Annotated in this window: 56 protein-coding genes and 2 pseudogenes (1 of these 58 only partly in view); 40 read left to right on the top strand and 18 right to left on the bottom strand. The window is 70.7% G+C overall.

Translation table 11 applies throughout. The features are described from left to right. From DQ237_RS18495 to DQ237_RS18535, 10 genes and pseudogenes are all read left to right on the top strand, one after another. Positions 1 to 731, top strand: a pseudogene (locus DQ237_RS18495) (ATP-binding protein); the annotation flags it as partial. Next, the gene (locus DQ237_RS18500) at positions 728 to 1,894 is read left to right on the top strand and encodes a M23 family metallopeptidase (protein ID WP_113801622.1); all 1,167 of its coding nucleotides are present in this window, start codon (positions 728 to 730) and stop codon (positions 1,892 to 1,894) included. The pseudogene DQ237_RS18495 and the gene DQ237_RS18500, both read left to right, overlap by 4 nt. A 107-nt stretch (positions 1,895 to 2,001) precedes the next feature. After that, entirely contained in the window at positions 2,002 to 2,568 is a 567-nt protein-coding gene (locus DQ237_RS18505; protein WP_113801623.1) for a conjugal transfer protein, read from the top strand. Further along, complete coding sequence (locus DQ237_RS18510) at positions 2,565 to 2,873, top strand: hypothetical protein (protein WP_014375638.1); 309 nt, start codon at positions 2,565 to 2,567, stop codon at positions 2,871 to 2,873. Before DQ237_RS18505 ends, DQ237_RS18510 begins: the two co-directional genes overlap by 4 nt. Beyond that, positions 2,873 to 4,165 (top strand): hypothetical protein, encoded by a 1,293-nt coding sequence (locus tag DQ237_RS18515; RefSeq protein ID WP_113801624.1) that lies wholly within the window; start codon positions 2,873 to 2,875, stop codon positions 4,163 to 4,165. Before DQ237_RS18510 ends, DQ237_RS18515 begins: the two co-directional genes overlap by 1 nt. 12 nt (positions 4,166 to 4,177) lie before the next feature. After that, positions 4,178 to 5,698 carry a type IV secretory system conjugative DNA transfer family protein gene (locus DQ237_RS18520; protein ID WP_113801625.1) on the top strand — a complete coding sequence of 507 codons (1,521 nt, stop codon included), beginning with the start codon at positions 4,178 to 4,180 and terminating at the stop codon, positions 5,696 to 5,698. Further along, the gene (locus DQ237_RS18525; RefSeq protein ID WP_113801626.1) at positions 5,695 to 6,177 is read left to right on the top strand and encodes a hypothetical protein; all 483 of its coding nucleotides are present in this window, start codon (positions 5,695 to 5,697) and stop codon (positions 6,175 to 6,177) included. The genes DQ237_RS18520 and DQ237_RS18525 overlap by 4 nt, the downstream gene beginning before the upstream one ends. 181 nt (positions 6,178 to 6,358) lie before the next feature. After that, positions 6,359 to 7,006: an Abi family protein gene (locus DQ237_RS18530; protein ID WP_113801683.1), complete on the top strand. Its 648-nt coding sequence runs from the start codon at positions 6,359 to 6,361 to the stop codon at positions 7,004 to 7,006. 409 nt (positions 7,007 to 7,415) lie between these two features. Next, a pseudogene (locus DQ237_RS20655) lies at positions 7,416 to 7,574 on the top strand (HNH endonuclease); the annotation flags it as partial. Positions 7,575 to 7,688: 114 nt separating this feature from the next. Then, complete coding sequence (locus tag DQ237_RS18535) at positions 7,689 to 9,755, top strand: tetratricopeptide repeat protein (protein WP_240619737.1); 2,067 nt, start codon at positions 7,689 to 7,691, stop codon at positions 9,753 to 9,755. A gap of 123 nt (positions 9,756 to 9,878) precedes the next feature. On the opposite strand, the gene mobF is transcribed toward DQ237_RS18535, so the two are convergent. Next, positions 9,879 to 15,488 (bottom strand): MobF family relaxase, encoded by a 5,610-nt coding sequence (gene mobF / locus DQ237_RS18540; protein WP_240619738.1) that lies wholly within the window; start codon positions 15,486 to 15,488, stop codon positions 9,879 to 9,881. A gap of 232 nt (positions 15,489 to 15,720) precedes the next feature. Between mobF and DQ237_RS18545 the strand changes: the two genes are divergently transcribed. Both DQ237_RS18545 and DQ237_RS18550 read left to right on the top strand, forming a co-directional pair. Continuing rightward, positions 15,721 to 16,047, top strand: coding sequence for a hypothetical protein (locus tag DQ237_RS18545; protein ID WP_147251854.1), 327 nt, complete (start codon positions 15,721 to 15,723; stop codon positions 16,045 to 16,047). Positions 16,048 to 16,235: 188 nt separating this feature from the next. After that, entirely contained in the window at positions 16,236 to 16,631 is a 396-nt protein-coding gene (locus DQ237_RS18550; RefSeq protein WP_113801630.1) for a helix-turn-helix domain-containing protein, read from the top strand. A 7-nt stretch (positions 16,632 to 16,638) separates the two neighbouring features. Here DQ237_RS18550 and DQ237_RS18555 read toward each other — a convergent pair whose 3' ends face one another. Next, on the bottom strand, positions 16,639 to 17,064 hold the full coding sequence (locus DQ237_RS18555; RefSeq protein WP_113801631.1) for a heavy metal-responsive transcriptional regulator: 426 nt from the start codon (positions 17,062 to 17,064) through the stop codon (positions 16,639 to 16,641). Between the two features lie 87 nt (positions 17,065 to 17,151). On the opposite strand from DQ237_RS18555, the gene merA reads away from it, so the two are divergent. The 6 genes from merA to DQ237_RS18585 all read left to right on the top strand — a co-directional run bounded on the left by merA (position 17,152) and on the right by DQ237_RS18585 (position 22,868). Further along, positions 17,152 to 18,519, top strand: coding sequence for a mercury(II) reductase (merA, locus tag DQ237_RS18560; RefSeq protein ID WP_113801632.1), 1,368 nt, complete (start codon positions 17,152 to 17,154; stop codon positions 18,517 to 18,519). Positions 18,520 to 18,670: 151 nt separating this feature from the next. Further along, positions 18,671 to 19,909 (top strand): MFS transporter, encoded by a 1,239-nt coding sequence (locus tag DQ237_RS18565; protein WP_240619739.1) that lies wholly within the window; start codon positions 18,671 to 18,673, stop codon positions 19,907 to 19,909. A 275-nt stretch (positions 19,910 to 20,184) separates the two neighbouring features. After that, a complete protein-coding gene (locus DQ237_RS18570; RefSeq protein WP_240619740.1) occupies positions 20,185 to 20,565 on the top strand; it encodes a metalloregulator ArsR/SmtB family transcription factor in 381 nt (126 codons plus the stop codon). Further along, on the top strand, positions 20,562 to 21,335 hold the full coding sequence (locus DQ237_RS18575; RefSeq protein ID WP_113801633.1) for a cation diffusion facilitator family transporter: 774 nt from the start codon (positions 20,562 to 20,564) through the stop codon (positions 21,333 to 21,335). The genes DQ237_RS18570 and DQ237_RS18575 overlap by 4 nt, the downstream gene beginning before the upstream one ends. A 148-nt stretch (positions 21,336 to 21,483) precedes the next feature. Next, on the top strand, positions 21,484 to 22,137 hold the full coding sequence (locus tag DQ237_RS18580; protein WP_240619741.1) for a cation diffusion facilitator family transporter: 654 nt from the start codon (positions 21,484 to 21,486) through the stop codon (positions 22,135 to 22,137). Beyond that, positions 22,134 to 22,868, top strand: coding sequence for a ZIP family metal transporter (locus tag DQ237_RS18585; RefSeq protein WP_113801634.1), 735 nt, complete (start codon positions 22,134 to 22,136; stop codon positions 22,866 to 22,868). The genes DQ237_RS18580 and DQ237_RS18585 overlap by 4 nt, the downstream gene beginning before the upstream one ends. A 72-nt stretch (positions 22,869 to 22,940) precedes the next feature. Here the strand turns inward: DQ237_RS18585 and DQ237_RS20355 are convergent, their stop codons facing one another. The 7 genes from DQ237_RS20355 to DQ237_RS18620 all read right to left on the bottom strand — a co-directional run bounded on the left by DQ237_RS20355 (position 22,941) and on the right by DQ237_RS18620 (position 28,501). Then, positions 22,941 to 23,387: a plastocyanin/azurin family copper-binding protein gene (locus DQ237_RS20355; RefSeq protein ID WP_113801635.1), complete on the bottom strand. Its 447-nt coding sequence runs from the start codon at positions 23,385 to 23,387 to the stop codon at positions 22,941 to 22,943. A gap of 99 nt (positions 23,388 to 23,486) precedes the next feature. Next, positions 23,487 to 24,812 carry an iron uptake transporter deferrochelatase/peroxidase subunit gene (gene efeB / locus DQ237_RS18595; protein ID WP_113801636.1) on the bottom strand — a complete coding sequence of 442 codons (1,326 nt, stop codon included), beginning with the start codon at positions 24,810 to 24,812 and terminating at the stop codon, positions 23,487 to 23,489. A gap of 121 nt (positions 24,813 to 24,933) precedes the next feature. Next, positions 24,934 to 25,809 (bottom strand): cytochrome c biogenesis CcdA family protein, encoded by an 876-nt coding sequence (locus DQ237_RS18600; protein WP_205730287.1) that lies wholly within the window; start codon positions 25,807 to 25,809, stop codon positions 24,934 to 24,936. After that, positions 25,806 to 26,420: a TlpA disulfide reductase family protein gene (locus DQ237_RS18605; protein WP_240619743.1), complete on the bottom strand. Its 615-nt coding sequence runs from the start codon at positions 26,418 to 26,420 to the stop codon at positions 25,806 to 25,808. The genes DQ237_RS18600 and DQ237_RS18605 overlap by 4 nt, the downstream gene beginning before the upstream one ends. 136 nt (positions 26,421 to 26,556) lie before the next feature. Next, complete coding sequence (locus DQ237_RS18610) at positions 26,557 to 26,862, bottom strand: glutaredoxin family protein (protein ID WP_113801637.1); 306 nt, start codon at positions 26,860 to 26,862, stop codon at positions 26,557 to 26,559. After that, complete coding sequence (locus DQ237_RS18615) at positions 26,859 to 27,560, bottom strand: peroxiredoxin (RefSeq protein WP_240619744.1); 702 nt, start codon at positions 27,558 to 27,560, stop codon at positions 26,859 to 26,861. Before DQ237_RS18615 ends, DQ237_RS18610 begins: the two co-directional genes overlap by 4 nt. A gap of 2 nt (positions 27,561 to 27,562) precedes the next feature. After that, a complete protein-coding gene (locus tag DQ237_RS18620) occupies positions 27,563 to 28,501 on the bottom strand; it encodes a cytochrome c biogenesis CcdA family protein (protein ID WP_113801639.1) in 939 nt (312 codons plus the stop codon). 234 nt (positions 28,502 to 28,735) lie between these two features. Between DQ237_RS18620 and DQ237_RS18625 the strand changes: the two genes are divergently transcribed. From DQ237_RS18625 to DQ237_RS18665, 9 genes are all read left to right on the top strand, one after another. Then, positions 28,736 to 28,963, top strand: coding sequence for a hypothetical protein (locus tag DQ237_RS18625; RefSeq protein WP_113801640.1), 228 nt, complete (start codon positions 28,736 to 28,738; stop codon positions 28,961 to 28,963). 173 nt (positions 28,964 to 29,136) lie between these two features. Further along, on the top strand, positions 29,137 to 29,499 hold the full coding sequence (locus tag DQ237_RS18630) for a hypothetical protein (RefSeq protein WP_113801641.1): 363 nt from the start codon (positions 29,137 to 29,139) through the stop codon (positions 29,497 to 29,499). 160 nt (positions 29,500 to 29,659) lie between these two features. Further along, positions 29,660 to 30,421, top strand: a complete 762-nt coding sequence (locus DQ237_RS18635) for a prolipoprotein diacylglyceryl transferase (protein ID WP_113801642.1) — start codon at positions 29,660 to 29,662, stop codon at positions 30,419 to 30,421. A 57-nt stretch (positions 30,422 to 30,478) separates the two neighbouring features. Next, positions 30,479 to 31,156, top strand: a complete 678-nt coding sequence (locus DQ237_RS18640) for a response regulator transcription factor (protein ID WP_236826467.1) — start codon at positions 30,479 to 30,481, stop codon at positions 31,154 to 31,156. Beyond that, the gene (locus DQ237_RS18645; RefSeq protein WP_113801644.1) at positions 31,149 to 32,594 is read left to right on the top strand and encodes a cell wall metabolism sensor histidine kinase WalK; all 1,446 of its coding nucleotides are present in this window, start codon (positions 31,149 to 31,151) and stop codon (positions 32,592 to 32,594) included. Before DQ237_RS18640 ends, DQ237_RS18645 begins: the two co-directional genes overlap by 8 nt. A 2-nt stretch (positions 32,595 to 32,596) precedes the next feature. After that, positions 32,597 to 33,241 carry a class I SAM-dependent methyltransferase gene (locus DQ237_RS18650; protein WP_240619745.1) on the top strand — a complete coding sequence of 215 codons (645 nt, stop codon included), beginning with the start codon at positions 32,597 to 32,599 and terminating at the stop codon, positions 33,239 to 33,241. Positions 33,242 to 33,326: 85 nt separating this feature from the next. Next, positions 33,327 to 33,896 (top strand): copper resistance CopC family protein, encoded by a 570-nt coding sequence (locus tag DQ237_RS18655; protein WP_113801646.1) that lies wholly within the window; start codon positions 33,327 to 33,329, stop codon positions 33,894 to 33,896. Positions 33,897 to 33,907: 11 nt separating this feature from the next. After that, entirely contained in the window at positions 33,908 to 35,866 is a 1,959-nt protein-coding gene (locus tag DQ237_RS18660) for a cytochrome c oxidase assembly protein (protein ID WP_113801647.1), read from the top strand. Positions 35,867 to 35,977: 111 nt separating this feature from the next. Beyond that, a complete protein-coding gene (locus DQ237_RS18665) occupies positions 35,978 to 36,301 on the top strand; it encodes a DUF2933 domain-containing protein (RefSeq protein ID WP_113801648.1) in 324 nt (107 codons plus the stop codon). A gap of 110 nt (positions 36,302 to 36,411) precedes the next feature. Here the strand turns inward: DQ237_RS18665 and DQ237_RS18670 are convergent, their stop codons facing one another. Next, entirely contained in the window at positions 36,412 to 38,022 is a 1,611-nt protein-coding gene (locus tag DQ237_RS18670) for a multicopper oxidase family protein (protein WP_113801689.1), read from the bottom strand. A gap of 1,230 nt (positions 38,023 to 39,252) precedes the next feature. On the opposite strand from DQ237_RS18670, the gene DQ237_RS20360 reads away from it, so the two are divergent. The 5 genes from DQ237_RS20360 (at position 39,253) to DQ237_RS18695 (ending at position 44,343) form a co-directional block, all read left to right on the top strand. Then, positions 39,253 to 39,960, top strand: a complete 708-nt coding sequence (locus tag DQ237_RS20360; RefSeq protein WP_236826473.1) for a prolipoprotein diacylglyceryl transferase family protein — start codon at positions 39,253 to 39,255, stop codon at positions 39,958 to 39,960. A 346-nt stretch (positions 39,961 to 40,306) separates the two neighbouring features. Continuing rightward, entirely contained in the window at positions 40,307 to 42,358 is a 2,052-nt protein-coding gene (locus tag DQ237_RS18680; RefSeq protein ID WP_205730289.1) for a heme lyase CcmF/NrfE family subunit, read from the top strand. A 40-nt stretch (positions 42,359 to 42,398) separates the two neighbouring features. Then, a complete protein-coding gene (locus DQ237_RS18685) occupies positions 42,399 to 42,836 on the top strand; it encodes a cytochrome c-type biogenesis protein (protein ID WP_240619746.1) in 438 nt (145 codons plus the stop codon). Further along, positions 42,833 to 43,663, top strand: a complete 831-nt coding sequence (locus DQ237_RS18690) for a tetratricopeptide repeat protein (RefSeq protein ID WP_113801651.1) — start codon at positions 42,833 to 42,835, stop codon at positions 43,661 to 43,663. Before DQ237_RS18685 ends, DQ237_RS18690 begins: the two co-directional genes overlap by 4 nt. A 101-nt stretch (positions 43,664 to 43,764) precedes the next feature. Beyond that, complete coding sequence (locus tag DQ237_RS18695; protein ID WP_240619747.1) at positions 43,765 to 44,343, top strand: redoxin family protein; 579 nt, start codon at positions 43,765 to 43,767, stop codon at positions 44,341 to 44,343. A gap of 105 nt (positions 44,344 to 44,448) precedes the next feature. On the opposite strand, the gene DQ237_RS18700 is transcribed toward DQ237_RS18695, so the two are convergent. From DQ237_RS18700 to ccmA, 7 genes are read right to left on the bottom strand one after another with little or no spacing between them, the layout of a single operon-like run. Continuing rightward, positions 44,449 to 45,204, bottom strand: coding sequence for a cytochrome c biogenesis CcdA family protein (locus DQ237_RS18700; protein ID WP_113801653.1), 756 nt, complete (start codon positions 45,202 to 45,204; stop codon positions 44,449 to 44,451). A 12-nt stretch (positions 45,205 to 45,216) separates the two neighbouring features. After that, positions 45,217 to 45,858, bottom strand: a complete 642-nt coding sequence (locus DQ237_RS20455) for a TlpA disulfide reductase family protein (protein WP_255411563.1) — start codon at positions 45,856 to 45,858, stop codon at positions 45,217 to 45,219. 8 nt (positions 45,859 to 45,866) lie between these two features. Then, positions 45,867 to 46,286: a cytochrome c maturation protein CcmE gene (locus DQ237_RS18710; protein ID WP_113801655.1), complete on the bottom strand. Its 420-nt coding sequence runs from the start codon at positions 46,284 to 46,286 to the stop codon at positions 45,867 to 45,869. Next, the gene (locus DQ237_RS20460) at positions 46,283 to 46,405 is read right to left on the bottom strand and encodes a hypothetical protein (protein WP_255411561.1); all 123 of its coding nucleotides are present in this window, start codon (positions 46,403 to 46,405) and stop codon (positions 46,283 to 46,285) included. Before DQ237_RS20460 ends, DQ237_RS18710 begins: the two co-directional genes overlap by 4 nt. Beyond that, entirely contained in the window at positions 46,398 to 47,132 is a 735-nt protein-coding gene (gene ccsA, locus DQ237_RS18715; RefSeq protein WP_113801656.1) for a cytochrome c biogenesis protein CcsA, read from the bottom strand. The genes DQ237_RS20460 and ccsA overlap by 8 nt, the downstream gene beginning before the upstream one ends. Next, a complete protein-coding gene (locus DQ237_RS18720; protein WP_113801657.1) occupies positions 47,129 to 47,803 on the bottom strand; it encodes a heme exporter protein CcmB in 675 nt (224 codons plus the stop codon). The genes ccsA and DQ237_RS18720 overlap by 4 nt, the downstream gene beginning before the upstream one ends. Next, the gene (ccmA, locus tag DQ237_RS18725) at positions 47,800 to 48,537 is read right to left on the bottom strand and encodes a heme ABC exporter ATP-binding protein CcmA (protein WP_240619749.1); all 738 of its coding nucleotides are present in this window, start codon (positions 48,535 to 48,537) and stop codon (positions 47,800 to 47,802) included. Before ccmA ends, DQ237_RS18720 begins: the two co-directional genes overlap by 4 nt. 258 nt (positions 48,538 to 48,795) lie before the next feature. Here ccmA and DQ237_RS18730 point away from each other — a divergent pair, with 258 nt between their 5' ends. The 5 genes from DQ237_RS18730 to DQ237_RS18750 all read left to right on the top strand — a co-directional run bounded on the left by DQ237_RS18730 (position 48,796) and on the right by DQ237_RS18750 (position 52,813). After that, entirely contained in the window at positions 48,796 to 49,629 is an 834-nt protein-coding gene (locus DQ237_RS18730; protein WP_113801659.1) for a sulfurtransferase, read from the top strand. A 258-nt stretch (positions 49,630 to 49,887) separates the two neighbouring features. Next, positions 49,888 to 50,259 carry a BlaI/MecI/CopY family transcriptional regulator gene (locus tag DQ237_RS18735; RefSeq protein ID WP_113801660.1) on the top strand — a complete coding sequence of 124 codons (372 nt, stop codon included), beginning with the start codon at positions 49,888 to 49,890 and terminating at the stop codon, positions 50,257 to 50,259. Further along, a complete protein-coding gene (locus tag DQ237_RS18740; RefSeq protein WP_113801661.1) occupies positions 50,256 to 51,212 on the top strand; it encodes a M56 family metallopeptidase in 957 nt (318 codons plus the stop codon). Before DQ237_RS18735 ends, DQ237_RS18740 begins: the two co-directional genes overlap by 4 nt. A 171-nt stretch (positions 51,213 to 51,383) precedes the next feature. Then, on the top strand, positions 51,384 to 52,229 hold the full coding sequence (locus tag DQ237_RS18745) for a F510_1955 family glycosylhydrolase (RefSeq protein ID WP_147251855.1): 846 nt from the start codon (positions 51,384 to 51,386) through the stop codon (positions 52,227 to 52,229). Continuing rightward, positions 52,229 to 52,813: a TlpA disulfide reductase family protein gene (locus DQ237_RS18750; RefSeq protein ID WP_113801663.1), complete on the top strand. Its 585-nt coding sequence runs from the start codon at positions 52,229 to 52,231 to the stop codon at positions 52,811 to 52,813. The genes DQ237_RS18745 and DQ237_RS18750 overlap by 1 nt, the downstream gene beginning before the upstream one ends. Before the next feature lie 51 nt (positions 52,814 to 52,864). Here DQ237_RS18750 and DQ237_RS18755 read toward each other — a convergent pair whose 3' ends face one another. Beyond that, entirely contained in the window at positions 52,865 to 53,107 is a 243-nt protein-coding gene (locus DQ237_RS18755; protein WP_205730290.1) for an SHOCT domain-containing protein, read from the bottom strand. 345 nt (positions 53,108 to 53,452) lie between these two features. Here DQ237_RS18755 and DQ237_RS18760 point away from each other — a divergent pair, with 345 nt between their 5' ends. From DQ237_RS18760 to DQ237_RS18770, 3 genes are all read left to right on the top strand, one after another. Next, on the top strand, positions 53,453 to 53,737 hold the full coding sequence (locus DQ237_RS18760; RefSeq protein ID WP_113801691.1) for a metal-sensitive transcriptional regulator: 285 nt from the start codon (positions 53,453 to 53,455) through the stop codon (positions 53,735 to 53,737). Between the two features lie 75 nt (positions 53,738 to 53,812). Then, positions 53,813 to 54,022 carry a heavy-metal-associated domain-containing protein gene (locus tag DQ237_RS18765; protein ID WP_113801665.1) on the top strand — a complete coding sequence of 70 codons (210 nt, stop codon included), beginning with the start codon at positions 53,813 to 53,815 and terminating at the stop codon, positions 54,020 to 54,022. 172 nt (positions 54,023 to 54,194) lie between these two features. Continuing rightward, on the top strand, positions 54,195 to 56,061 hold the 5' portion of the coding sequence (locus DQ237_RS18770; RefSeq protein WP_113801666.1) for a cation-translocating P-type ATPase. Its footprint extends 500 nt past the window's final position; only the first 1,867 of its 2,367 coding nucleotides appear in the window; the start codon lies at positions 54,195 to 54,197; its stop codon lies off the right edge, out of view.

The following is a 56,061-nucleotide window of genomic DNA, read 5'->3' on the forward strand; positions in this document are numbered from 1 at the left end:
TGTGGCGGGCACTGGACGAGCCCACCGACGAGCTCGTCGCCTCCTGCCGCTACGCCGACCGGCGGCACTTCCTCGACGCCACCCGAACCCTGCGCGACGCCCTCGGCTCCCTGGTCAAGGGCTCCCTGGCCGGGCTGTTCGACGACCACACGTCGATCGACGTCGACTGGCGCGCCCCGATCCAATCCCTGTCGCTGTCCCGCCTCGAGCCGCTCGGCGACCAGGCCGTCGGCATCGCGCTGACCTGCCTGAACTCCTGGGGCCAGGCGATGCGAGAGATCGCCGACCCGGGCGACCTGCGCATCGTCATCCGCGACGAGACGTGGCGGCAAATGCGCCTGGGCACCGAAGCGATGAAGAGCCTGGACGCCAACCTGCGGTTGTCCCGCCGCGACGCCGACGTGCAGATCCTGCTCGCGCACAAGCCCTCGGACATGCTCACCGCCGGGGACGCCTCCTCCCAAGCGGTGGCCATCGCCCGGGACCTGCTGCACCTGTGCGACGTCAAGGTGCTGCACGGCCAGGACCAGGCCGTCGCCGACGAGCTCGCCACCATGCTCGGGCTGACCCCCATCGCCCAACGGGTGGTTACCGGATGGGCGATCGCCGGCAAGGGCCGAGCCCTGTGGCTGGTCGGCGACCGGGCGTTCAAGGTGCAGACCGTCCTAACCGAGCCCGAGCTGCGGCTGACCTACACCAACGAGGCCCTCATCGCCGGAAGCCCGGCATGAGCGGGACGGCCGAGGGATTGGCCCTGGCGTACGTGAAGCGGTGGCTGTGGAAGGCCGCCGCTCCCGTCGCCGTCCCAGTGTTCGGCGTACTCACCCTGCTGTTGATCCCGCTCGCGGTTCTCGCCGCTCCGGAGGCGTCGACGTCGCCGGCGTCGTCCTGCTCGATCGCCGGCACCGGCGCCTCCGCCGCCGACATCGAACTGGACGCCGTCCAGATGGGGCACGCGCAGACCATCGTCGCCGTCGCCGCCGCACGAGGGCTCGACCCGTATGCGGCCACCGTGGCGCTGGCCACCGCGTACCAGGAGTCCCGCATCCGGATGTTGGCCAACGACGGCAGCAGCCCCGAACTGACTGCCGAACAGGCCGCAGTGACCGCCACCAGCCTGACCTACCCGCACGACGGGCTCGGCTCGGACCACGACAGCGTCAACACCTTCCAACAGCGCTGGACCGCCGAATGGGGCACCGTCGCCCAGCTGATGGACCCCGTCTACGCCGCCGAGGCCTTCTACCGCCGGCTGGTCGAGGTACCGAACTGGCGGACCATCCCGCTCACTCAGGCGGCCCAGGCCGTGCAGATCTCGGCTGCCGGCGGCGCATACGCCCGCTGGGAGCCGCTCGCCCGCGAGCTGACCGCCATGCTGTGGCCCGCCGCCCAAGCCACCGCAGTCGACGCGAGCGGTACGGCGGCCGGCGTCTGCCCGGGCCTGCCGGTCCCGGCCGGGTCGTGGATCCGCCCCACCGCCGGCACCGTCACCTCCGGCTACGGGTCCCGCTGGGGCACCCTGCACGCCGGTGTCGACATCGCCGGCCCCCGTGACACCCCCGTCTACGCCGCCGCCGACGGCACCGTAGTTCGTGCCGAGTGCACCAGCGCCTACTGCGACCGCGACGGCACCCTGAGCCTGGCCGCCTACGGCAACCTCGTCGAACTCGACCACGGCGGCGGGGTGACCACCCGCTACGCGCATTTGTCGGGCTACACCGTCACCGTCGGCCAGCGCGTCAGCGCCGGGGGGCTGATCGGCTTCCAGGGATCCACCGGCAACAGCACCGGCGTCCACCTGCACCTCGAAGTCCGCCTCGACGGCGCGTCCGTCGATCCAGTGCCGTGGCTGGCCAGCCGCGGCGTCGACCTGCATGCCACCACCGCCGGCTGACCGGCAGAGGGGAACCAGGACGTGGACATCAACCACCGGCTCAGGGCCGGCGCGTGACGACGCCCTTCCGGCGTCGCGATCCACAGCCGATCGCTCGGGGATGGGAAATGGCCGTCGCCGCAGTCGGTGGCGCCCTGATCGCTGTCGCACTGGCAGCCCTGGCCGGTCTCGGACTGGCCTCGGCGTTGTGGGGCGGTGGCTGGGTGTGGCCGCAGGGCACCGAGACGATCACCCACGTCCTCGGCGGGCTCCTGAGCGGCGATCCCGGCCGCGGCCTGCCACCGAATCAGCTGGCTCGGGTCGCCCGGCCGGTGCCGGTGTACGCGTGTGTTGCCGCCGCCGAGCTCGTCCTGCTGACCGCCGCCGTCATCACCGCTGTCCTGGTCGCCCGCCACCGGCGCCCGGGCGACGCCCGCGGCGGCATGGCCACCCGCAGGGAAGCCGAGCAAGCCCTCGGGCTGCGGCAGCTACGCGCCGGGCGAGCGGTCATCCGCCCGGACCGCTACCCGTCCAGAGGCAGCCGGGGACGCCTTCATCGCCTCCTGTCCACAGGCGGCAACGCAATCCGCGGTCGTCTCCACAGATCTGTTCCGACGACCACTTCCCGATCGACCTCCCCAGCACCGTCGACCCAGGCACCACCCGTCCGCACTGTGAAGGAGAACCCTCGATGAGCTCAACCGACGACGGCATGAACTCCGATCTGCTGGCCGCCCGGGCCGAGGCTGCGGCACTGTTCGCCGCCGCCTCCCGCAACGACCAGGCCGGAGCGACAGCGCAGCTGCATTGCCTCGCCGCCGCCACCGCCTTGCGCACGCCCAGCGGCCCAGTGCCCGCAACCGCCGACGCCACCGACCCCGACCGGCTCGTCGAGCAGGCGTTGCGCATCCTCGGCAACCTGCCCGCCGCTGACTTCGCACACCCCGACGTCCTCGCCGCCGCCCAGCACGGCCACCGAGCGCTGCGTGCGCCACGCTGATGGCCACGTCGCTCGGGCAGCTACTCGACGCCCTCGCCGACACAGCGCGGACCACGGACGACAGCGCAGCCGCGCGCGCCGATGCAGGCACCGCCTTGGGCCACCTGGGTCGGGCGCTGACCCACCTGCGCCACGACGGCGTCTCCCCATTCGCCGGCGATCGCCGCGAACAGCAGGTCGCCGACCTGGCTGCCGCCTGCACAGAGCTCGGCGTCCGCGCTCCAGCGACCGAGTCGGCGTTGACCCGGTTGGCGGCTGCCGCAGCCGACACTGTCGGCGTCCTGTACGACCACACCACCGTGACCAGCCGGTGGGCCGTCGCCACCGCCGTAGCCGAGACAGTGACGCCGCTGGCCGAGGTGGTCGCCCACCGCCTGCCTGCCGGTCCGGCGACGCAGTGGCACACCGAGGTCGAGCGTCAGGCGGCCCTCGTCCAGCAGACAGCCGCGCTCCAACCGCCGACACGCGCCGACGTCGCCATCCTCGACCGCCCCGTTCCAGGTCCCGCGGTCAATGCGTCCGTCGACCCAGCACGCGTGGTCCCCGACGCCATCGGCGTCCTACTCCAGGCCACGGCCCGAGCCAATGATCCACCGTCGGTCACCGAGGTCCTGGCCTACACGATCGCCGCCCAGACACTCAGCTCTGCTGCGGCGCGCCTCGGCTCGACCGACGCACCACCGGCAGGTCAGACGACGGCGGCCGACGCCTGGCGCGCCGTCCGAACAGCCCTGCGTCCGTACGACGACGGCAGCCGCCGCTTCCACCAGCACACACCATCCGGCGTGACCGCAGCGGGTCGCCTCCATGCCGTCCTCCGCTCCGAGCCCGACCCGGCCACCTGGACGGCGTCCCTGCGCGCATCGGTCACGTCCGCGGCTCAGCACCTGCCAACTCTCGCCACGCAGCTGCTCTACCGCACCGTCCGGTCCTGGGCGGACAACGGATCGCTGATCGCCTACGCCCGTGATGTGCCGCCGCGCGAGGAGCGGGTGGCCGCGTACCTGCGCGGATATCAGCCCGGCGGGCTGGTTCGCGTCGACGCGACCGACCTGCAACCGGTCGCCGGAGCCTTGCACAACGCCCGCCTGCTCTCCCTCGCCGTCGCCGACCGTGCAGCCGATCCGGGCGCCCGCGCGATCGCCGGCTTCCCGCGCCGGGCCTGGGCCGCGAATCGGGCGTTGCTCGACGACCCGCAGACGCCGGTCGCGCTCAGCGTGGCCATCCAGCAGGCCCACCAGCAGCTGCAGGCGGCACGAGCCCAGCGGTCCGGACCGAGCCGGGCACGCTGAAAGGAGAGACGGGTGCTCACGTCAAGGTTCGACCCGACCGACGTCGGCTGGCGGCTGGGCCGCTCCTCCCAGCCGCACGGGGTGGAGCTGTGGTGCCGGTATGACCGCACCACCGGCGTCTACGGCGAGCAGGGGTCCGGCAAGACTCTCGACCTGCTCGCTCCCGCCCTGCTGGCCCACCGCGGCGCCAGCCTGGCGACGCTGACCAAGGTCGACGATTTGCTGCTGACCGCCGGACGACGGCAACGGCCCGCTGGCCCCGACGAGCCGCCGCGCCCGGTCGCGGTGCTCGATCCGTTCGGTGCGGCACCGGGATTGCCGGAGCTGGTGTGGGATCCGGTCGCTGGCTGCGTCGATCCTCGGATCGCCGAACGACGAGCCAAGGCGTTCGCCGCCGGCACCGTCGCCGGCGCGGTCACCGGCGGCCGGCAGGACAACGCCGCCCGGTTCTACGCCGCGGAGACCGCCAAGGTGCTGCAAGGATTCCTGCACGCGGCGGCACTCACCGGCCGCACCCTGGAGCACGTCCTGGAGTGGGTCGCCAACCCTGTCGCCGCCGAGCAGCCCGCCGAGATCCTGCAGCAGCATCCGCACGCGGCCCGGTTCTGGGACGGGCTGCTGATCGGCGCGCTGAACGGCAGCCCGGACACCGTCGGCAACACTGCGACCACCGTCCAGCAAGCGATGGCGCTGTTCTTCCAGCCGGACATCAGGGCGCGCTGCGTGCCCTCGCGGGGGCGGTCGGCGACCGACCTGGCCGACCTCATCGCCCGGCAGGGAACGGTGTACCTGCTCGGCCGTGAGGATCCGTACGCCTCGGCGGCACCGCTGATGACCGCGGTCGCGGAACACGTCCTCGACACGGCCCTGCAGGTCGCCATCACCTCGCCGCACGGGCGGCTGACCCCGTGCTTCCTGGCTTGCCTCGACGAACTGCCGTCCACCACGCCGCTGCCGACCCTGCGGGTGCGGATGGCCAACGAACGCGCGCTCGGTCTCTCCTTCATCTACGCAGCCCAGACCTGGAAACAGATGGTCGTCTCCTACGGCGAGGACGAGGCCCGCTCGCTGTTCGGGCTCACCAACAACCTCGTCATCTTCGGCGGCGGCAAGGACGTCCACTTCTATCGGGAACTGTCCGACCTGCTCGATGACGTGCGGATCAGCCGGCGGACCGTCACCGAGGGGCCCGGCGGCATGGGCACGTCCCGTTCGGGTGAGGACGTACGGGTGCTGCGCCCCGGCGACATCCGTCGCATCCCCGAGCGGCACGCTCTCGTCGTCGCAGGCGCCGCGCCGCCGATCATCGCCCGGTTGCGGCGCTGCCTGGACGGGAAGCGCGGTCAGCAGCTCGCGACCGAGCTCGACGCCGCACGCGCGCGTGTCAGCCGCGCTCGCCCCGACAGCGACGACGTCCAGGAGCGCACGGCTGCCGCGCTGGCCTACGCCCGCGACCACCGGCTAGGCCCGAGCCGGCACGTCGACCGGGCCGACGCGCCGGCAACACCGCAGTCCGAGACGCGGTCCTGGTGATCGTCCTGCCGTTCCCACCGCCACCCCTCGAGGTGCTGCGTGCGCTCGAGCTTCTGGAGAAGGCGCGTCAAGGCGACCGCGGGGGACTGGTCCAAGCCGGCGCCGTGGCGGACCTGGAGCGCCCTTGGGAGCCGGCCGGCTGCAGTGGCGACCTCAGCTCAGCGGTCTGGAGCTGGTGTGACGACGTCGTGGCATGGATTAACCACGAGTACGTGTGGCGGCCCGCGCAGATGGTCCCGGCCTGCTGGCCCCGCCACGCCCACATCGCCCGGGAGCTGCCCGTGCTGGCGGTGCTGCGGTGGGAAGCGGAGAACGCAGCAGGTCCCCAGCTGATGGAGGAATGGAACCGCTACGCCTTTCCGATGTTCTGCGACCGCATGGCGCAACGGCTCGGGGAGAGCACCTGCCGCACCGGCCGGCATCAGGACTGGCCGGCCGAAAGCCGCTACATCGCCTTCCTCGAGGCCTCGCCTCGATGATCAGCGCAGGTGCCAGCGGCTCACCGCGACGAAACGGGCGGACGAGGGCTAGGAAAAGACGTAGCCCCGGCGACATGACCAGAGGTCAGCGGTCCACCGGGGCTTTCGCGGTCACTGTACGCCAGGATGGGTCGTGATGACAACGCCGACGCCGCCGGCCTTCCCACCGGCCGGTCGGTGGGTGGAGGCCTGGCTCAGTGCCCCGCGATTCGCGGTTTACCTGGCCTCCACCGGTACGGACCGCGACCGGGCGTTGGCGCTGTACGAGTGGAACGCTCAACTCAGCGCTGCACTGTTGCACGACCTGGCGCACGTGGAGGTCGGGCTGCGCAACGTCTACGACGTCGCCCTCTCCGCGCGCTGGCCCGGGCCTCCGCACTGGACTCTGGCCGCAGACGCCGTCTTCGCTCCGGTGTACCGCACCCGGGGACGACGCCGCGTCGACGTAAACAGCAGGCCCCGGGACAGCCTGCGCCACGCGATCGCCAACGCCGGCGGTCCGACCGCACCGCCAGGCAAGATCGTCGCTGAGCTCATGTTCGGCTTCTGGCGATACCTGAGCTCAGCGGCGCACGAGAAGACGCTGTGGGTGCCCGCGTTGCACCGCGCCTTTCCACCGGGCACCGACCGCGCCGTCCATGTCGACGGCCCGGTCGGCCGCCTGCACGACCTGCGCAACCGCGTGGCCCACCACGAACCCTTGCTGACCACCAACGTCGCCGGCCGACTGGCTGACCTGATCGCTCTCGCCGGCCGGCTCGACCCTCAGCTGGGCCAGTACCTGCAGGCCACCAGCGTGGTCTCGAGCATTCTGGCCGCCCGGCCGTAAGGGCGCAGGTTCGGGCCGAGCGGCGCAGTAGACGCTGCAGCGGTTGGTCCCGCCAGCGCCTGGGGGAACGCCGTGGTAGCGCTGCGCCAGGCAGTGTTCGCCTGACCGGCCTCAATCAGGGACGCTCCCGTGACTTGGAGCGTCGCAGCCATCCCCGTACCCAGAGGCTGCCTCGTCTTCTTCGCCGACAGCTGGCTTGATGCGGTGATGATGTGCATGCGTGTGGGGTTGGAAGGCCGATCCGTCTTCCGCGTGGTGATATGACCACGGAGACGAGGCGGTTACCCTTCGCGTGGCCGCCACTCAATGCAGGGAGGTGAGGAAGACGGCGCTGCCAGCTCCAGACGAGCACTTGCTCTGGGCTCTTTCCGGTAACGAGTGTGCGCATCCTGAGTGCGGTCGGCGGCTGATGCAAGTCATAGACGGGGCCCTAGTCACTGTGGGTGAAGTCGCTCACATCCACGCTCAATCGACCAACGGCCCACGGTATCGGCAAGACCTGCTGCCGGAGGATGTGGATTCTGCGGCCAACTGTCTTCTCTTGTGTCCCGATCACCACAAGGCTATCGATCGCGGTCGACCACTCCCGGACGCCGAAGTGCTACAAGGGTGGAAGCGGCGACACGAAGGTAAGGTTGCTCGTGCCAGGGCGTCTCTCACCAGTCTCGCTTTCCCTAAGCCAGTGCCCGAGTATCAGACTCGTGATGAACTCACCACAGAAATCGAATGCGGGTTGGCGCAGGTCCATGCCGTCGTACTGGCGGGACTGTCCGGTAACGGCAAGACGCAGATTGCCGCGGACTATGCGATGCGCACTCAACGTCATCGTCATGTCTGGTGGCTGCGAGGAACAACCCTCGAAACATTGGATGCGGACACGAGCGCACTAGGGCGTGGCCTTGGCGTCGACAGGTGGCCCGACGAAGACCCTATTCGTTACGCTGGCAGGATACTGAGCGCGCTCGCTTCGTCGGAGGCGGGCCTGCTAGTCATCGACGACCTTGCCGACGAGGTCCTCCCTCTTCTTCAGTATGTGACCTCAAGTCTTGACTTGATAATTACATCCAAATCGCAAAGCTGGCCAGGCTATCCCGTAGTTCGCATCCCCATAGTAGACGCACAGGTGGGGCGCGGGATCTTTAGGTCCATTACAGCCCGAGTGGTGGATTCAGAGATCGAGGACGCGATCCTCGATGTATGCGCTGGCTCTCCGTTGGCAATCGCCCAGTCCGCCTCGTATCTCGATGAGACAGGCATGGACGCCGGTCGCTTCCTCGGCCTATTTGCCGCCAGTCGGGCCCGATTGCTAGACAGGGGAAAACTTCCGGGGCATGGGGGGCTGGCTGCATCCGTAAGGCTGTCTCGCGAGGCCTTGGACGGGACGACGCGGTCCGTCCTTGACCTTCTTGCCGTGCTAGGCCCTGGACCTTTTCCTATTGTCGCTATGCCAGAATTGCAGACACTACTACCAGCGCTCGGCGACGATTTAGCTCTAGAGGACCACTTGGCCTCGTTGAGAAAGTTCTCTCTTATTGAGCGTGGGCCGAAGGGTGTAGCCCTTCACGAGCTGGTTCGAGATATTGCGCGTGAGGTGCAAGGCCCCAACGAGCGTCGTTCCGCTGTGGTGCTGGCAGCCGCAGCGCTGCATGTTCTGGTGCCGGAGGATCCGTCACGTGATGCTGATCTGGTGGAGTTCGACTCTGTCGCCGGCCACGTGGACGCAGTCCTTGGGGAGTTGCGGGGCGAGGCTGCAATAGCGCCGCCCTTCACCGGCTGGCTAGCGAACAAATTCGGCCTCTACCTTCAAGCGCGCGGCCAGGACCGAAGGGCGGAAACGGTATTCCGCTCTGCTATCGAGGTCGTCGAGCGCGGGAGGGATGAGGATCGCTACGGGTTGGGTTCGCTGTATCACAATCTAGGGACAATCCTACAGGATGACGACAATCTAGATGGTGCCGAGGATGCCTTCAAGCACGCGCTAGACCTCAAGCAGCGCGAGGATGCAGATTCTCTACCGGCAGCCATAACGCTCTCCTCTCTTGCGATGGTGCAGTGGAAACGGGGGAACTACGCGGAGGCGCGTCAGCTGTTAGAGCGGGCGCTTCTCGTCTATGAGAGGGAGGGCGATGTCCCTCGAGCTGCAGATGCACTGCAAGACCTTGCAGGAATCATAAAGACCGCCGATCCTGCGGCCGCGCTGCGGCAGCTTCGAGAGTCCGTGACCCTTGCGCGGACCGCCGCGGTCGCGTGGCCGGAAGTGTGCATAGGGCTTGGGCGCATAGCGGAAGTTCACGAGGACGACGGAGACTTCGACGCCGCGCTGGGCTGTCTTGATGAGGCAGTTGAGATCTCCAGGGCGAACTTGGCAAATCATCGGCTTGCTTCGGCGCTTGCACAACGGAGCCATCTGAGAGCAGTGCGAGGCGAACTCCCCGAGGCTATTGCCGACGGCGAGGAAGCACTGTCGGTGATGGTGATGGTCGAGCCTGCCGGGGGTCTTGGTAGCGGAAGAAGGCGCGGAGACCTTGGAATCGTCCACTTCCAAGCAGGAAACCTCGATAGGGCCGTTGATCTGGTTGTTGAGTCCTATACCGAGATATCACGCCTCGTAAGGCGCGGGCATCATTCGGAAGTTATAGCGTTCGGCATCCTGTGTCGGGCGCTGGACTTCTGTGCGGGTCGACCAGACCTACTTGCGCGGCTAGTAGGACTGCTCGAAGCGGTCGGGGAGCAAGAAGCGCACGACTAGTGCGGGCCTCAACGCTTAGCGGATACGATCCGTCGCCACACGAGAGCAGGTTTCCCTGCCGCCGCCTTCAGGGGACGGGCTGCCTGGCGGTGGCACGAGCTTTGAGAGGCACCTGCTCACGAATCACAACCCTTGGCGTGGCCGCGGCCGAGCTGGGAGGCGAGGGATTCGGCCCGCGGACGCACCTCGCTGGGCTGCCTGCACACTGTCGCCCAGCGTTTCCGGCCCTGTCTCTCTGTGGGACATGCCGGGGACGGAGGCCTCCACCCTCGGGTCAGTGGCCAGCTCGGGCAGCCGATCGGGCGGCCTTGTGCGGGCCGGCACGTGAGCATCTTCGGTCCGCGCTCGAGCGGCGTCGAAGACTTCGGACAGTGCGATATCGGGCGCGATGCTGGTGCGGGCCACGACGTGGGTGAGGTGCGCCGGCCAGCTCTCGCCGGGGAGGGCGGCGATGACCTCGGCGGCGCGGCGAGCGGCGTGGACCTGGCCTTCGACGGTGTCGAACCGGTCGGCGTAGACGGCGACGCGGGCGTCGATGAGTGCGCTGGCCAGGCTGTCGGAGGCCGCGAGGGCCCGACGCAGAGCGGCGGCGCCGGCCGTCTGCAGCAGCTCGGCGGGGTCCTTGCCGGTCGGAATGGCGAGGTGGCGGGGATCGTCACCACGGGCGGTGAGCTGCCAGAAGATCCGCTGGGCGGCCCGCTGTCCAGCCCGGTCGGCGTCGGTGGCGACGATGATCCCGGGCTTTCCGCCGCCGATGAATGGGCGTAGCGCGTCGGCCTGTGCGTCGGTGAAGGCCGTGCCCAGTGGGGCGATGCCGACGTAGTCGCCGTCGCCGGCGAGGGTGACTGCCAGCGCGTCGAGGGGACCTTCCACGAGGACCGGGACGGCGCCGGCAGCCAGGGCCGCAGCGCCTTCGGTCAGGCCGTACAGCTCGCTGCCCTTGGTGAACAGCTCGGTCTCCGCGGTGTTGAGGTACTTGGGGACGGCGTGGTCCCCGTCCTCGTCGTGGCCGGGGTTGCGGCGGCCGATCCAGCCGTGGATCTCCTCGCCGTCGCGGATGGCGAAGACCAGCCGGTCGCGGAAGCGGTCGATGACCCGGCCGGTGGATGCGTAGCTGCCAAGGCCGGCGGCGACGATCTCGGCGTCCGTGGCGCCGAGGCGGCGCAGGTGGCTGGTCAGCGCGGTCCAGCTGTCGGGGGCGTAACCCACGGTGAACCGGTCCTCTCCCGCCAGATCAGTGCCGAGCCGGTCTGCGAGGTAGGCCGGTGCCCAGGAGCCGCTGTAACGGGCGGTGAAGAAGTCGGCTGCCTGCTGGTTGAGCTCCAGGAGACGGTCCCGGTCAACGCGAACTCCCTCTTTGGCAGCCCGGTCAGTTGCGGCTCGGTAACCCGGGTTGGAGGCCCGGCGGTCGGTCTGTGCCGAGACGTGATGCTCGTCACCGGCCAGGTCGTCCCCGTACAGGTCCTCATGGAGAAGTTCGGTGTCGTCGGGTTCCACCAGACCGGCCAGCCAGTCGTCGTCGGCAACTCCGTCGGCTGTGGGCAGGCGTTCGAGGTCGGACGACGACGTCGGTGCGTGGGCGCGTGCGACGGACGCCGGGTCGATGAGCACGCCGACTCGCCACACCAGGGCGGTGGCCAGCTCGTCCGGGCGCAGTTGGTCGTCGTCGGGATGACCGGCGCGCAGCAGGTCATGGGCTGTGGACAGCACCTGGTCGGGCTGCCAGCCGGCGTGGCGGGAAGCGGCGACGGCGGCGACCAGCGCGGGCCAGGCTGGGTCGGCGACCACCCGCTCGGCGGCTGCGGGGCCGACGACGTCGGCCAGGACGCGGCTCCAGTCCGGGCGCAGCGCCTCGGAGACGGAGGTGCCGGTGGCTGTCATCGCGGCGGGGGAGAGGTGCCCGCACAGTCGCCACCACAGCGCGGCGGCGGGCTGCTCGTCCGGCAGGGGACGTTCGGCGGCGACGGCACGGGTGAGCGCGGTGATGTCGATGCTGGCGCGGTCGGCGGCGGCGAGCCGCTCGGCCAGGACCGGCCAGTAGGGGTCGCCGGCGATGCGTGGGTCGATGCTGTCGACGAGCGGCGCCCAGCGCGCGGTGAGCGCGCGCCCGTCGCCGAGCAGCCGCGTGACGCGGTCGTCAAGCGCCCGCTGGGCCCGGGCGTCAGCGGCGCGCGGCAGCGCCGGGCCGGTGGGACGGCGGTCGGCATCGTCAACGCCGTGGGCGGTGCGCCAGACGGCGAGATCGGCGACCAGCTGGGGATCGCGGTCGATCAGCGGAAGCGCCCACGCGGGCGCGCTGGTGGGGGTCCAGGCGCGTGCACGGGCGGCGACATCGGCGGCCGGTGAACTCACCTGGTCGGCGGAGTTGGCGAGGTAGGGGCCCCACGCGAGGTCGTCGCCGAGCGTCTTCGGAAGGCCGGGCAGCCACGGCAGGGGGCCGGTTCCGGGCGAGTGGCGCCCGGTGGGGTCGATACGCCAGTCCAGGACCGCGGCCACATCGCGGGCGTCGTCCAGACGTCGATCCGAGGCCAGGGCCTGCCGGAGGACATCGGAGGGATCACGACCGGAGACGGCGCACAGCGCCAGGTGCGCGCGCAGGACGGGGTAAGCCGCCTGCGTGGTCAGGCCCGGCATCGCGGCGTCGGCGGCAGCGTCGATGGCCTCGAGAGCCTCTAAGCCCAGGCGCTCCTCCGCGGCGGTGTTGAGCGCGTCGTAGTACCGATCTGCGGCGCAAGCGAGCAGAGCGGTGGGATCGGCCAGCGCACGGGCCTGGCTGGTGGCCGAGGTCGGGGCGCCGTCGCGAGCCAGCACACGAGTCAAGACGTCGACGGCGGTGGGCGGCAGCAGCGCGTCGCGGGTGATCACGCTGTGCGGGTCGCCGTCGCCGGCGGTCGTGAGGAAGAGGTGGTTGGCGTGCCGACCGCGGGTCAGGGCGACGTAGAGCAGCTGGCGGGACTCCTCGCCGGTGGCGACGGTGTAGCAAGTGTCGGCGGTAAGGCCTTGTGCGCCGTGCACGGTGGTGGCGTAGCCCAGGCTGACGTGGTCACTGACGTAGTCGGCGGGCAGGGTGAGGCGCCGTCCGGTGCGCTGGTGGACGACGTCGAGGGCGCCGGTGTCGCGGACGGCGGTGACCGTGAACCGGTCGCCGTTTTTGACCCAGTCGGTGGCGCCGATCGGGAGGGTGCGCTGGTTGCGGCGGGTGATGACCGCATCGCCGGCGGAGACCTGCGAGGCGTCGGCGAGGGTGACCTGGGGACCGATCGCGCCGTTCTGCTGGGCGAGGCGGTCGCGGCGGGCGCGGGTGTTCAGTTCGGCGACCAGCTCGCGGGTGGGCGCCAGCATGATGGCGTCGCGCCCGGCGGCGCGGTCGGTCGACCAGGCGGTGTAGGCGTCGTCGGTGACCGTGGCCAGGTCGCCGACGTGCACCCGTCCGTGATCGATGTAGTAGGCGAGGGCGGCCGGGTCGCCGTCGCGCAGCGCCAGGGACGCGGCGCCCTCGGCGTGGTCAGGAGCGCCGGTGTCGGGGTCGGTGAAGCGCAGGACCTGCGAGAGGGTGACCGCACCATGGGTGGCGACGATGTCGCGCAGCACTCCGCCGGCGCCGATCGCCGCCAGCTGCTGGTCATCGCCGATCAGCCGGACCGACCCACCGGCCTCGGTGACGAACGCGATCACGCGGGCCAGGTCGGAAGTGCTGGCCATGCCGGCTTCGTCGATGACCACGAGGCTGTCCGGGCCGATGCGCTCGACCCAGGGCGGGACGGCGTTGCCGGTGGCCAGTGCGTGGATCAGCTTGGCGACAGTGTCGGTGTCGGTACCGACTTCCTCACCCAGCACCGCGGCCGCAGCTGCCGAGGGAGCAAGGCCGACGACGTTCCCACCGTCGGCCCGCCATGCCGCGGACAGCGCACGCAGGGCGGTGGTCTTGCCCGTGCCTGCCGGGGCCAGTGCCAGTTGCACCCGGGTGCCGGAGGTGGCCAGCTCGCGGACGAGCTGCATCTGGCCGGGGTTGAGCTCGACCCGGTTGGCGGTGGACTCCAGCAGCGCGACGTCGACGGCCGCAGCCGGCACCACGCGTCCGTCGCGGCGTCCGGCCGCGGCGAGGATGGCGCGCTCGGCGGCGAGGATCTCGGTCGAGGTGTACAGCGTCGAGCCGGCCACGGTGTAGATGGAGCTGCCGTCCGAGCGGCGCAGCGCCGGGGGCTCGGTCACCGGCTCGCGGCTGCCCAGCGGCGTCGACAGGGACAGCGCTCTCTCGACGACGGCGTCGGTGGCTCCGTCGAGGTCGGTCAGCCGGATCGCGGCGGCGCGAGCCTGCCGCTCGGCCTCGGCGCGGACGTGGTTGACCTGCCAGGTCGCACGCGAGCTCTGCACCGCCGACAGCACGTGCTGGGCGGTCTGGTCGATCCATCTGCGCGTCGGGCGCTTCGCCTCGGGTCCCCGGCGGGGGGCGAGTGCACCGCGGAGGTAGTCGCGCAGGCCGCTCTCCCCGCCCAGCACTGCCAGCGCCTCGGTGCGCCAGGCGGCGCGCTGCTCGGCGTTGGAGCGGGGCTGGTGCTTGCGGTGACGGGTCTCCAGATTGGCCCGCTGTGCCAGGGACACGGCCTCTTTCGGCGTCGGCGGCCGCCCGTGGTCCGCCTGGAACGCTGCCGACAGCTCCGCGCGGCGCGTATCGATCGACGCCCGCCGTGACGACCAGAGCCGGGGGAGTTCGCCGTCGACGCCGACGATCTCGCGCACCGGGCGCTTGCTCGGATCGGCGTCGGAGCGGTCGGCGAAGCGGACGCCGAGCCGCTCGGTGAGCAGGGCCTGCAGGCGGGTGTTGTACCGCTCGGAGGCGGTGACGTTGTTCTTGTAGAGCAGCCGACCGTCCAACGCGAGCCACCGCCCGTCGCGGGTCTGCACCTTGTTGCTGACGGCCACGTGGGTGTGCAGATCCGGGTCGCCGGCCCGCGAGTCGCGGTGGGTGAACGCCGCCGCGATCAGCCCCCGTACCTCCACCTGCGCCACTCCGTTGCGGCCCGTGCGGGTGTAGGCGGCATGGTCCTCCAACCAGCTCAGGGTGTCTGCCACCGCGTCGGCGTGCGCCTGCTCGATGACGGCTGCGACCTCTGGCGGAGCGATCGCCCACAGCGTGGAGACGCTCTTGACCGGGCTGAACGTCAGGTCGTACCCGGCGACCGCGGTGGTGGCCTGCCGCGAGATGCGGGCCAGATGACCGGACAGCTCGCGGGCGTCGGCCGGCGGACGGCCGTAGGTCTCGGCGAACATCGTCGAGGCCAGCTCGGTGCGGATGCGGGCTCGTTCCTCGGCCGGCACGGGGGTATCGGCGGGCAGGCCGAGCGCGGTGTTGTGGTCGCGGAATGCCCCTGCTGAGCGGCGGTGGAACACGTTGGCCTGCTCATGAATGCGGTAGGGCGCGCCCAGGCGGCTGGCCTGATCGACCTCTTGCGCGGTCTTGCCGGCCAACTGCGCATCGCGCTCGATCTGGTCGGCGTTCGGGTGTCGCCCCTCCCCGAACAGCGCGACCATCTGCGCCTCGGTGACCCGATCACCGACCGGAAAATCGGGCACGGCGGCAAGCCCGCGTCCCATCCAGACGCCCGGAGCCTCACCCTTCTCGCTGTAGTAGTCGCCCAGGTTGTCGAACCCGCGGGTCGTGGCGTCGTGCGCAGCCACCTGGCGGGTCAGATACGTGTATCCGTCCCCCGCGGTGAGCTTGTGCAGCGTCATCACGACCCGACAATCGTGAGCACCTCTGCCACGCTCCGTCCCCGCGGCGTATCACCAAGCGGCGGTCCGGGCCGTGATGCATGAGGTGTGTCAAGTCGGAGGGGTCGGGGTGACGCCGGCTCCAGACGTCGGCCTGCTGGGGTGACGCTCGAACCGGGAGCCGTGTCATGAGGGCGTGTGACGATCCGGCGGTCGGGCAGCTGAGCGAGCGGAGGAAGCGGTGGTCAGAACGGTGAGTCGGCAGGCGGCGGCGCTGACGAAGGCGCGGGAGCGACGACGGGCCCTGGACGCTGCCCGCGATGAACAGGACCGCCGGGTCGAGGAGGCGACGGCCGAGGCGCTGGTAGCCCTGGAGGCGCGACGGGAGGCCGAGCAGGGACTGCAGGCGGCGACGGCGACGCTCGGCGAGACGCTGCGCGCACTCCTGGCCGAGGATGTCTCGGCCGAGCGGGCGGCCGCGCTGCTGGAACTGGATACCGCCGAGGTACGGCGGCTGACGAAGATGACCGAACGGCCAGCGGCCACTCCGGCGAGACCGGTGGCGACGGGGAGTTCCTGATCGGCGCAGCCGAGCCGGCCCCGTGACCCACAAGCAGCCGAGGTGACTCCAGTAGGCCTGCCGGCCGGCGGTCGAAGATCGCAAGTTCCCACCGGGAGCCCCGGGAGCAATCAAGCGCGGCGTCAGCGAGGTTGAGGACTGCGACGAACCGGTGGTGATGAACCCACGGCCGGTGTCACGATGCGCCGGTGGGGCACTTCTGCGGCGACCGGCTGCGGCACGCTCGGCTCGCCGCCGGGTTGACCCGCGAAGATCTCGCCCAGCGGGCCGGGGTGCGCTCGGCCGACCGTATCCGGGACTGGGAGCGGGGCGCGCACGCACCGCAGGCGCGGTACGTGCCGCGGCTGGCAGCAGCCCTCGGCGTTGACCCAGTTGCTTTGTACGACGTCGACCCGGCTCGCCCTACGCTGCGGGTGCTGCGCTTGGCCCGCGGTTTGTCCCTGCAGCAACTGGCCCAGCTGACAGGCGTGCCGATCATGACGTGCCAGCGCATCGAGCAGGGCCGGGGCCACCGGCACGACCTGACGGCGCTGAACCGGGTGTCCCGCGCTCTCGGCAGCCCTGCCGGGCGCCAGGACGCGTGACCCGGCGTCAGGTGGTGGGCACGTGCCGCGCAACGACGTCGGCGGGTATCACCTGGCAGACGGCGGCGGGGCTGCACGTTGCCGGGTCCAGGATGCCCGCCCGGGAGCGGAGCCGTTCGACGTCCGCGCGTAACGCGGTCAGTTCGGCGATGCGCCGGTCAAGGTCGGCGGCGTGGCTGTCCAGCAGGGTGAGGACGTGCTGGCACGGAGCTCCGCTGCTCGCCCGGACCGTGATGATCTCGCGGATCTCGGCCAGGCTGAGCCCGGCGGCTTGGGCCGCTTTGACGAATGCCAACCGGTCGACGGCGTCCTCGTCATAGTCCCGGTAGCCGGAGGGACGCCGAGCCGGTGCGGGAAGTACGCCGGCGGATTCATAGAACCGGATCGTCTTGGTCGTCAGCCCGGTTCGGGCTGCGAGCTGGCCGATTCGCACCGGCGCAGCCTACGACTTGACCTTCCAGCGCAGTGGAAGCCCTAGCGTCGGCTACCAGGTCATCGAGCCAAGCGGAGGAGCGGCACCATGGACGCAGTCGATCTGGTCGTCATCGGAACCGGCGGGGCGGCGATGGCCGCCGGCATCGAGGCGCGCTGCCGAGGCAGGTCCGCCGTGCTGGTCGAGCATGGACCGCTGGGCGGGACCTGTCTGAACATCGGCTGCGTACCGAGCAAGAACCTGCTCGCCGCCGCCGGCCGGCGGCACCGTGCACAGGCCAACCCGTTCCCGGCCGTACCGACCGGCGCCGGCGACGTGGACATGGCCGCACTGACCGAGCAGAAGCAGGAGCTCATCGACCGGCTGCGGCAGCTCAAGTACGCCGACGTCGCCGAGGCGCACGGTTTCCCCGTCCGGTACGGGCACGCCCGGTTCGTCAACGAGCAGACCCTCGAGGTCGACGGGCAGCCACTGGTGGCGCCTGCGTACGTGGTGGCCACCGGCGCGGCCCCGCACATCCCCGACCTGCCCGGCCTGGCCGGCGTCGACTACCTGACCTCCACCACGGCGATGGAGCTGACCCGGCTGCCGGAGTCGCTCGTCGTGCTGGGCGGCGGCTACGTCGGGCTGGAGCAGGCGCAGCTCTTCGCGCACCTGGGCGTGCCGGTCACCGTCGTGGGCCGGTTCGCGCCGCACACAGAGCCCGAAATCGCCGCGGTCCTGCGCCAGGTGTTCGCCGACGACGGCATCACCGTGGTCGAGGAGCGCGGGGTGGCCGTGGCCGGCAGCGCCGACGGCGTCGTGGTCACGACAAGCGGCGGCCGGGAGGCGAAAGGGCAGCGACTCCTGGTGGCCACCGGCCGGTTCGCCGACACCGGCGACTTGGGTCTGGAGGCGGCGGGGGTGAAGACCGATGAGCGGGGCTTCATCGTGGTCGACACCCATCAGCGCACCACGAATCCGCGAATCTTCGCTGCCGGTGACGTGTCAGGTGCGCCGCAGTACGTCTACGTCGCCGCGCAAACTGGGCACGCCGCCGCCGCCGGGGCGCTGGGCGAGCCGACGACGGTGGACTACCGCGGGCTGCCCGGGGTGACGTTCACGACCCCGCAGCTGGGCAGCGCCGGCCTCACCGAGGATCAGGCCCGGGCCGCCGGACACACCTGCGACTGCCGGGTCCTCGGCGCGCAGGACATCCCGCGGGCGCTGGCCAACCGGGACACCCGCGGCGCGCTCAAGCTGGTCATCGACGCCGACACCGGCAAGGTGCTGGGCGTGCACGCCGTACTCGACGGCGCCGGCGACGTGATGCTGGCCGCCACCTATGCGATCAAGTACGGGCTGACCGTCGACGACCTGGCCGACACGTGGGCGCCGTACCTCACGATGGCCGAGGCGCTGCGCATCGCCGCCGGACTGTTCCGCACCGACAAGCCGACCAGCTGCTGCGCATGAGCAGACGCATCGTGCTCGAATTCTTCGGGCTTGGGTACTGCGGGTCGCTCGCGTTCGCTGAGAGGGACGGCCAACCCGGCCAAAGGTGAGCGAGGCATAGCCGCGGACGGTCGGGCAGTGGAACACCCCGGTGACCAAGGACGGGAGGGGCGTGGCGGACGACGAGCGGCGGCCGGGGATGCGTGCGGTGCTGGCCCAGCCGGACTTCCGGCGGCTCTGGGCGGCGCGAACCGTCAGCCAGTCGGGTGACATCTTCAGCTTCGTCGCGCTGGCCATCCTGATCTACCGGCTGACCGGCTCGGGGCTGGGCGTGGCGGGCGTCGTCGTCGCCGAGATCGTCCCGGTGCTGCTCATCGCCCCGATCGCCGGCGTGGTCGTCGACCGACTGCCCCGCATCCAAGTGATGGTCGCCGCCGACGTACTGCGCGCCGCCCTGGCCGGCGTGCTGGTGGTCTGGCACGACGACCCGCTGGTCATTTACGCCGTCGCGTTCGGCCTGTCGGCCGGCGCGGCGTTCTTCAACCCGGCCGCCAACAGCGTGCTGCCCTCGGTCGTGACCGACCGGGAGATCGTCGCGGCCAACAGCGCCGTCTGGACGGCGGCGGTGCTGTCACAGATCGTCCTCGCGCCGCTGGCCGGAGGCCTGGTCGCCCTCGTCGGCCCGGGCTGGGCGTTCGGCCTCAACGCCGCGAGCTTCGTTGTCTCGGCGCTGGCGCTACGCGGACTGCGGCTGGTCGCGCCGCCGCGTGACGTCGGCCGCCGCCGGCTGCTGGCCGAGGCCCGCGAGGGTGTGGCCCTGGTCGGCCGCGACCGGCTGCTGCGCGCCCTGGCCATCGGACAACTGCTGGCCGCGCTGTCGGCCGGGGCGACCAGCGCGCTGCTGGTGGTGCTGGCCGCCGAGCACCTGCGGGCCCCGGCGAACGCCTACGGGATCCTGGTCGGCGCGATCGGCGTGGGCGCCGCCCTGGGCCCCACTCTGCTGCTGCGGCTGATACCGGACCCGCGCCGCCCGCTGTACGTATTCGGCCCCTACGTGCTGCGCGGCCTCGTCGACCTGGTGCTCGCGTCGGTCCGCTCACTGCCGTTGGCCGCCGCCACCCTGGCCGTGTACGGCGTCGGAACCTCCACCGGCGCTGTCACCTTCAACAGCCTGCTGCAGTCGCACGTCACCGACCTCACGCGCGGGCGGGTCTTCGCCCTGATGGACCTGCTGTGGCAGAGCGGGCGCCTGGCCAGTCTCGGCGTCGGGGGGCTGCTCGCCGACACCGTGGGCATCCGCGCCGTCTACTACCTCGGCGGCATCCTGCTGCTGCTGGCCGCCGCCGTCGGCTTCGCCGCCAGCCGCACACCCGCACCCTCGCGCGAGGCAGCCCCGCCGAGTCCGGACTGAGCAACGGCCAGGCCCGGTTCGCCGATGTGCAGCAGCTCAGTGGCTGGGCCCCGAGCGCACCAGCAGCCCGGTGAGCAGTCCGCGGATGCGCGCGTCGATCGGGCCTCACCGACTCGACCCCCTTGCCAGCCGGCTCCTCCAGGACCAGCGGAGGTAGCACGTGCCCGGGAAGACCGGACAGGCGTCACCGCAGCCCAGGGGAGGCCTTGCGGGAGCGAGACTCGATCCGCCTTGGTCGCCCGGTTGCCGCCGGTGGCGGCGGCTATCATCGTCGTATGGCGATGAATCCGATGATGGACAGCGCCGCGGAACCGGGGGTCAACGAAGCCGCCGCATTGTCCGCGGCGGCGTGCATGTTCCGCAGCTTGGGCGATCCCACGCGGCTCGCGATCCTCCGGCACCTGGCACTCGGTGAGCACAAGGTCGTCGAGCTGACCGCCCACCTCGGGTTGGCGCAGTCGACGGTCTCGGCGCACCTCGCCTGCTTGCGGGACTGTGGGTTGGTGACCTCCCGGCCGCAGGGTCGGGCGTCGATGTGGTCACTGGCGACCGGGGCAGAGCTGCTGGATGTGCTCGCCGCTGCCGAGCGGCTGCTCGCCACGACCGGCGATGCCGTGGCCCTGTGTCCGACCTACGGCGAGGAAGCGAGCCGATGAGCGCTGTGCCCGCCCACGGCCACCGTGAGGTCTCCGCGGAGACGCGCCGCCGGCTCGGTCGCCGGGCGCAGCTCTTGGCCGGCGCGTCGGTCAGCTACAACGTCGTCGAAGCGGTCATCGCCATCGCCGCAGGGGTCGCCGCGGGGTCGGTGGCGCTGATCGGCTTCGGCCTCGACTCGATCGTCGAGGTCTCCAGCGGCCTGATCATCCTGTGGCAGTTCCGCCACCGGCTACCTGAAAGCCGGGAGCGGGCAGCGCTGCGGTTGATGGCGCTGTCCTTCTTCGCCCTGGCCGGCTACGTCACCTTCGAGTCCGTCCGCGCCCTCCTCTTTGGCGCCGAACCGGAGTCGTCGATGGTCGGGATCGGCCTCGCGATCGCCTCGCTGATCGTCATGCCCTTCCTGTCCTGGGCGCAGCGGCGCACCGGCCGCGCGCTCGGATCGAACGCCGTCGTCGCCGACGGAACCCAGACACTGCTGTGCACCTACCTGTCCGCGGTACTGCTCGTGGGGCTGGTCCTCAACGCCACGCTCGGCTGGGGCTGGGCGGATCCGGTCGCCGGGCTGGTCATCGCTGCGGTCGCGGTCAAGGAGGGCCTCGAAGCCTGGCGCGGCGAGGACTGCTGTGCCCCCGTCCTCTCCGGCGAGGAGGCGGACAACGCACGTTCGGGATGCGGTTGCGCCGATGGCTGCACCGACGCCTGCTGCGTGCCCGGCGCCGCCCCGGCGCCCGGGCTCCTTCAGATCACGACCCGGGAACAGGCTCGGTGACCGGCCGTCCCATAGCTCTGGCCGCCGGAACTGACTACGGATCACCCACCACGTCCGACACCGGAACGAGCACCGAACGGCGATGGCCCGGTGTGCAGCCGCATGCAGGCCTCCGGTGGCCATGGCTGCGTCACGGGGGAGCGGTCCGGTGAGCGACACGAATGCCACCCTGAGCCCGGCCGAGATCGAACGGCTCACCAGGCGGGGGTTGCGCCTGGCACAGTTCACCGTCGCCTACAACGTCGTAGAGGGCGCCATCGCCGTTACGGTCGGCATCCTCGCCGGTCTCGTTTCGATGGTCGGCTTCGGGTTCGACTCCGGTATCGAGTCGGCGGCGGCGGTACTGGTCGGCCTGCGCCTGGCTGCGCGCCTGCGCCATGGCGAGGCCGACGAGGCCAAGGAGCGCCGCACCCTCAAGGCGGTGGCCGTCACGTTCTTTGTGCTGGCCGCCTACGTGACGTTCGAGGGCATCCGCAGCCTCGTGGGCGGCGAAGTGCCCGACGCGTCGGTTGTCGCCCTGGTGCTGCTCGCCGCCTCGATCGTCGTCATGCCGCTCCTGGCTCGCGCCAAGCGCCACGTCGGCGAGCGGCTGCGGGACCCGCTCATCCTGGCTGACGCGGCGGAGACCCGGATCTGCGTGCTGCTGAGCATCTCCACCCTGCTCGGCCTCGGCCTCTACGCCGTGGTCGGGTGGCCGTGGCTCGACCCGGTGGCCGGCTTCGTGATCGCAGCTTTCGCCGTCCACGAGGGCCGTGAAGCCTGGGAGGGCGAGCTGGTCGAGGACGACGAGGACGAGACGTGAGCGGATACCTGCTCGTTCTCGGCCTCGCGGCCCTGCCCGCGGCCGGGAACTTCGCCGGGGGAGTGCTCGCCGAGACGTTTCGCGTCTCCGAACGCGCGCTCAGCCTCGCGCTGCACCTCGCGGCCGGCATCGTGCTCGCCGTCGTGGGCCTCGAGCTGATGCCTGAGGCCTTGGCGGCGGGTCTCCCGTGGGTGCCGCTGTTGGCGTTCGTGGGGGGAGGTGCTGCCTTCATCGGTCTGGACCGAGCCATCGGCTTCATCCAGGCGAGGATGGGCGGCGGTGAGAAGCAGGGGAGCGCACTGGGGATCTTCTCCGGCGTCTCGCTGGACCTGTTCAGCGACGGCGTCATGATCGGCACCGGCACGGTCCTGAACCCAGCTCTGGGCCTTCTCCTTGCCCTTGGGCAGGTCCCCGCCGATGTTCCGGAGGGCTTCGCGGCCATCGCGACGATGCGCAGGGCCGGCATCAGCCGCGGTCGGCGGGTGCTGCTCGCGGCAGGCTTCGCCGTCCCGATCTTCCTCGGCGCCACGCTCGGCTACTTCGCCCTCCGGGACGCCCCCGAGATCGTCACCTTGTCGGTGCTCGCGCTCACCGGCGGTGCGCTCACCGCTGTCGTGGTCGAGGAGATGATCGGAGAGGCGCACGAAGGTGAGACCTCACGGCTGGGGCCCATCTTCCTCACCGCCGGGTTCGCCATCTTCGGCGCCATCTCCGTCTACGTGGGGGCGTGACCGAGAAGGGCCCATGGCGCTGCGGCCAGCCGGGGAAGGTGTCCCAGCCGATTCGGCGGTGGCTCGGTCGGGTCAGTCCGCTGCCACGGTCATGACGCCGGTCTGCCCCATGCCGATGTGGAAAGAGCAGTCGAACAGGTAGTCGCCGGCTTCGTCCACCTCGAACTCCACCGTCTCGCTGCGGCCGGGGCCGATGACGGAGATCTCCTCGGTGATGTCCTGCGGGTTGCCCCCGGGAGTGAATCGGAAGCCGTGCGTCAGCTCGTCGGCGACGCTCTGCACGGTCAGGCGCACCGGCCCGGGGGCCACCGTGACCGTCGCGGGGGTGAACACGTAGTCGTCGCTCACCTGAATGGTCAGCTCCTGTACGCCGTCGGCGCCCACCGCGACAACTCCCGGGACGGCTGCAGGAACCGGAGAGGAAGCTGCCTGCTCATTCGTCCCGTCGCCTGCGCCGCAGGCGCTCAACGTCAGCACGAGGAGCCCGACGAGTGTGGAGCGTCGGGCCTTGTTGTCCACTGGTTGTCCTCGCTGAATGTCGTGGTGGGGAGCACAAGAGGGCCGATGCGGTCGCGGCGGCCGTACCGCGCTTCATTGGGCGGTGATGTGGGGTCGACGTCAGGTGAGCAGTGCTCGTCCCCACCAGTCGTCACCGGATTCGACTCCCGGAGGACAGGCGAAGACCGCCGAGGATGTGTGCTCGATGAACTGGTTCAGGGCATCGCCGGCCAAGTTCCGCTGCACCTGCACGAAACCCGTCTCCGGGTTGCGCTGGTACGCGATGAAGAACAGTCCGGCGTCGAGCCGGCCGGATCCGTCCGATCCGTCGACGAAGCTGTAGCCGCGACGGAGGATGGCCGTCCCGGCGTTCGTCGGGTTGGACAGCGCGACGTGGGAGTCGGCCGGGATGGCCGGCTTGCCGTCGACGACCTGGGTGAGGTCCACCGGGTCGAACTCGGCGCGCTGCCCCAGCGGCGCGCCGCTGCCCTTGCGCCGTCCCATGGCGGCCTCCTGGCGCCCGAGGGGGACGGCGTCCCAGTCCTCGACCAGCATCCGGATGCGTCGGGTGACCAGGTAGGAGCCGCCGGCCAGCCAGTCCGCTCCCGGTCCACCGTCACCGGGAGCTACCCACACGAACCTGTCGAGGGCTTGCCCGTTCTCGGCCTTGAGGTTGTTCGTGCCGTCCTTGAAGCCCATCAGGTTGCGGGGCGTGGCCTGCTCGGTGCTGGTCGAGGAAGTCCGGCCAAATCCGAGCTGCGACCAGCGGACGCTGACCACCCCGGCACCCAGCCGCGCGAGGTTGCGCACGGCGTGCACCGCGACCTGCGGGTCGTTGGCGCAGGCCTGGATGCACAGGTCGCCACCGCTGATCGCCGGGTCGATGCGGTCCCCGGCGAACTCCGGCGGCTCGACCAGCGCGGCGGGCTTGCGTGCCGCAAGGCCGAACCGGTCGCGGCCGTCGGTGGTGGTGAACAGCGTCGGGCCGAACCCGATGGTGAGCGTCAGCCCCGAGGCCGGCAGCCCGAGCGCTTCTCCGGTGTCGTCGGGAGCAGCGTGCTCATCGCCGTCGACGGCCCCGACCGGGCCGGCGTCCTGCCCCGCGGTCATCCGTCGGGCGGCCTCCGTCCAGGCCTTGAGCATCTCGACCAGGTCGTCCCGGCTGTCGGTGGTGACGTCGAGAGCGACGAAGTGCAGCCGGTCCTGGGCCGGGGTGACGATTCCGGCCTGGTGCCTGCCGGTGAAGGGGATGGCATCTGCAGCATCGGATCCGGGGGCAACTGGTGCGGTAGCTGTGCCGGCCGTGGCCCGTCCGAGCACCCCACCGGTGGCTCCGGCAGCGACGATGCCGAGCGTCCCGCCGCCGGCGAGGCCCAGGAGTCGACGGCGCGACATGCCTCGGAGGTGCGCAGCCTGGCGTTCGCTGGAGTCGGGATCGGTACTCATGGACGAGAGGCTCGGCCGATCTGTGCGTCGGGGACAGCTGGCAAGGACTCTACTATCCAAGCTAGGAGCGCCGGCTGGGGATTCGCGCCGATTGCTGCCCGCCAGAGGAGCAAGCTCTCGGTCACAAGGCGGACGTGCTGAGCCCGGTGGCGCCCAGCCAGGCCCGCAGCCAGATCATGAGCGCGTCCCACCAGCCGGTTAGCAGCAGAATTCCCAGCAGGATCATCAAGCCACCGCCGATCCGCATCACCGTCGGGGCGTGACGGCGGGCGAAGGCGGAGAACGTGAGGGCGCGCCGGGCACCGAGGGCGACCAGGACGAAGGGGATGCCGAGCCCGAGGCAGTAGGCGAGGGCGAGGATGGCGCCGCGGCCGGCGGATGCCTGGGTGTAGGCGAGGGTGTTCACCGCGGCGAGCGTCGGGCCGAGGCAGGGGGTCCACCCGAGGCCGAAGACGACGCCGAGGACCGGGGCGCCGGCCAGGCCGGCCGGTGGCCGGCGGTGGATGCGGCGTTCGCGCATCAGCCAGGGGATCGCGCCGAGAAAGGACAGCCCCATCGCGATCACGACGACGCCGGCGACCCGGGTGAGCAGCGGTGCCCACTCCAGCAGCAGCCGGCCCAGGCCGCCGAACAGGGCGCCGAAGGAGACGAAGACGGCGCTGAAGCCGGCGACGAACAGCAGGGAACCGGCGAGTACCCGGCCGCGGCCGGCGGCTGCCGGCCCGGCCTGTGATGAGGACGTGCTGCGGGTCTCGGGGGAGCAGTCGGCCGATGCCGTCCCCGCGGGGCTGCCGCCGGCAGGCTGCGGAACCCGGGGCTGGCCGGCGGTGGCCTGGGCGCCGGCGAGCCCGGCGACATAGCTGACGTAGCCGGGAATCAGCGGAAGGCAGCACGGGGAGGCGAAGCTGATCAACCCGACCAGTGCCGCCACCGCCATGGCGAGCAGCAGGGAGCCATCGGTGACGATCCCGGCGAACGTCGCGGCGAGGTCGCTCACGCCTCGGTCTCCTCGATCAGCAGCTCCACCGCAGCGCGTAGGTCATCACCGCGGACCTGGCCGGTGTAGACGGCAGCCACCCGGCCGTCCCGGTCCAGCAGGATGGTGGACGGGACGACGTTCGCCGGGAAGCCGCGGAAGGCCAGCGCCACCTCACCGCGAGGGTCGAAGACCGAGGGGTAGGCGACGCCCAGTCTCTCCACGAAGGCGACGGCCAGTTGTCGCTCGTCCTTGACGTCGATGCCGAGGAACTGGACGCCGCGGTCGGCGACGTCAGCGTGCACGGCCTGGAACTCCGGCGTTTCCACCCGGCACGGCACGCACCAGGATCCCCAGAAGTTGATCACGGCGACATTCCCGGCCAGCGATGAGGAGTCGAACGGAGTTCCGTCGAGCAGCTCCCCGGAGAAGGCAGGGGCCGGCGCACGCCGTTCTTCCGGGATCACGGTCGCCGCGGCTGTGGGCTCCCGGAATTCGAACTCACCGGTGCCACCCTCGTCGCCGGTCAGCCCCGTGGAACAGCCGAGCAGCGCCGTCGAGCTCAGCGCTCCGGCGGCGATCAGGAAGATGCGACGGTTGAGCACACGATCGGAGCCAGCTGTGCTGGTCACCGCGGTCGCCGGTCTTCGCGGGATCGACTAAGCACGCTAGTAAGTTACAGGCCCTCCGGTAGCGCCGCGATCGTCCACCGTGTGGGCTGCAGCGCATCCGGCCGGACCCTTTCGGCGCCGGCCGGATGCGCTGGCCTCACGAGCTCGACCGTCTCCATCCCCAGCTGGTGCCGCGGTGGTCGTGGGGAGCGTCGTTGCGACGCTGGAGCTCACGCCTGAGCTTGCGCTCGGAGAGGCGGCCGAAGGAGAAGAAGTCCCCGTCCACCAAGATGCCGGGGGCGAAGAGGACGCCGTGCCGTTCTCCCAGCGCCCGACCCTCCTCGGTCTCCAGGCTGATCTCTTGGGTCTCGAACTCCTGTTCCTGGCTCAGCTGGGCCAGCGTCTCCTTGGCCTGTTCGCAGAAGGAGCACGACGTCTGGGTGAGGAGGGTGACGACGGTCATCGGTCGGTCCGGGCGGCCTCGAGGTCGGCGAGGATGGTGTCGACGGGCAGGTACATCGTGTAGTCCGGCGCGCCGCCGTAGTCGGCCCGCCAGACGATCTCGCCCTCACCGTCGACGAGGATGAAGCTGTGCCCGGCCGTGGTGTCGCCCATCATCCCGTACTTGTTCGCCTCGTAGGCCTCGACCACCGCCAGGTCAGGGTCAGCCAGTGCGAGGGATTCCAGACCGTCGTCGTCCATCTTTTGGACCAGCAGGTCCTGGGGAGCGTTGGTGATGCTGACCAGCCGGTCCACGCCGGCCTCCTCCAGCTGAGGGGTCGCCGCCTCGAGGTCGCGGATCTGGTCCCAGCAGGCCTGGCAGCCCAGCCCCTCGTGGAAGTACAGCAGCACGTTTTCCCCGCGGAAGTCGCTGAGTGATACGTCCTGTCCGTTCGTACCCGGCAGGGTGAAGTCCGGAGCCTCCTCGCCGGGGCCGGGTGATCCGACGTCGTAGCGCTCGGGGTCGGCCGCCCCTGCGGAGCTCGTGCTGCTCTGGTAGAGGGCGTAGAGGCCGCCGATGACCAGGATCGCCACGAGCCCGGCAACCACCCAGATCCGGGCCCCGCCGCCGCGCTGGTCGCGACGGGCGGCAGCGACGGCTTGTGCGCCTCGTGTGCTGGGCCCTGCGCTGGGGCTCTTGGTCGTGCCGCGTCCACTCATGGTCATGATCTCCCGGTCGGTGAGGTCTCGGTCGGTTCGACGACGCTGTCCTCGCCGTCGGTCGGGCTGGTGGGGGAGGGGTCGACGTCCGAGCTCCGGTTGCGGAATGCGCGCACGATGACCATCGCCAGGGCGCCGAAGACGAGCGCAGCGGAGAGCCAGCCGGGGACGAACGACAGCGCGTCCTCGACCTGGGCGGCGGCGTGGCCGAGGGCCGCGGTGAGACGGATCTGCCACTCGCCGGTCGCCATCCCCTGACCGGCAAGGGCCAGGACCATGGTCAGCGCACCCATCAGGATCATCAGCACCGCGGAGAGCAGCGTGGAGAGCAGAATCGTGCGGCGCAGCCGGCCTGCCCGGAGGGTCACCGTTCGGCTGGCCAGCAGGCGCGTCTTGCCCCAGTCCCGGCGATCCCAGAGCAGGGCGATCACGGTCAACGGCGCCACCATGCCGAAGACGTAGGCGATCCCGACGGCCAGGGCCGCCGGGAAGGATGCGACTGCTCCGGACACTGCTGCGACGCCGGCCAGGACGGGGGCGCAGCAGGCGCTGGCTGCCCCGGAGAAGGCGCCGAGGCTATACACCGAGCGCAGGCCGCTACCGCCGCCCGTGCGCATGGACGGCATGGGCAGCATGAACTTCCAGCCGTTGAGCATCGCCAGGCCAGCGAGCACCATGAGGCCCCCACCGATCGAGAAGATGATCGCGTGCTGTTCGTTGAGCAGCCGGCTCAAGAACGACGCGCCCAGGGCGATCGGCAGGATCACCGTTCCGACCCCGGCGGCGAAGACGACGGTCATGAGGACCAGGCGTGAGCGCTGTCGGAAGCTCGAGGCGAAATAGGCCGGGAGCATGACCGACACGCAGCACGGAGCGAGCAGCGCGAGCACGCCTCCGATGAAGGAGGCGAGCACCGTCGTGGACAGCAAGAGGTCCTGCATCGTCACTTCCAGCTGACTCGGATGGGAGCACGGGCTCTACTGGTGGCCGGATGGGCGCTACCGGAGACGGCCGCACGATGGGACTGCGGCGCGTTCCCGCTCCCGCGGCGTCCACTATGACACATAGGAGCCAGCTCGACCACTATGACAAATAGGAGTCGAGGTTCGACACCACTATCCTCCTTAGGAGATAGTGGGTCGTCGCGCCACTGGGGCGCCCGAACGGAGGAACCGATGTCCGAGTCGCTGTACCTACTTGCGCTCCTGGCCTGCCCCGTGGGGATGGGGTTGATGATGTGGATGATGATGAAGATGCAGCGGCCGTCCGCCTCTGCGGCCGCGGAGAGCCCTGCCGAGACGACCGTCGACAAGCAGGCTGAGCTCATCAAGCTGCGCGCCGAGATCGACCAGCTGCGCGCCGAGCGCCGGGACGACTCCAAGCCGGCGGGCTGGGCTCTCTGACCGCTGCGCCGGTACGGCGTGGACTCACAGGACGCGCGCACCCTGGGGCCGCGACCGCTTGCAGTGAGCGCATCGCGACCACACATCCGGCACACGGATTCTTCACATCCGGTGGGCACCGTGGAGTCAGGTCGCTCACCGGCGGCCTGTCGCCTACCGAGGAGAAGAGTCTCTTGAGCAAGCGCACGATCATCGCCGTCGCCACCGGTGTCATTGCCGGTGCCACTGTGGTGGGGGTTCCCGCCTTCGCCTACGCCGACGCCGCTTCGGAAACCGGGACAGCGGATTCCCACATGGAGTCGGTGATGGACGATCCGGCCTTCTACGACCGCATGATGGCCGCCATGTCCAACATGATGTCCGACCCGCAGATGCAGGAGCAGATGCGGGACCACATGCGAACCATGATGGAGGGCATGTCCTCGATGGAGGACATGGAGGACATGCACGGTCACATGGACGGCATGCATGGCGGCATGGGCGGCGGCATGGGCGGAGAGTCCTCCGACGACGCCGGCGACTCGGCTACCCCCTGACACCTCCAGCGGAGGGCGCGTTCCTCCCGGAGTCTCCTGGCACTCTGAGCGCCAGGAACGCCTTCGCGGAACCCCGATGAGTCCCGAGCGATCGAGACCGACCGCATCGACCGAGCTCACCAGCGCTCGGTCGCGACATCATTGACAGAGAGGCACACCCGTGCGGCCCGTCCTGTTCGAGGTCTTCGGTTTCCCGATCAACAGCTACGGCGTCAGCAAGGCCGCCGCCGCACTGGTGGCGGGGTACCTGCTGGCCCGTGAGTTCCGACGCTTGGGATGGAATCCCGACCGCGCCTGGTCGATCGTCATCGCGGCGACCGTCATGGGATTCGTCGGCGGCAAGCTGTACTACCTCGCCGAGCACGCCGGAAGCCTGTCACTGCATTCGTTCGGACCGTCCGGGTTCACCTGGTACGGCGGCCTGATCGCCGGCGTCGCGACCGTCGTGGTAATGGCACGCCGGTACGAGCTTCCGCTGGGGCAGCTGGCGGGGATCGCGGCCGCGCCCTTGTCCCTGGCCTACGGCATCGGACGCATCGGGTGCTTCCTCTCCGGCGACGGCTCCTACGGGCAGCCGTCTGACCTGCCCTGGGCAGTGGCCTTCCCGGACGGGACGATGCCGACCATGGTTCCCGTGCATCCCGCAGCGCTGTACGAAGCAGCCGTCGCGCTGGCCGTCGGCGGGCTGCTGTGGGTTCTGCGCACCCGGTGGGCACCGCTGCACGTCTTCGGCCTGTACGCGGTGCTCAGCGGAGTCGCACGGTTCCTCGTCGAGGAGATCCGCCTCAACGAGGAGGTCCTGCTCGGGCTGACCCAGCCCCAGCTCTGGTCGCTCGTCCTCGTTGCCATCGGTGTCGGTCTCCTGGCGACCGGGAGGCGCGACCGGTCCGGTAGGCAGCCGGTCGCGTCCGCGGCCGCCTGAGCGGTGGAGCCAGACTTCGGCGGTGGGCCAGGTTCTCGCGCCAGCGGAACCGTCCTCGTGGTCGACGACGAGGCGAAGATCCGGGAACTCGTCGGTGCCTACCTGGAGCGCGAGGGCTACCACGTCCTCCTCGCTGAGAACGGTCTGGACGCGCTGCGCCTGGTCGAACGCCTCCGCCCCGATCTGCTGGTCCTCGACCTGGGGCTGCCCGACATCCCGGGTGAAGAGCTTCTCCGCCTGCTGCGCCGGTCCAGCGACGTCCCCGTGGTGATGCTGACCGCCCGGGCCAGCGAGGGAGATCGCGTGGCGGGCCTGCGTTTGGGCGCCGATGACTACGTGACCAAGCCCTTCAGCCCGCGAGAGCTCGTCGCGCGAGTCGGGGCCGTCCTCCGCCGCGCCGGCGGCGGACGGCCCGGTCGTGTTCCGACCTTCGCCAGTGGCCGGCTGGCTATCGACCAGGAGAGCCGGGAGGTGACTCTCGACGGTGAGTCGATCGAGCTGACCCGCACGGAGTTCGACCTGCTCGTGATCCTGTCGTCCCGTCCCGGGCGGGCGTGGACGCGTGCCGAACTGATCAGTCGCCTGCAGGGCCACGGCTTCGATGGGTACGACCGCACGGTGGACGTGCACGTCAAGAACCTGCGGCGGAAGCTCGGCGACCACTCCCGGCGTCCGAGCTTTGTCCTGACGGTTGCCGGGATCGGCTACAAGTTCGGGGCGACCGCCGATGAGTAGTTCCCTGGCCCGGCGACTGGGCCTGGGCTTCGCGGCGATCGCGCTCGTCGCGGCCCTCCTGGCCGCCCTGTTGGTCAATCTCGCGTTCAGCAGCCGCTTCGAGTCCTACCTCGACCAACAACGGTCGGCTCGGGTGGACCAGATCGCTGCTGCGGTCACCGGTGCGTACGTGTCCGCGGAGGGCTGGGACCCCGAGCGTCTCGACCAGCTCGGGCCGGCGGTGTCCATGGCCGGTGCCGAGGTCCGCCTGGTCGATGCGGCGGGGGAGACGGTCTGGCCGACCGCAGGCAGCACCACCAGCGAGATGGCGCAGATGCATCGGGAGATGATGGCGGCGGGACCACTGGCCGACCCGGTCACCGTTCCGATCACCGTCGACGGGCAGCCGCGGGGAACCCTGCTGGTCGCGCTCCCCGAGGGCAGTGTGCCACTCGCTGATCGGCAGCTCCGCAGCTCCGTGAATCGGCTGCTTTTCGTGGGGGGACTCGCCGTAGCGCTGATCGCCTCGGTCCTGGGCCTGCTGTTCGCTCGGCGGGTCACCCGCCCGCTCGCGGAGCTGACCGCAGCAGCTGATGATCTGCGCGCCGGTGACCGTGGCCGGCGGGCCATGGTGAGCGGGCGCGATGAAGTTGCGGAGCTGGCGACGGCGTTCAACGAGCTGGCCGCCTCCGCCGAACGGCAGGAGGCGCTCCGGCAGTCGTTCGCCGCGGACGTCGCCCATGAACTGCGCACGCCGCTGGCCATCCTGCGCAGCCAGCTTGAAGCCGTCCAGGACGGCGTCCTCGACCTGACGCCCGCTCTGGTCTCCTCCTTGCACGAGGAGACCCTGCGGCTGGGGCGCCTCGTCGCCGACCTGGAGACCCTCACCCGCGACGACCACAACTCCTTCTCCCTGGAGCGCGTCACCCTCGATCTGGCCGAACTGGTGCGATCGGTCGCTGCGGGTTTCCAGCACCGCTTCGCCGAGCGTGGTCTCCAGCTGGACCTACGACTGACCCCAGCTCCGGTCTGCGGTGACCGGGTCAGGCTGGCCCAGGTGGTGACCAACCTGCTCGGCAACGCGGTGAAATTCGTCCCGGGGGGCGGCCGGGTGACCGTGACCACTGGCACCCAGGGTGATGCGGTGCACCTGGAAGTGAGTGACGACGGACCGGGGATTCCGGACGCGGAACTCCCGCAGGTCTTCGACAGGTACTTCCGAGGACGGGGTGCACGGGCAAACGGCTCGGGGATCGGGCTGGCGGTCGTGGCCACCCTCGTCCGCGCGCATGGCGGAGGGGTGAGCGCCACGAACGCACCCGACGGAGGGGCCGTCTTCACCATCACGTTCCCACTCGCAGAGCCCTCAGGTTCCGCAACGGCATCAGCACGTCCGCCGTCCGCAGTCGCCCGAGGTCCACTGCCCGAGTCCTCGACGGCTCCACCTCTTCAGGAGTGACCATGGCACCACGCAGAAGAGCGGAGGCGGCGCCGCCCACGACGGAGCGCGTGCGCGCCGTCTACGAGCGGCAGGCCGCGCACTACGACGCTGTCATCACGGCCGCCGAGTGGCTGCTGTTCCGGGGCGGCCGGTCGTGGGCCTGCCGGCAGGTCCGGGGAAGGGTCCTCGAGGTCGGCGTGGGCACCGGCCGGAACCTCCCGCTGTTCCCTCCGGAGGTCGAGCTGACCGGCATCGACCTGAGTCCGGCCATGCTGGCCCGGGCTGAGGCGCGCGCCGCGCAGTTGGCCCGGCCGGCAGACCTGTGCCTGGGCGACGCGCAGCGACTGCCTTTCCCCGACTCCAGCTTCGACTCGGTGATCGCCACCCTGACCTTGTGCAGCATCCCCGACGACCGAGCCGCAGTCGCCGAGATGGCTCGGGTGCTGCGGCCGGGCGGCCGCCTGGTGCTGCTCGATCACGTCGCCAGTCCGCTCCCGGCGATCCGGCGGGTTCAGCGCTTGCTGGAACCGGCCTTCCTGCGCCTGGCCGCCGACCACCTGCTGCGGGAGCCCGAGGTGGCGGTGCGGGCCGCCGGGCTGGAGATCCAGCATCTGCGTCGCTCGAAGCTGGGCATCGTCATGCGGCTGACGTGCACCAAGCCGTGAGCCACTCCAATTGCCCTGTGCCTCCGGCGCGCCTGGCCCGTTGACACCGCTTCACAGCTCCCGTTCGCACCGAAGAGACAGGACCATGTCGCTCTTGCTCCGCCTGGCAACCCTGGCCGCCGTCGTCCTCACCGTCCTCGGACTGGGGATCGGCAGCGCGTCAGCTCACGCTGAACTCGCCAGCTCCGAGCCGAGCGAGGCGCAGACGCTGACCACACCGCCCCGGCAGATCACCCTGACCTTCACCGAGGCGGTCCGGGCTGGCTCGGCCGAGGTCGTGGTCCGCGGCCCCGACGGGCGTTCCGTCACTACCGGCCCCGCTACCGAGACCGACGCCGTGGTGCGGCAGCCGGTGGACCTCAGCAGCAATGGGTCCTACCTGGTTGCTTACCGAGTCGTCTCGCAGGACGGGCACCCGGTGACCGGGGAGCTCACCTTCAGCTACGCCGGGGCAGAAGCCTCCGACGCCGGGCCGACCGGAGTGGCGGGTTCGACGGACTCCCCGGAGCCGCCGGTGACGGAAGCCGCCGCCGAGGAGGTGGCCGTAGCCGACGGCGGGGCCGGTGCAGGGCTGTGGTGGATGCTCGGCGTCTCGGTGGCCGTCGTCGCCGGTCTCGGTGTGCTGGCCCTGCGCCGGCGAGGGCCTCGGGGCTGAGCGAGAACCACGTGGCTGACTCTCTCGTGACTGCGCAGGCAGCCGACCGCATGCGCAGCCGCTGGCCGGTACTCCTTCCGGCGGCCGCCGCGGCGCTGCTGTTGACCTGGCTGACCTTGTCGGCCGGGTCCAAAGAGGAGTCGTCGGTCGCCGGGCTGCCCGGGTCCGATGCAGGGGCGGCCTGGCTCGTGCCCATGCTGCAGGTGCTGCACGACCTGGCTGCGGTCATGACTGTCGGATGCCTGCTGGGTGCGGCGGTCCTCCTGCCGGGCGACCGGTTGCTCGGTGCCGCCGGTTACCGGTGGGTGCGCACCGCCGGGTGGTCGGCTCTGGTATGGAGCCTGCTGTCGCTGGCCGCGGTTCCGGCGCTGCTGGCCGAGTTCCTCGGACGGGGTTTCTCGGTGGTCACGCCGACGGCGGTCGTCCAGTTCCTGGCGGACAGCCCTCAGGCCCAGGCCCGTGTCGTCGTGGCTGTCCTCGCTGCGGTGCTCGCCATGGCCGCCAGGGTGGTGCTCACCATGGGGGGGACGCTCGGTCTGCTCCTGGTCGCGCTGCTCGCCGCGCTTCCGCCGGCCCTTGTCGGGCACGCCGGCGGCACTGGCGGTGTCTACGGCCCGACCGCGGTCGCCCTGCACGTCCTGGGCGTGGTCCTGTGGGCGGGAGGACTGGTCGCCCTCCTGGTCTGCCGCTCGATCAGCGTCGGAGCCGTCGGTGCCGCCGTCTCCCGGTTCAGCCGACTCGCCGGACCGCTGGCGTTGCTCGTCGGTGGGAGTGGGGTACTTTCCGCGCTGACCCGGCTGTCCGACCCGGCCCAGGCGCTGGGCTCCAGCTATGGGTTGCTGGTCCTGATCAAGCTGGTGGCGTTCGTGGGCTTGATCGTGGTCGGGGCGTGGCATCGGCGCTGGACCATGCCCGCCCTCGTCGCCGGACGTCCGGCAGCGTTCCTCCGGCTGCTCTCCGTGGAGGTGGTGCTCTTCGGAGCCACCATGGGGGTGGCCGTCGGTCTCAGCCGCACACCGCCCCCGACAGCCCCCGCCGCGGCCCAGGGCGGAGGGGGCCACGCCGTTCCTGACGTCGTCGTGCCGGCTTCACCATCGCCCGGCGCGTTGCTGGACGTCCATCCGGGCCTCGTGTTCCCCGTTCTGGCCGCAGCGGCGATCGGGTTTTACCTCGCCGGCGTCCGGCGGATGTCCGCTCGAGGACGTCCGTGGCCATGGCTGCGGACCCTCGCCTGGTCCGCGAGTTGGGCTCTGGTCCTCCTCGTGACCAGCAGCGGGCTTGCCAGCTATGGCGGGGTGCTGTCGAGCGTGCACGTCCTCCAGCACTTCACTCTGTCCCTCGCCGCGCCGCTGCTGATGGTGCTGGCTCGACCGGGCCGACTTGCCATGAGCGCCCTGCGGCCCTCGACGGGGCAGGACCTGCGAGGACCGCGGGAGTGGCTGGTGGCACTCCGTGGTCGTCCGGTGATGGGGACAGTCCTGCACCCACTGGTCGCTCTGCCGGTCTACCTGGTGGTGAACTACTCCGTCTACGTCTCCGGGTTGTACGGCTGGCTACTACGGTCGGAGGTCGCGGACGTCGTCTTCTTCCCCCTGTTCTTGATGAGTGGGACGCTCTTCTTCCGCGCACTGCTCGGCCCCGCCGGACCGGGCACCGCGGCGGCGCCGAGGCTCCCCGTCGTCCTCGCGGCGCTCGCAGGGTGGGCAGCGGTCCACGGTGCGGTTGCGATCGTGGTGCTCCGCAGCGGCCCACTCCTGGCCGCGGAGTGGTGGAGTCAGCTGCTACGCCTCTGGGGGCCGATGCCGATCGAGGACCAGCAGACCGCCGGACGAATTGCGGCGACCTACGGGGTGGCCATGCTCTTCGCCACCGTTATCGCCATCCTGCGGCGGCGAAGGCGTCCCCGGGAGATCACTGCGCACAGTGCCGCGACGGCCGTGGTTGAGCCGCAGGTGCAGGGGACTAGTTGATCGCCACGCCGGGGCACAGGCCGGCGGATGCGCTTGCGGGGCCGTCCGGCGATCGGCTTTACTAGCCTGGATAGTAGTAAGACCACGTCTGCGAGCGCAGGGAGAAACGACATGCTCAGGTCGATGCGGTGCTGCCTGAACCCGAAGGTCATCGGGGGTCTGATCGCCGCAGGCGTGGCGCTCTGGCTGATGGCCCCGGCCGCCAGTACCGCGGCACTTCCGCTGCTCATCGCGCTGGTCTGCCCCCTGTCCATGGGAGTGATGATGTGGCAGATGAATCGGGGCGGCGGTAGTTGTGGCGCCTCGGGAGGGGGCCGCTCTGTGGCAGCCCCCTCCGTCGACGTCGACGAGGAGCTGCGGCAGGCGCGCGAGGAGGTCTCGATCGCCCGGGCCCGCCAGCAGCTGGGTGACCGGGGCAATCAGGCGCCCGCCTGACACGGCAGGCGCGCCGCTGACGCGGGCGCCCACCGGCGGGGCGAACTCTCACCGCGCTGCGAGGCGCGTGGTGGCCCTCTCGGGTGGTGACCGCGGATGCAGTACGCCGTTCAGGCCGAGGACGTGGCGATGTAGGAGACGATCGTCGCCATGCCCGTGCCCATGTGGTAGGCGTTGTGGCAGTGGGTCAGCCACTGGCCCGGATTGTCGGCTGTGAAGTCGGCGATCACCCGTTCCCCCGGCGCCACCATCACCGTGTCCTTCACCGCACCGGCGAACATCGGGAGGCGGCTCCGTGCCGGATCTCGCAGCTCACCGGCAGCTGCCCCCGGAAAGAGGTCACCAGAGCCTCGCACGGTGAAACTGTGGCCGTGCAGATGCATCGGGTGGTACATCGGAGTCTGGTTGACCAGCTCCAGTCGGACACGCTGGCCCTCCCGGATCTCCGCGGGAGTGATGCCGGCGAAGGGGCGTGCGTGGTCGTAGCTCTGGGCATTGATGCGCCAGGCGAAGCTGAACATGTCTCCGGTCAGATGGAGCGTGTGGGTCACGTCCGGGGGCAAGTTGTCCTGGCCAACGGTGGGCGCCGCGCGGAGGTCGGTCAGCCGGAGCAGTCGCCCACTCAGCTCCCGGGGAGCCGCAGCGGCTGACGGGGCTGCACCGCTGGCTGTGCGGACCACCCCGAGCGCCTGGGCCCCATGGCCTTCTGCGATCGCCACCAGTGGAAAGGCCCCGTCTCCGAGGGTGACGAGCACGTCGTAGCGCTCGCCGGCGCCGATGTGGAGGTTGTCGACCGTGATCGGCTCGACCGGGAACCCGTCGGTATGGGTGACGGTCAGCCGGTGGCCTCCGAGAGCTACTCGGAAGGTGGTCGTCCCGGCGGCACTGATCAGCCGGATTCGTGCCCGTTGACCCGGCCTGGCGGCGAACGTCTCGGGGGCCGTGGGCAGGCGCCCGTTGAGCAGGTAGAACGGGTAGCGCACGCTGTCGGCCATGCGCGACGCCGCGGACACCGGCGTCTGCCCTGCCGGAATGTTGGCCATCTCGGCGGTCTGGTGGTAGTCCCAGGACGCTGACCGGTCCTCGATCTGTCCGGCCTGGACGGGAACCTTGTAGCTCGCTTCCATGTCTCCGTTGCGGAGCTCGGACAGGACTTCATCCGGGGTCCCCGCGGCGCCGTCGATCCAGTCGTCGAGGACGACCACGAACTCCACGTCGTAGTCGCCGGCTTCGCGCGGGTCGTCGATGATCAACGGTGCGAAGAGCCCCCGCTCGCGCTGCATGCCCACGTGCGGGTGGAACCAGTAGGTCCCCGGATCGGGAGCGACGAAGGTGTAGCGCATGGTCTCCCCGGGGGGGACCACGGGTTGCGTCAGGTGGGGTACGCCGTCCATGTCGTTCCGGAGCCGGAGACCGTGCCAGTGCACCGTGGTCGGCTCCGGAAGCCGGTTGCGGACGTCCACCTCGAGCAGGTCTCCGGCGGTGCAGCGCAGGGGCCGCCCGGGCACCTGGTCGCCGTAGGACCACGTGCGGACGACTCGTCCTCCGAGGTCGACCTCGACCGGTTGGGCGGTGACCGATGCGCGGACACGACGGCCGGTGCCTCGGGCGAGTCGGGCCTGCTCGACGCGGCGCACCGCGTCGGAGCCGGCCAGCACTCGGCCCTCCGCTGCGGTGGCCGTCGTGGGCAAGGCCGCCCAGGTGCCGCCGGTCGCCGCCATTCCGGCCAGCCCCAGCGCCCCGAGGAGCAGTCCGCGCCGGGAGATCGAGGGGCCGGTCACCTGCCACCTGTCCTTGTGTAGGTCGTGCCGATGTGGTCACACGACAGCCGCCGGCGGCTGTCCGAGCGGCGTGCCGCCATGAGGTCCGCCGGCGGCCGCCGCCCGGCGGGGCCCCCGTCGTACGGGCCCTGCCGTGTACCTGCATGACGCTGCAGATACTACGCACCTTAGTAGATCTGGCTGTCGCTCGCGGACGGGCGCCTGGCGCGCAACTTCTACGTAGCTGCCTAGTAGTACGCTCTCCGTAGCGCCATAGTAGAGCTGACCGGCGCGCGGCTGATCGAGCGTCCGCTGGGGCCGACTCGGTGGAGCTGGCTCTGTGGCCGACCCGATCTCGCGAGGCGGAGTCTCATGTCCAACAAGCGTTCATCCCGAGTCGGTCCCTCCCGATCGGGTAGGCCAGGGCCGGGCTCAAGGGTCGGGCCCACCACTGCCGCCCAGCAAGTCAGCCCGCCGCGACCTGTCCCCAGCCGTGCGCCGGCGCCGCTACAGGCATTCCAGCGTCCACAGGTGCCGCGGTCGAGGACCGCCGCACCGTCGCTCCCGGTGGTCCTGCCGGCGAGAAAGGCACCACTAGCGCCTCCGACCCGCCCGGATCCCGCTGCTCAGAGGACACCGACCTCCCCGGGAGCTCGGCCTGAGTCCGCGGCGTCCGGGACGGTGACCGGATCTCCCTCCGCTGGCCTCCCTCCGTCTGCGCCGCCGGTCCCAGGCGCTCCCCGGTCACCGGCACGGGAGGCTGTCACCCCGGTGCGCCGTCCTGTCCTGGCTCGGGACATGCCTGCGGGCGCGGTCCAGGTCACGTCCTGGTCGTGCGAGTCCATGGACGACGTCGATCCCCAAGCGCTCGGAGTGACCTACTGGTTCGACGCTGCGCTCAGTGGCGACCCCTATCCGGTCAACGTGCGATTCAGCGGTAGGCGGCTGACCGGACCCGACACCCCCGGCAGGGCCGACGAGTTCGAGGTCGTGCACACCCTGAATGACGTGCTCCCGGGAAGCGGGCGGGTCGCCGTGACCGCCCGTGTCCCCGGACTGGCGCCGGGGGAGTGGGAGGTCACCGCAACCCCCGTCGTCCGGCACGCCCCTGCAGACTCCCCTGCGCCTCCGAATCTACCTCCCGGGCCACTTCCCCGTGGGACGACCGTCGGGAGAACGACCTTCAAGCCCGTGGCCGATGTCCGCGCGCCAGGGGTCCGGATCGGAGCCTGGCCCGCACTGGTGGCCCTCGGCTGGCTGTTCGCACTGGCTCTTCAAGGTGTGCTGGCGGCGGACCGCGACCTGCCGGTCGCGCGACTGCTCCTGGTGTCGGTGCTGGCGAGCCTGATCGGGCTGGTGGGTGCCAAGGTGTACTACCTCCTCACCCACCGCGAGGAGAAGGCCGGCCTGCTGCGCGCCGGCATGTCGGTCCAGGGTTTTGTGGTCGGTGCGGTCGGCTCGGTCGTCCTGGGGAGTTGGTGGGCGGGGATCCCGGTCGGCCCGATGCTCGACGTGACGGCGCCGGGCCTGCTGGTGGGCATGACCATCGGACGCCTGGGGTGTTTGCTCGGAGGCTGTTGTGTGGGGCGCCCCACGGCCTCTCGGTGGGGGATCTGGTCCTCCGACCGTCGGGTAGGCGTGCGCCGGATCCCGGTACAGCTGCTCGAGTCCAGCCTGGCCGGCCTCATCGCCGCAGCGACGCTCGCAGCAGTGGTGCTGGCCGACCCTGGGGTGGACGGACTGCTCTTCGTGGCGGGGGTGGCGGCCTACACCTTCGGGCGCCAGGTGCTGTTCCCACTCCGGGGGCTGCCGCGGCAGACGAAGCACGGGCGCAGGCTGACTCTCGCGGTCGCCGGACTGGTGCTGCTGGCGGCACTTTCGGTACTGGTGAGCGTCTGACCCGGCGGACCGCCAGGCCCGAGGCCCGGCCGACGGCGGGACCGTCGTCCTGCTCGGCGGACCGGTGTCGCCGGCCCCTGCGTCCCTGGAGGTGCCGACGCTGGGGCTCCTCTCCTATGTGCCATAGTTGCCAGTCGCCACTGCGCGTCCCCTCTGTGGGAGCGGCTGCCGCTCCGCCGGACAGCGCCCAGGGGATCCGCGCTTCGATGCTGGACTCGTATGAGGGAGGTCGCACCCTGATGTCCTGGGGGAGCGATTCGCTGAGGTTCGCGGCGGCTGCAGGCGCTCGAGCTCAGCGAGGCACGAACGACATGGCCACGGTCAGGCCGCAGGTGGGGGTGGACCGGTGATCCTCGCGGCCGCGGGCTGGGCAGGCGTCATGCTCGGCCTCGCCAGCTCCATCGCGCTGGCCGTCTTCGGCTTCCGAGCGCTGCGCACTCCCGACCGAGCGACGCGGGGACAGCTGCAACAGCCGGTCGTCGGCATGGTGGTCGGCGCCGCGGTGGCGTTCATCGCCTTGGAGATCGCGCTGCTCACCGACGACTTCGCGGTGTCCTTCGTCGCGGGGAACAGCTCGCGGGCGACACCGGTGCTCTTCAAGCTGACCGCAGCCTGGTCGGCTCTGGAAGGCAGCATCGTGCTGTGGGTCGTGGTGCTGGCCGGCTTCACCGCCGTGGTGCTACGGCAGGTCCGCTCGGTCGATGACCGGCTGGGCGTCGGTGCGCTGGCGTTCATGGGGCTGGTGGCCACCTTCTTCTTCGGGCTGGTCTCCACCGTGGCGAACCCGTTCGAGGTCCTCGCCCAGCCGCCGGCCGACGGCCCCGGGCCAAACGCACTCCTGCAGAACCACCTCCTCGTCACCATCCACCCCCCGTTGCTCTACCTCGGATACGTCGGGTTCACTGTGCCCTTCGCGTTCGCCATGTCGGCCCTGCTGACCCGTACGCCGGGAATCGACTGGCTACGCCGCACCCGCCGGGCCAACCTCGTCGCCTGGTCCTTCCTGTCCGCCGGGCTGGTCCTGGGCGCCTGGTGGTCCTACGAGGTGCTGGGCTGGGGTGGCTTCTGGGCGTGGGACCCGGTGGAGAACGCCGCCCTGATCCCGTGGCTGACGGCCACCGCCTTCATCCACTCGGCCGTCGTCCAGGTCCGGCGCGGGACCCTCCAGTCCTGGAACTTCGTCCTGGTCCTGACGACCTTCGCCCTGACGATCCTGGGGACCTTCCTCACCCGGTCCTCGGTGGTCGCCTCGGTGCACAGCTTCACCCAGTCGCCGGTGGGTCCGGCGCTGCTCGGCTTCTTCGTCGTCGTGGTCGTCGGCGGGTTCACACTGTTCGCACTGCGCGCGCCCGGGCTGGCTTCCCCCGACCGGCTGGAGTCCCTGGCCAGCCGCGAGGGAGCGTTCCTCGTGAACAACCTGCTGCTCTCCCTCTTCGCCTTCGTCGTGCTGCTCGGCACCCTGTATCCGGTGTTCGTCGAGGCGTTCACCGGGGCGCAGACGTCGGTCGGACGTCCCTTCTTCGACCGGATGGCGGTGCCCATCTCCTTCGCCCTGCTGCTCGCGATGGGAGTGGGGCCGTTCACCCCGTACCGGGCTGCCAACGGCCGGCTGCTATGGGCGCGGCTGCGTCCGGCTCTGCTGGCCGGCAGCCTGGTCAGTGCCGGTCTCGTGGTGGCCGGAGTCCGGTCGGTCGCGGTCGTCGCCGTGGCCCTGCTGGCGACGGCGATCGTGGCGGCCAGCGCGCGGCAACTGGTCACCAGCGCGCCCGATCGTCGGCCGGCCACCCTGTTCCAGATGGTCCGTCGACAGCGCGGCTACTGGGGTGGGCAGCTGTCCCACATCGGTCTGGTGCTGGTCGCTCTCGCCATCGCCGTCTCGGCCGACCTGTCCGAGCGCACGACGGCCACCCTGCGGCAGGGGGAATCGGTGGAGTTCGGCGGTTACACGGTGACCTACACCGGCAACGAGACCATCCAGCGATCCCACCGCACCGAGGTGGCGGCGGAGTTCCAGATCCGCGAGGGCGCCGACGTGGTGCGGATCGCCGGGCCTTCGCTCAACCAGTACCCCAGCCAGCAGCAGGCGGTGGCAACGCCCTCGGTCTGGTCCACACCGCGCGAGGACATCTACGTCGCCCTCACCTCACTGGAAGACGGTCAGGTGTCGGTGAACCTCTACCGCTATCCGCTGATGTGGACGCTGTGGGCCGGCGGTCTCCTGGTCGCCGCCGGTGGTTTCTGGGCGGTGGGCGGCAGGCCTCGGCGCCGCGTCCGCAGCGCGACCCCTGCCGCCGTCGAGGCGGATGCGCCTGCAAACGCAGACGCAGGGGCTCCACAGGCTGTCGCGGTGCTGTCCGATCCGCCCGCCGAGCAGGGCGAAGGGCGCGACCGTGCCTGACCGCCGCCGGGTGGGTGTGACGTCGGCTCTGCTGCTTACCTTGTTGACCGTCACCGTGGTCGGCTTGTTCGCGGCCGGTCCCGGTCCGCGTGACCGGGTCGCCGAGCTGGAAGGCCAGCTGCGCTGCCCGGTGTGCAAGTCGGTCTCGATCGCCGAATCCCCGTCGGAGACGGCGGTGGCCATGCGGCGCAGCGTGGCCGAGCAGGTGGCGGCCGGCCGCTCCGACGCCGAGATCCTGCAGTACTTCGAGGCGCGCTACGGGGAATGGGTCCTCCTCGACCCGCCCGCGCAGGGCCGCGGCGTCTGGCTGCTGGTGCTGCCTGCCGTCGTCGCCATCGGGGGCGTGGTCCTGGTTCTGACCCGTGCTCGGCGCTCCCCGGATGTGCCGGAACTGTCCGATGACGACCGGGATAGGGTCGCTGCCGCTCTCGCCGACGCACGGATCCGCCGCCACCCGGACGAGGACGACGAACCGTGAGCCGTGAGGAACTGGAGGAGCGGCGTGACCACGCGCTGCGGGATCTCGAGGAGATCGAGCGTCAGCACGCCGAGGGAGAGCTGACCGACGCCGACGTCGCGCGGCTACGTCCCCGTTACGAGGCCGAGGCCGCCGCCGCCATTCGTGAGCTGGATGCGCCGGAGCGAGGTCTGTCTCCGGCAGCGGCCAGGGTAGGCGGCAGGGCTGTCCGGGCACGTCGAGCGGCCTACCTGGTCACCCTGGCGGCCGCCGTCATCGCCGCCACGGTGCTCCTGCCACAGTCGGTGCTGGACCGCCCTGCCGGGGGCTTCGTCACCGGCAACGAGCTGGACGGCAACCAGCCGGACGCGGCTGCCGAGCCGGTGCCCGGGGGCCGCGACCTCTCCACGGTGACCAACAGCGAGATGGAGGCCGTGGTACAGGCCAATCCCGATGTCGTGGGCATGCGATTGGCTCTGGCACGGCGGTACGTGGAGGTCGGCGACCTGCCCTCGGCGATGCTGCACTTCACCGAGGCGCTCAAGCGGGAGCCGGACAACCCGGAGGCGCTGGCGTACGTCGGCTGGGCGTATCTCCTCGCCGAGCAACCGGACAAGGCCGAGGACTACATCACCCAGGCGCGGCGCCTGGACCCCACGCTGCTCGATGCACTGTGGTTCGACGCGAATCTGCGGTTGCACTGGCTCGACGATCCGGGCGGTGCCCTCGAGGTGCTGGCCGAGATGGCGGAACGTCCGGATCTGCCGCCGGATGTGGCCGACCAGGTCGAGGAGCTGGCCGCAGCTGCCCGCGCGCAGCTCGATGCGGCCGGGGGTGACGGCGGGTGAAGGACTTGACAGCCCCGGGTTCGGTCGTGGCGCCGGAGGAGTCACCGGGAGGGATGAGACCGGTGCGACGGGGACGCGCCGTCCGTTGGGTGGCGGTGGTTGTGGCGGTTGCCGCCGTCGCCACCGGTGTGGTCTTCGGCAGCCGGCTGGACGCCGACCCGTCGCTTGTCGAGACGCCGCTGATCGGTACGGCCGTCCCCGATCTGGAGCTGCCTGCCCTGGAGGGCGGCGCGCCGCTGCGGTTCTCCGACCTCCGGGGCGAGGTCGTCGTCGTCAACTTCTGGGCGTCGTGGTGCGTCGCCTGCCGCGAGGAACACCCGGCGCTGCTGGCCGTGGCCGATACCTACCGGGATGCCGGCGTGACCTTCGTCGGCATCGTCTACCAGGACGAGCAGGATGCCGCGGTCGGGTTCCTCGACGAGATGGGTCGCGGTGGTGACAACTACCGCTACGTCACCGACCCGGACTCCACCGCCGCGCTCGACTTCGGCGTCTTCGGCGTTCCCGAGACCTTCATCATCGACCGTGACGGCGTCATCCGAGGCAAGATCACCGGCGCCTCCACCTTTCCCCTCCTGGCCGGCGCGGTGGAGGAGGTGCTGGCCGGGCGGGACCCGCAGTCCCGGACCTCCGGCTCGGTGCAGCCCGCGCCGGGGGAGCCCTACGTGGACCGGGAGTAGCGCAGCTCGGGACCGGCTGGGCAGGCGGGCCTCCCACGTGTCTGCGGGAGGCGGTCCTGTGCAGGGTCAGCTCGCGGTGGGGTGATCACCTGCAGCCGGTCGGGTTCAGATCGGCGGCCAGCCGAACCGGGCGTAGAAGGCCAGCAGTCCGCTCATCAGCCGCGTCCAGCTGCCCGTGGCGATGCCGATGCCCATGGCGACGAGGAGCACTCCGCCGAATACCTCGATCTTCCGGGAGTTGCGCCGGAGCCAGTCCAGGCGCAGCCGGCCGCGCCGGACCCCGAGGGCGACGAGCAGGAAGGGGATGCCCAGACCGATGGAATAGACGAGCAGCAGCAGAGCGCCCCTGGCGACCGTCCCCGACCCTGCGGCGGTGGTGAGGATCGCGGCCAGCACGGGGCCGACGCACGGCGTCCAACCGAAGGCGAAGGCCGCGCCGAGCGCGAGTGCGCTGCCCGGGCCGCGCCCGATCCGGCTGAGGTCCATGCGTACCTGGCGGTGCAGCAGCGGCAGCCGCAGGACACCCGCCGTGGCCAGCCCCATCGCGATGATGAACGCGCCTCCGACGACGTTGATGGTTGCCCGGTGCTGGGCCAGGAGCAGCGCCAGGCCGGAGGCGGTTGCACCCAGGGCGGTGAACACGATGGTGAAGCCGAGCACGAACAGCAGGGACCCGGCCAGCACCCGGTCACGGACGGGCGCAGGGGGAGCCCCACCGGTGGCGGCCGCCGGGACGCCGGCCGGAGGGGCCAGGCTGGACACGTAGGAGACGTAGCCGGGCAGAAGTGGCAGCGCGCACGGCGAGGTGAACGACACCACGCCCGCGATCAGCGACAGGAAAGCCAGAGGCAGGAGGTCCACGGACGGCGCTGCTCAGTCGGTGGCCGCGGAGGGGCCGTCGGCGAGCTGGACCCCTAGCCGCTCCGTGAGTAGCGTGCGCAGCCGTTCCTGGTCCGTCGCGCCGATGACCTTGTCGACGATCTCTCCGTCGGGCGCGAGGACCAGGGTGGTGGGAACCCCGGGGCTGGGCAGCAGATCGAGCGACCGGCCCGACGGGTCGTACAGGTTGGCGTGGGTGATGCCGAGATCGTCCAGCAGGAACCGCGCCGGCCGCTCCCCGTCCTTGGCGTTGACGCCGAGGAAGAGCACCTGGTCCCCGACCTCGTCGGCGAGGCGCTGCAACTCCGGCATCTCCTCGCGGCAGATCCCGCACCACGACGCCCAGAAGGTGAGGACGACCGGAACCGCGGGCAGTTCCCGCAACGCCAGTTCGGTCGGCTGGCCCAGGCAGGTCAGGGTGATGTCGGGGAGTTGGGTCCCCGCGCCGCCGCCTGCCTCCAGGGGGTGGGGGCAGGGGGTCGTCGAGGGAAGGTCGCCTTCCTGAGCCTGGGGTATGACGCCGCTCCCCGGTTCACCGGGGCCGGTGCAGGCCGTGGTGAGCAGCGCCGCGGCGACCGAAACCCGACCGGCCCGTCCGAGCAAGCGCTTACGGGTGGCGGACGCTCGGGGCACCATCCGGACCGTCACGGCGCCCCATCGCCGGGTTCGCCCTCGGCGCTATCGGGAGGCTGGTAGTTCTCGTCGTGCTTGATGATCATGGTGTCGGAGCGGAAGGTGTCGCCGTCCCAGGCTCCCTCCATCACCACTCCGATGCCGGGGCGGAACAGCTGCGCGGGGGACCCCCGGTAGGCCACCGGAACTTCCGCGGGGCCGGAGACGACGACGAAGCGCAGCCCCTCGTCCGTCGTTACCACGCTGCCGTCCTGCACCAGACCGCCGATCTGGAAGCGCCTGCCGTCCTCGAAGTCGGCCTTCTGCGCGAGTGCCTCGTGCGGCGTCAGGAAGTACACGAGGTTCCCGTTGATGTTGCCGACGAAGAGCACCCCGAGCAGGATCCCCGCGACGCCCAGCACCGACACGGCCAGCAGCCGGTATCGCCTCATCGGATCTTCTCGATGCGCCGGTTGACGCCACTCAGCCGGTGCTGCAACCAGACGGCGTATCCGCTCATGGCCCCGTAGGTGACGCCGAACCCCAGCGCCACCCATGCCCACTCAGACATGGTTCGGGAACTCCTTCCGGTAGTCCGGGGTGGTGATCGCCTGCCCGGCGAGCTCGCCGGCGGCACGGTCGTGGGCGGCGTCGTAGGTCTCCTCGGCGACGGCCAGTCGGACGCGAGTGCGCAGGAGTAGGACGTAGACGAGCGTGAAGGCGAGGACGTTCAGCAGCAGGGCGGCGAGCATCCACTCGTCGATCGTGGGGGCCGCCGGCTTGAGCACCGTCGGCGGCTGGTGCACCGCCCGCCACCACACCACGGACATGTGGACGACGGGGATCTGGGCGAAGGCCAGGACCCCGAACACGGCGCTCCGCCGGGCTCGGACGGTGGCGTCCAGGGTCGCCCGGCGCAGCGCCAGGTAGCCCAGGTAGACGAAGAACATCATGGCGGTCGTCACCAGGCGCGGATCCCAGGTCCACCAGACTCCCCAGACCGGTTTCCCCCAGATCGAGCCGAGCGCGATGGTCAGTCCGGTGAAGAACACCCCGACCTCCGCACTGGCCGAGGCGAGCCGGTCCAGGGACGCTCGGCGCTTCCACAGCCAGCCCGCGCTGGCGCCCAACGTGATGGCGAAGCTGAGGTAGGCGAGCCACGCTGCCGGCACGTGGACGTACATCAGCCGCTGCAGGTTGCCCTGCAGCCGGTCCGGGGGAGCGGTCAGCGCTGCGGCCAGGGCCCCGGCCATGACGACGACGGTGACGGCGGTCAGCCGGCGGGAGACGGACGTCACGAGAACTCCTCGAGGGATCGGGCGAAGAGGGCGACCGCGAGTGCGGCGACGACGTCGACGAGCAGCAGCAGGGCCACCCAGCTCCACGGTTCCCGGCCGTAGCGCACCGCCTCGGCCACCTGGGTGGCCGACAGGAGCAAGGGAAGCGCCAGCGGAACCACCAGGAGGGGGCCGAGGGTCGTGCGGCCTGCCAGGCCCTGCGCGAGGGCGCCGGCCAAGGTCCCGAGCACGGCCAGCCCCGCGGCGACCAGCGGCAGGACCGCGAGCAGCCACGGCCAGCTGTCCAGGGGCGGGTCGTAGATCATCACTGCCACCGGGAGCAACGTCAGCTCGAATGCCAGCAGCAGCAGGGCGTTGGCTGCCGCCCGCCCGGTGAGCCGGACGACGGGATGGACTCCGGTGAGCCGCAGCAGCGCCACCTGGGCGGGCGTGTCCGCGGCGCTCTGCCGCAGGCTGACCAGCACGCCGAAGAGCAGCACGACGACCCAGTAGATGCCGTAGCCGACCGAGCGCAGCAGGGGGACGTCGGTGCCGATGGCGAGCGGGAAGAGGAGTAGCGCCACGCCGCCGAACGGGGCGGTGACCAGCAGAGTCTCCCCGGCCCGCCCCTCGAGGAGCAGGTCCTTCCGGGCCAGTTCCAGAGCCTGTCGCGCCGGGCCGGGCGGGGTCACCGGAATCCCTGCCCGGGGACCATCGTGGCCGCGGGAAGGACTTCGCGGAGGCTCCCCTCCCGGAGATCCAGCACCCGGTCGACGGCCGCGTCCAGCCGGGCGCGATCGTGGGAGACGACGACGGCAGCGCCCTCGCGCTCGCGTACCTCGTCGATGATGACGTCGACGAGGCCGGCGGACCCGCTGTCCAGCCCGGCGTGCGGTTCGTCCAGCAGCAGCAGGGCCGGCGCGCTGAGGATGACCCGCGCCAGCTCCGCGCGACGTTGCATTCCCTGGGAGCAGCGGTCCGCGGGCCGGTCCGCGGCCCGACCCAGTCCGACTGCGTCCAGGGCCGAGCTGACGGCCGACACGTCGACGCCGGTCAGACGACAGAAGAAGCGCAGGTTCTCGGCCAGCGTGAGCCGGGAATAGAGCGCGGGGGAGTGCCCGATCAGGGCGATCTGAGGACGGATCTTCTCGCACTCGCGGCTGCCCAGCGCCGAACCGAGTACCCGACCGGTGCCGGCGGCAGGGGAAAGCAGGGTGGCCAGCAGGCGCAACAGCGTGCTCTTGCCCGACCCGTTCGCCCCGATCACCCCCACTGCCTCGCCCGCTCCCACGGTGAGCGTCAGGTCCCGGAGGACTGGTGTGCGCTCGACCGCGACCGCGATGCCGTGCAGCTGGATCACCGCATCCGGCTGAGCCTGCCGCCCAGCAGGGCAGGCGTCGTACGGCAGCCGGGAAGCGGGGGACACGGGCAGCTTCCACCTTCTTCGGCGCCGGGGGAGAGGAGTGCTCAACGTCAACAGCAGTACGCGCGTGGATAGTACGGAGCTAAGTAGTAGCTGCCGCGACGGGGATGGCCGGCAAGCACTACTAGGGTCGATCGTAATAGCCTAGTTCTCGAACCGGCGCCCGTAGCGGAGAGCGCAGGGTCACGTCCGCGGGCGCCGGTTGTGGATGTCCGTGTGCGCCGTCTGAAAGCCTGAACATCCGACCAGAAGGAGACCTCCATGAGCCGCAACGACGTGCTCGTCACCGTCGACTGGGCCCAGGAGAACCTGGGCCAGCCCGGCATCGTCTTCGTCGAGGTCGACGAGGACACCACCGCCTACGACGGCGGCCACATCGAGGGCGCCGTCAAGCTGGACTGGAAGAAGGACCTGCAGGACCCGCTGCGCCGCGACTTCCTGGAGAAGAGCGCCTTCGAGGCGCTGCTGTCCTCGCGCGGCATCGCCAACGACGACACCGTCGTCCTCTACGGCGGCAACAACAACTGGTTCGCCGCCTACGCGTACTGGTACTTCCAGATCTACGGCCACTCCGACGTCAAGCTGATGGACGGCGGCCGCAAGAAGTGGGAGCTCGACGGCCGCCCGCTGTCCAAGGACGCTCCTCAGCGCCCGGCCACGCAGTACCGGGCCTCCGAGCCGGACCTGTCCATCCGCGCGTTCCGCGACGAGGTCGTCGCCTCCATCGGCAGCAAGAACCTCGTCGACGTCCGCTCGCCCGACGAGTTCTCCGGCAAGATCCTCGCCCCCGCGCACCTGCCCCAGGAGCAGTCGCAGAAGGCCGGGCACGTGCCCACCGCGATCAACATCCCGTGGAGCAAGGCCGCCAACGAGGACGGCACCTTCATGAGCGACGCCGAGCTCGAGAAGCTCTACGCCGAGCAGGGCTACGACGAGAGCAAGCCGACCATCGCCTACTGCCGGATCGGCGAGCGCTCCAGCCACACCTGGTTCGTGCTGCGCGAGCTGCTCGGCAGGACCGACGTCAAGAACTACGACGGCAGCTGGGTCGAGTACGGCTCGCTCGTCGGCGTCCCGATCGAGAAGGGGGCCTGATCCGCCGTCCAACCGTCAGCGGTGGCGGTCGTCCACGAGGGGGCGACCTGGCCGGTGGACGGCTGGGACTCCCCACCTCTGGCCGGGGTACTGCTCGCGTCGGCCTCTTCACCCGCCGGCTGTCCGGGTCCTGACACCCAGCGGAGTGAGCAGCTCCTCGGCCACTAGCTGGAGTAGTACGCTTGCCTGCGCTGGCTGCCATCCGGAACGGTTCTCGAAAACCCTAGGGATAGCAGCCGTCCGATCATGGGAGGTCCGGTGCGTCCGTTCGGTGAGCTCGAGGCTGCGGTCATGCAGTGCTTGTGGCGGCGTGGTGAGGCGGCAACCGTCCGGGACGTCCTCGGAGAGCTGAACGACGGCTCTCGCAACCTGGCGTACACCACCGTGATGACGGTCATGGACAACCTCCACCGCAAGGGTGCGTTGCGGCGCGAGATGGAAGGTCGTGCCTGGCGGTACACACCAGCTCGCACCTGGAGCGAGCACTCTGCAGCGCTTCTTCAGGAAGTGCTCGGGGAGGCTCGCGACCGTGACGAGGTGCTGATGCACTTCGTGGCCGACCTGGACCCGGACACCGTCGCAACCCTCAGGACAGCGGTCGAGGCGGCTCGGCAAGCCAGCGCTCCGTGATCACCGGCGGCCTGCTCGTCTTCGCGGTGCTGCTTGCCGTGCTGGCTCCGCGAGTGATCGAGGGAGACTGGTCGGTCCGGGCTCCGCGGTTGGCCGTCTTCGCGTGGCAGGCCACGTCGGCCGGAGTCGTTCTCGCAACAGTGCTCGCCGGGCTGACGTTCCTGGCGCCGGCCACGGCAGTCAGCGAAGGTCTCGCCGCGGTCCTGGACGCGTGCGCGGCGACGATCGCCAGCGTGTACAGCTCTCCCGGAAGGTTGCCCGCCATCCTCGCGGGGTTCCTGCTGGCCGGCCTCGTGCCGTTGAGGTTGTGCTGGGTGGCCGTCCGCAGCGGGTTGCGCGACGGAAGGTCGCGGCGGCGACTGCAGTCCTCGGTCCTCATGGGCGCTCGCCATGAACCAGAGCTGGGGGCTCTGGTCGTGGAGTCGCAGGAGGTGGCAGCGTTCTGCGTCCCCGGTCGCCACAAGGCTGTCGTCCTGACGAGCGCCGCTGTGGCGACCCTCTCCGACGAGGAGCTCGCCGGTGTGTTGGCGCACGAGCGCGCCCATCTCCACGGCCGCCACCACCTGGCAGTCGGGGGCGCCCGCATGCTCGCGCGGGCTTTCCCGGGGGTCCCGCTGTTCGGTCGGGCGACCGGGGGGATCGAGCAGCTTGTGGAACTGTTGGCGGACGACGCCGCTGCACGGCAGGTGCACCGGGTGGAGGTCGCTTCCGCGCTCGTGACCCTGGCAGGCATGCGCGCGCCGAGCACCGCCCTCGCGGCTGCCCAAGGGGTCGGGGCGCTGCGGGTGACGCGTCTCCTGCGGCCTGCGGCGCCTATCGGAGCACTGCCGCGCGTCGCTGCCATCACGGTCGCAGTGCTGGCGGTGGGCGGTCCCATCATGCTCGCCGCCTGGCCGCTGCTGGCGGCCACCTCCAGCGGACTGTGCGTCCTCCCCGGCGCCGGATGGAGCTGATCCCCGAACCGGAGGGATTACTATCGGAGTTAGTGATCCGATTCCGTCTGTAGGGACTTCATGTCTTCGCTCGTTCCGTCCATCCTTCGCCGCCCCTCGGCAGCTCTCCCGACCAGTGGTCCTCACGGGGCCGGCCGGCGCCTACTGATCGGGGCGGCGATCGTCGCACCCTTGGTTCTCTCCGCTTGCGGCACCGACGCCACCGCAGGACACCAGGAGACAGCTGACGGCGAGACGCACAGCCACGACGACGGCAGCCACGCCCACCCGGAGGACGTGACCCTCGAGCACGTGCACGGGCTCGGTGTCGACCCGGCCGACGACAGCCTCTACGCCGGCACGCACTACGGGCTGGTGCACATCACCTCAGACGGGGAGCTGACCCGCATCGCCGACCGGGTGCAGGACTTCATGGGCTTCACCGTCGTCGGCCCCGAGCACTACCTGGCCAGCGGTCACCCCGGCGAGGGGCAGGACGGTCCGGGAAATCTGGGCTTGATCGAGAGCACCGACGGCGGGCAGACCTGGGAGACGCTGTCGCTGGCCGGTGAGGCAGACTTCCATGCGTTGGACGCCGCGGGCGACATGATCTATGGCTACAGCGGTGGCCGGCTGCTGGTCAGCGAGGACGGCGTGGAGTGGGCCGATCGCGGCGAGATGCGGATCGCCGACCTCGCCGTCGACCCGGCCGATCCGCAGCGGCTGCTGGCCACCACCGAGGCCGGCCTGGTGGTGAGCGAGGACGCCGGGAAGAACTTCACAGCCGTCGCCGGCGCTCCGCTGCTGGTGCTGGTAGACGTCGCGGCCGACGGAGGCACGGCGGCCGGGGTCGCCCCCGACGGGACCGTGTTCGTGAGCACCGACGGCGGGCGGACCTGGGAGGAGCGCGAAAGTGTCGGCGGTGCACCGGCGGCGCTGACCGTGGAGGGGGATGAGGTCTACGTCGCCGTCGGCGCCGCGGTCCTGGTCTCCACCGACGGGGGGGAAACCTTCACCGAGCTGTATCGGGAGTCCTAATGCCGGCGCGGCTGGCCGGCGGGCTGCTGACCGCCGCCTTACTGGCCGGCTGTGCGCCGGACGCGACTGTTGTCGGCGACTCCCCATCGTCTGGGGCATCCGGAGGGCTGCCGGTAGATGCCGCGCCACCGTGCGAGGAACTCCCCGCGCGGCCCGTCGCGTCAGGTGCCGACGCGCTGTCCTCACTCACGTTGCCGTGTCTCGGCCCTGGACCGGACGTCGCGTTGGACCGTCTGACCGGTCGTCCGACGCTAGTAAACCTCTGGGCGACCTGGTGCCTCCCCTGCCGCGAGGAGATGCCCCTGCTTCAGGAGGCCTACGCGCGGCACGGCCAGGACGTGCGCTTTCTCGGCATCGACACCCAGGACGACCCCGAAGCGGCCGCTGCATTCTTGAGCGACCTCGGGATCGGCTATCCCCACGCGGTGGATGCGGAGGCCGAGCTACTGCGCGAGCTCGGCGTGCGAGGCCTGCCCGTGACCCTCGCGGTCGACGAGCAAGGGCGCGTCGTCGACCGTCGAGTGGGCCAGTTGACGCCGGAGGGACTCCAAGAGCTGATGAACAGTCTGCTGTCCTCAGCCTGAGGAAGGGCCTCTGCGGCTGGCGTCAGGGTTCCCGGTCCGAGCTCGGGGGAATCAGGTGTCGCGCAAATCCTGCAGTCGCTGGCGGAACTCTTCGCTGTCCAGCTCGCCGCGGGCATACCGCATCCGGACTTCGTCCTCGGCGGACCGGTCCTCGCGCCCACCGTTGCCCCCTCGGTGTGCCGGTTCAGGGCGGCGGACTGCCTTCACCACGAGGACCACGGCTACCGCGACCAACGCAATCAGCAGGACCGTCCACAGGAGCATGCCCAGGCCCATGCCCCACATCCCCGTCATGCCCATGTCTCCACCCACTGCGACGACCTCCTGGTGATTCTCGGCAGGCTAGTACTAAACAAGATAGTAAGCTTGTCTCGCGGGGGCCTCCGGGCGGGGGCGCTCCCGGCTGAGTCGATGGTGCCCGTCACCGCCCCGAGCTATCCGTCACGGGCGCCGGTTTCGCTGAAAGGGCGGTCCGTGTACGGAAGGAAGGACGGATCTCGCCGGTCGCCACTCCTACCTCGACCGCACTGTGCTGACAGCGGGTCGCGTCCCTCCGCGAATACGGCGGGGGGGGTATGTGTGTTGGGTCGGACTGAGCGACTGAGAGGCGGAGGCGCCGTGGAACCGCTGGAGGGGCAGATGTCCGAGGGGTACATCCGCCGCAAGGACGATCACCTGAAGCGGCTACGGCGGATCGAGGGTCAGGCTCGCGGGCTTCAGCGGATGGTCGATGACGAGGAGTACGGCATCGACATCCTCACCCAGGTCTCCTCCATGACCCGGGCCCTGCAAGCCGTGGCGCTCGGTCTGCTGGACGAGCATCTACGCCACTGCGTTCTGCAGGCCGCCGACCGCGGTGGCCGAGCGGCCGAGGACCAGCTTCGGGAGGCATCGGAAGCCATTGCCCGGCTGGTGCGGTCGTGAGCCAGTGGCAGACCTCGCCAGAGGGACGGCGCGCTCCATAGACCTGCCATCAACGATCGAGAGGACATTCGTCCGATGAGTACTTCGACCTACACCGTGGTCGGCATGACCTGTGGGCACTGCGTCTCTGCTGTGACCGAGGAGGTGAACGAGCTGCCCGGCGTCACCGCCGTGCAGGTGGATCTGGCCACCGGGGGGCTCAGCGTCACCAGCGACACCGCAGTTGATGAGTCCGCCGTACGCGCGGCTGTGGAAGAGGCGGGGTACGCACTGGCTGACCGCTGACCGCTGACCGCTGACCGCTGACCGCTGACCGCTCAGCTGCCTGGCGCCGCCGTCGTGAGGACGAGGGCGGGAGCTGTGCGCCAGGTTGGCCGCCGGGCGTCCTCCCATGACCGGCAGGCCGGCGGTGCTGCCACCAGCCACCTGCCCGGCAACCTCGCTACCAGGAGGATCGATGAGCTCCGCAACCCGTGATGGCACCACGCCTACTGGGGAAGAACAGGTCGAACTGGCGATCAGCGGCATGACCTGCGCGTCCTGCGCCGCACGGATCGAGAAGCGGCTGAACAAGCTGGACGGCGTCACGGCCACGGTCAACTACGCGACCGAGAAGGCAAAGGTCAGCTACGCCCCGGGTGTGACTCCCGAGGACCTCCTGGCGGCGGTGCAGAAGGTCGGCTACACGGCCCGGCTGCCGGAGCCACCACGGTCGGCGGCGGACGACACCGAGCCCGGGCCGGCGGCTGACGACGACGTGCGCGAGCTGCGCCACCGGCTGCTGGTCTCGACCGCGCTGACGGTCCCGGTGATCGCCATGGCGATGATCCCGGCCCTGCAGTTCACGTACTGGCAGTGGTTGTCCCTGACCCTGGCCGCTCCGGTGGTCGTGTGGGGTGGCTGGCGGTTCCACGAGGCGGCCTGGGCCAACCTGCGCCACCGCGCGGCCACCATGGACACCCTGATCTCGATGGGCACGCTGGCCGCTCTCGGCTGGTCGGTCTATGCGCTTTTCTTCGGGACCGCCGGCGTCCCGGGCCTGACCCACGAGTTCGAGTTCTCCGTCGCGCACACCGACGGCAGCGCCAACATCTATCTGGAGGCCGCCTCGGGTATCGCCACCGCGTTGCTCGCAGGGCGCTACTTCGAGGCGCGCGCCAAGCGGCGTTCGGGTGCGGCGCTGCGCGCGCTCCTCGAGCTCGGCGCCAAGGAGGTGTCCGTCCTGCGAGACGGACAGGAACACCGGATCCCCGTCGACCAGCTCGCGGTCGGTGACCTGTTCGTTGTCCGGCCGGGGGAGAAGATCGCCACCGACGGCGTGATTACCGAGGGAGCGTCCGCGGTGGACGCGTCCATGGTCACCGGTGAGTCGGTACCCGTGGAGGTCGGGCTCGAGGATGCGGTCGTCGGCGCCACGGTCAACGCCGGTGGTCGTCTCGTCGTGCGCGCGACCCGGGTCGGTGGGGACACCCAGCTGGCGCAGATGGCACGACTGGTCGAGGAGGCCCAGAACGGCAAGGCCGAGGTCCAGCGCCTGGCCGACCGCATCTCCGGGATCTTCGTCCCGATCGTCATCGCGCTGGCAGTGGCGACCCTGGTCTTCTGGCTCGCCATCGGCGGGGGCGTCGGCATGGCCTTCACCGCGGCCGTCGCCGTGTTGATCATCGCCTGCCCCTGCGCCCTGGGTCTCGCCACTCCTACAGCGCTGATGGTCGGTACCGGCCGTGGGGCTCAACTGGGCATCCTCATCAAGGGTCCGGAGGTGCTCGAGTCCACCCGCCGCGTGGACACCGTCGTCCTCGACAAGACCGGCACGGTCACCACCGGGCGAATGACCCTGCTCGACGTCGCCGTCGCTTCCGGAGAAGACGTCAACGAGGTGCTGCGGCTCGCCGGCGCGCTGGAGAACGCCTCGGAACACCCGATCGCTCAGGCCATCGCCGCCGGTGCCGCGCAGCGGACGGGGCAGCTCCCGAGCGTGGAGGGCTTCACGAACATCGAGGGGCTCGGCGTTCAGGGAGTCGTGGACGGCCACGCGGTCCTGGTAGGACGCGTCCGGCTGTTCGCCGACTGGGCGCAGCAGATACCCGCCGACCTCCAGCAGGCCAAGGCTGCAGCCGAGGAGGAGGGCAGGACCGCCGTCGTGGTCGGCTGGGACGGCGCTGCCCGCGGCGTCCTCGTCCTGGCCGATGCCATCAAGCCGACCTCGGCCCAGGCCATCCGGCAGTTTCGCGACCTCGGACTCACGCCCATCCTGCTCACGGGGGACAACGAGACCGTTGCCCGCTCGGTCGCCCAGCAGGTCGGCATCGACGAGGTGTTCG

It is taken from the genome of Blastococcus sp. TF02-8 (assembly GCF_003319175.1).
Taxonomy (GTDB): Bacteria; Actinomycetota; Actinomycetes; order Mycobacteriales; family Geodermatophilaceae; genus Blastococcus.

What these genes read in the sequence shown, in the direction of transcription:
- DQ237_RS18500 (WP_113801622.1), top strand. Translation starts at nt 728, where the DNA reads ATGAGCGGGACGGCCGAGGGATTGGCCCTGGCGTACGTGAAGCGGTGG.
- DQ237_RS18505 (WP_113801623.1), top strand. Translation starts at nt 2,002, where the DNA reads ATGGCCGTCGCCGCAGTCGGTGGCGCCCTGATCGCTGTCGCACTGGCA.
- DQ237_RS18510 (WP_014375638.1), top strand. Translation starts at nt 2,565, where the DNA reads ATGAGCTCAACCGACGACGGCATGAACTCCGATCTGCTGGCCGCCCGG.
- DQ237_RS18515 (WP_113801624.1), top strand. Translation starts at nt 2,873, where the DNA reads ATGGCCACGTCGCTCGGGCAGCTACTCGACGCCCTCGCCGACACAGCG.
- mobF (WP_240619738.1), bottom strand. Translation starts at nt 15,488, where the DNA reads ATGACGCTGCACAAGCTCACCGCGGGGGACGGATACACGTATCTGACC.
- merA (WP_113801632.1), top strand. Translation starts at nt 17,152, where the DNA reads ATGGACGCAGTCGATCTGGTCGTCATCGGAACCGGCGGGGCGGCGATG.
- DQ237_RS18570 (WP_240619740.1), top strand. Translation starts at nt 20,185, where the DNA reads ATGGCGATGAATCCGATGATGGACAGCGCCGCGGAACCGGGGGTCAAC.
- DQ237_RS18575 (WP_113801633.1), top strand. Translation starts at nt 20,562, where the DNA reads ATGAGCGCTGTGCCCGCCCACGGCCACCGTGAGGTCTCCGCGGAGACG.
- efeB (WP_113801636.1), bottom strand. Translation starts at nt 24,812, where the DNA reads ATGAGTACCGATCCCGACTCCAGCGAACGCCAGGCTGCGCACCTCCGA.
- DQ237_RS18610 (WP_113801637.1), bottom strand. Translation starts at nt 26,862, where the DNA reads ATGACCGTCGTCACCCTCCTCACCCAGACGTCGTGCTCCTTCTGCGAA.
- DQ237_RS18615 (WP_240619744.1), bottom strand. Translation starts at nt 27,560, where the DNA reads ATGAGTGGACGCGGCACGACCAAGAGCCCCAGCGCAGGGCCCAGCACA.
- DQ237_RS18620 (WP_113801639.1), bottom strand. Translation starts at nt 28,501, where the DNA reads ATGCAGGACCTCTTGCTGTCCACGACGGTGCTCGCCTCCTTCATCGGA.
- DQ237_RS18625 (WP_113801640.1), top strand. Translation starts at nt 28,736, where the DNA reads ATGTCCGAGTCGCTGTACCTACTTGCGCTCCTGGCCTGCCCCGTGGGG.
- DQ237_RS18645 (WP_113801644.1), top strand. Translation starts at nt 31,149, where the DNA reads ATGAGTAGTTCCCTGGCCCGGCGACTGGGCCTGGGCTTCGCGGCGATC.
- DQ237_RS18650 (WP_240619745.1), top strand. Translation starts at nt 32,597, where the DNA reads ATGGCACCACGCAGAAGAGCGGAGGCGGCGCCGCCCACGACGGAGCGC.
- DQ237_RS18655 (WP_113801646.1), top strand. Translation starts at nt 33,327, where the DNA reads ATGTCGCTCTTGCTCCGCCTGGCAACCCTGGCCGCCGTCGTCCTCACC.
- DQ237_RS18665 (WP_113801648.1), top strand. Translation starts at nt 35,978, where the DNA reads ATGCTCAGGTCGATGCGGTGCTGCCTGAACCCGAAGGTCATCGGGGGT.
- DQ237_RS18670 (WP_113801689.1), bottom strand. Translation starts at nt 38,022, where the DNA reads ATGGCGGCGACCGGCGGCACCTGGGCGGCCTTGCCCACGACGGCCACC.
- DQ237_RS20455 (WP_255411563.1), bottom strand. Translation starts at nt 45,858, where the DNA reads ATGGTGCCCCGAGCGTCCGCCACCCGTAAGCGCTTGCTCGGACGGGCC.
- DQ237_RS18710 (WP_113801655.1), bottom strand. Translation starts at nt 46,286, where the DNA reads ATGAGGCGATACCGGCTGCTGGCCGTGTCGGTGCTGGGCGTCGCGGGG.
- DQ237_RS20460 (WP_255411561.1), bottom strand. Translation starts at nt 46,405, where the DNA reads ATGTCTGAGTGGGCATGGGTGGCGCTGGGGTTCGGCGTCACCTACGGG.
- DQ237_RS18730 (WP_113801659.1), top strand. Translation starts at nt 48,796, where the DNA reads ATGAGCCGCAACGACGTGCTCGTCACCGTCGACTGGGCCCAGGAGAAC.
- DQ237_RS18750 (WP_113801663.1), top strand. Translation starts at nt 52,229, where the DNA reads ATGCCGGCGCGGCTGGCCGGCGGGCTGCTGACCGCCGCCTTACTGGCC.
- DQ237_RS18755 (WP_205730290.1), bottom strand. Translation starts at nt 53,107, where the DNA reads ATGACGGGGATGTGGGGCATGGGCCTGGGCATGCTCCTGTGGACGGTC.
- DQ237_RS18760 (WP_113801691.1), top strand. Translation starts at nt 53,453, where the DNA reads ATGTCCGAGGGGTACATCCGCCGCAAGGACGATCACCTGAAGCGGCTA.
- DQ237_RS18765 (WP_113801665.1), top strand. Translation starts at nt 53,813, where the DNA reads ATGAGTACTTCGACCTACACCGTGGTCGGCATGACCTGTGGGCACTGC.